The sequence below is a fragment of the Mesorhizobium newzealandense genome (assembly GCF_042682145.1).
Taxonomy (GTDB): Bacteria; Pseudomonadota; Alphaproteobacteria; order Rhizobiales; family Rhizobiaceae; genus Mesorhizobium; species Mesorhizobium newzealandense.
Genome location: NZ_JBHUGZ010000018.1, coordinates 1 through 55,924, shown reverse-complemented (window position 1 = coordinate 55,924; position 55,924 = coordinate 1). Strand labels below are relative to the sequence as shown.

Sequence of the window (55,924 nt, the reverse complement as noted above, 5' to 3'; positions counted from 1 at the left end):
ACGTAACAAATCAGCGCCGAGACGCGAAAATCGGGGGAGTAACTCTTGTGACCGGCAAGGATGAGGCCGAGCTTTCCCGGCTGATGCGGGCCGCGATCGCGGGAGATGAACGGGCCTACGCCGACTTTCTGCACCGGATTGCCGCGCTGGTTCGCGGTTTTGTCAGGCGCAAGATCGTGCAGGGCGGGGTCGATCCCGAGGATGTCGTGCAGGAAACCTTGCTGGCCATTCATGTGAAACGACATACCTGGCGCCAGGATGCGCCGGTGTTGCCGTGGGTCTATGCGATCGCCCGCTTCAAGCTGATCGACGCGTTCCGGCGACGCGGACGGCGCATCGAGATCGATGTCGACGACATCGCGGAGACCTTCGCCGAGCCGGAAACGGAGACTGTCAGCGAACGCGACATCAATCGGGCGCTCGACGGGCTGTCGCCGGCACAGCGTTCCGTGGTCTCGGCCGTGTCGGTGGAAGGGCGGTCGATCGGCGAGACGGCGGCAAAGTTCGGCATCAGCGAGACGGCGGTGCGTGTGTCGCTGCATCGGGGGCTCGCCGCCATAGCCAAGCGATTCGGGCAGGGGCGCTTCGGGCGGGAATGACATGAGGACGGACGATCTCATCAAGGCGCTGGACGCCGATGCCCGCAGCAAGGCGATGCCGCTGCAATCGGTCTGGTGGATGGCCGCCGGTGCGGCTGTTGTCATCGCGGCCATCGTTTTCCTGCTGACGATCGGCCCGCGCCCGGACTTCATGGCCGCCGCGCACACAATGCGCTTCCTCTCCAAATTCGTCTTTACCATCGTGCTTGCCGTCAGCGCCTTTGCCCTGATCCGCGCCTTGTCGACACCCGGTGCCCCGACAGGCCCGGCAATGGCTGGGATGTTCGCCGCGCCGCTGTTGGTAGCCGCGGCCGTGGTTCTTGAGCTGTTGGCCGTGCCCGAGGCCGACTGGGGCACAAGGATGGTCGGCTCCAACATGATGATCTGCATGGGCTTCATTCCGCTGATCGGCATCGGCCCGCTTGCCATCTTCCTGTGGATGCTGCGCTATGGCGCACCGACACGGCCGGTCCTTGCCGGCGCGGTGGCGGGCCTGCTCGCCGGCGGGCTCGCAGCGACCTTCTATGCCGCGCACTGCTTCGACGATTCGCCGCTTTTTGTCGCCACTTGGTACACGATAGCAATCGCGGCACTCGCGCTGCTCGGCGCGCTCGGCGGGCGGTTTTTCGTACGCTGGTAGCGCCACGCCACGATCGCGACCCCATGCACACCGATCCTTAATCATGCCGGCAATTGTTTGTCGGTTAGCGATGGCGCCGGTATGCCGGACGCAACCATTCCTTAAAATCGATCCGCCAAGGTTGTCGCGACAACATGCGTTTGCGCACGGGGGTGGCACGTATCGTGATATGGCGAGGCTTGACCGGCCGAAAATCTCTTGGGCACGCAGGGTTGGCGGTGCTCGTGGCCGGCCTCTGTGTCGTGACGGCCTCGATCCTGCTGTCGCACCTGGATCTCGGCACCGAGGCGCTGAAACTCTGCCTGCAGGTCGCGGTGGGGGTGGCGGTGGGTGCATTGTTCCTCGCCGTCTTGTTCAACCGCCGGGTCAGTGAGGATCGCCGGCAGATAGCGGAGAGCGAGCAGCGCTTCCGCCGCGCCATGGAGGACTCGGCGATCGGTATCGTCGTCGTCGGCCTCGACGGGCGCATTCTCGAGACCAATCCGGCCTTCGTCGCCATGCTTGGCTACAGCCGGGAAGAGGTCGAGGCGCTGACCTTCTTCCAGATCACGCATCCCGACGATGTTCAGATCGGCCGGGAAACGATGGACGCTCTGAAAGCGGGCACGGTCAATTCCTTCCACTTCGAGAAGCGCTACCTCAGGAAGGACGGCACCCCGATCTGGGCCCATCTTGCCGGTTCCGTCATTCGTGACGAAAACAGCGGCCATCCGCTCTATCTCGTCTCGCAGATCGAGAACATCGACGCGCGCAAGCAGGCCGAGGCGCGCATTGCCGAAGCGGAAACGCGCTGGAATTTCGCGCTGGCCGGCGCCGGTCAAGGCGTCTGGGACTTCGACATGCGCAAGGGTGGCACGACCTATTCCTCGACCTGGGTCAAGATGCTGGGCTATGCGGACGGCGAACTCGACGGCGATCCCGACCACTGGCTGACGTTGATCCATCCCGACGATCGCGAGACCGTCGCCGAGGCGGACCGCGCCCATCTCGACGGCAATACGCCCTACTTCGAAGCCGAATTCAGGATGCGTCACAAGGATGGCCACTGGATGTGGTTCCTCGACCGCGGCAAGGCCATCGAGCGTGACGAGGAGGGGCGGCTGGTCAGAGCCATCGGCAGCCTGACCGACATCACCCGGCGCAAGGAGACCGAAGCACGCCTCACAGTGTCGGCGGCGATGCTGGCCGATGAGAAGGAGCGGCTGAGGGTGACGCTGCAGTCGATCGGCGATGCGGTCATCTGCACCGATGCCGCAAACCGCATCACTTTCATGAACCCGGTCGCCGAAAAGCTGACCGGGGTTGCCGGCGGCGAGGCCCTCGGCAAGATGCTTGGCCATGTCTACTGGGCGGTCGACGAGGAGACGGGACACCGGATCGGCGTGACCCGGCCCACGGTCGGCGGCCAGGCGCCCGCCGACCAGAACAGCCGCGCCGTTCTCATCCGGCGCGACGACACGCGCTGCAGCATCCGTCAGGTGGTGTCGCCGATCATCAACGATCGGAGCGAATTCTGCGGACTGGTCATCGTTTTCCAGGACTTTACGGATGCGCGCGCGCTGCAGCGCCAGCTCGCCCATGCCGCCGCGCATGATGCACTGACCGGCCTTGCCAATCGCTCGAGCTTCATCCGCGCCATGGAGGCACTGGTCGACCAGGCGCGCAAGGACGGCACCTCGGGCAAAGGCAGCGGACATCAGTTCATGTTCATCGACCTCGATCATTTCAAACTGGTCAACGACACCGGCGGCCACGCAGCCGGGGATGCCTTGCTCAAGCGGGTTGCCGAGGCGGTTCGCGGCGTCCTTGGTCCCGAAGACATCGTCGCGCGTCTGGGCGGAGATGAATTCGCGGTGATTCTGAAATCGGGTTCGGCAGCCGGCGCAACGATCGCGGCGCGATCCATCATCGATGCGATCGGTGGCCTGGACTTCGCCTGGGATGGCCGTCCTCACGTGATCGGCGCCAGCATCGGGCTGGCTGCGATCAGCGCCAATTGCGGCGAAGTCGACGAGATCATCGCGAGGGCCGACGCCGCTTGCTATGCGGCCAAGGCGGCTGGCCGCGGATGCGTTTGTGTGGCGCCGGACGAGAACCGTTCAAGCGACCGGACCGAAACGCCGCTTGCGGCGGCGTCCTGATCTGGTCGATCAGTCCAGACCTGATCAGCGCGTCGGAACGGGGTGCTCGCCGCGATAGTCGTAGAAACCGCGTCCGGTCTTGCGGCCGAGCCAGCCGGCCTCGACATATTTGACCAGCAGCGGGCAGGGGCGATATTTCGAGTCCGACAGGCCGTCATGCAGCACCTGCATGATCGACAGGCAGGTGTCGAGGCCGATGAAGTCGGCCAGCTGCAGCGGCCCCATCGGATGGTTGGCGCCGAGCCGCATGGCGGTGTCGATGGCATCGACCGAGCCGACACCCTCATAGAGCGTGTAGATCGCCTCGTTGATCATCGGCAGCAGGATGCGGTTGACGATGAAGGCCGGAAAATCCTCGGAAACCGTGATCGTCTTGTCGAGCTGCTTCACATAGGTCTTTGCCGCCTCGAAGGTCTGGTCCTCGGTGGCGATGCCGCGCACCAGCTCGACCAGCTTCATCAGCGGCACCGGGTTCATGAAATGGATGCCGATGAACCGCTCCGGCCGGTCGGTCTGCGCGGCAAGCCGTGTGATCGAGATCGACGAGGTGTTGGTCGCCAGGATGGCTTCGGGATTAAGCTGCGGACAGAGCTGGGCGTAGATCTTGCGCTTGACCGTCTCGTCCTCGGTCGCCGCCTCGATCACCAGGTCGGCGCCGGCGAGATCGGCCATCGTCGGCGCGGAAGCGATGCGCGACATCGCCTCGTTGCGCACCTTCTCGTCGAGCTTGCCGGATCCCACCTGACGGGCCATGTTGCCGCTGATGGTGGCGATGCCCTTCTCGATGCGGTCGGGCGATATGTCGTAGATCAGCACCTTGTAGCCCGAAAGCGCGGAGACATGGGCGATGCCGCCGCCCATCTGGCCCGCGCCGATGATGCCGATCGTCTCGATCTTGCTCATTACACCGATCCCGTCAAAAGGCCTTTGCGGCCTGCTTTTTGTGCGGTGCAAACTAAAAGGGCGGGGCGACTTCGTCTACCCCGCCCCTCACTATTTAATACGCTTTGGCAGAAAGCGTCAAAGCGCCTTCTGCAGTTCCGGCAAAATGACGAAGAGATCGCCGACAAGGCCGTAGTCGGCGACCTGGAAAATCGGCGCCTCCTCGTCCTTGTTGATGGCGACGATGACCTTCGAATCCTTCATGCCGGCAAGGTGCTGGATGGCGCCGGAGATGCCAACCGCGATGTAGAGATCGGGAGCCACGACCTTGCCGGTCTGGCCGACCTGCCAGTCGTTCGGCGCGTAGCCGGCATCGACGGCAGCGCGCGAGGCGCCAACGGCTGCACCGAGCTTGTCGGCGACCGGCAGGATGACCTCCTGGAACTTTTCCGCCGAACCCAGCGCGCGTCCGCCCGAGATGATGATCTTGGCCGAGGTCAGTTCCGGGCGATCGGTGTCGGAGAGCTTGTTCTCGACGAAGGTCGACAGGCCGGGATTGGCCGCCGCCTTCACGGTCTCGACTGAGGCCGAGCCGCCCTCGGGCGCTGCCTGGAAGGAGGCGGTGCGCACGGTGATCACCTTCTTGGCGTCGGTCGACTGCACCGTCTGGATGGCGTTGCCGGCATAGATCGGCCGCTTGAACGTATCGGGCGACACGATCTCGATGATCTCGGACACCTGCGCGACATCGAGCAGCGCTGCGACGCGCGGCGCGACATTCTTGCCCGACGAGGTCGCCGGCGCGATGATGGTGTCATAGGCGCCCGCCAGCGACACGACGAGTGCCGCCGTCGGTTCGGCGAGGCGCTCGGCAAGCTCGTCGGCCTCGGCCAGCAGCACCTTGCTCACGCCCTTGAGCTTGGCGGCGGCGTCGGCCGCACCCTTGGCGCCCTTGCCGGCAACCAGCACATGCACGTCCGAACCGATCTGCAGGGCCGCGGACAGCGCCTTGGCCGTCTGGTCGGAAAGCGTCGCGTTGTCGTGTTCAGCAATCAGAAGAATAGCCATTTCTTGTTCCTTTCCCGATCGCTTACAAAACGCCGGCTTCGTTCTTGAGCTTGTCGACCAGTTCGGCGACGCTCTTGACCTTGACGCCTGCCTTGCGGCCGCTCGGCTCCTCGGTCTTAAGCACTTTCAGCCGCGGCTTGACGTCGGCGCCGTAGTCGGCCGGGGTCTTCTCGTCGAGCTGTTTCTTCTTGGCCTTCATGATGTTGGGCAGAGAGGCATAGCGCGGCTGGTTGAGGCGCAGATCGGCGGTCACGATCGCCGGCATCTTCAGTTCCACCGTCTGAAGGCCGCCGTCGACTTCGCGCGTCACCTTGGCCTTGTCACCGTCGATCACCACCTTGGAGGCGAAGGTGCCCTGCGCCCAGCCCAGAAGCGCCGCCAGCATCTGGCCGGTCTGGTTGGAATCGTCGTCGATCGCCTGCTTGCCGAGGATGACGAGGCCGGGCTGTTCGGCGTCGACGACGCCCTTCAGCACCTTGGCGACGCCGAGCGGCTCGGTCTGTTCGTCGGTCTTGACCAGGATGGCGCGGTCGGCGCCCATGGCAAGCGCGGTGCGCAAGGTTTCCTGCGCCTGCTGCGGGCCGATCGAAACGACGACGATCTCTTCGGCCTTGCCGGCCTCCTTCAGCCGGATCGCCTCTTCCACCGCGATCTCGTCGAACGGGTTCATCGCCATCTTGACGTTGGCGAGTTCCACCGCCGAACCATCAGCCTTCACGCGAACCTTGACGTTCGCATCCACAACCCGCTTTACGGGCACAAGGATCTTCATTGCCTGTCACCTCTTCAAGATAATTAGGCGCGCTATAACAGCCTGCGCCCTTTCTGAGTTGTCGAAAGCCGACATTCCGGATGGAAATTCTGGTCTTTGACCGCCTTGGGCTGCGACGGAGACGTTTCCGTAGTTGCGACGACCCTGCACGTCAATACGCCGCAAGCCGCTCAAATCGGTTCAGTCCGAACTGGAAGCGGTTCCTCGCCCCCAGCGCGGCGTGTTGGCGGATGGGTCGGGCGTAACCGTGTCGGCGGCAACGGGCGGCTGTTCGGGAGGAGCGGCAACGGCAGCATCGTCGTCAGCGCCGGCAAACAGCGGCACGCCGCGGCTGCGCAAGACAAGCACCAGCACGGCGCCGGCAATGATGCCGCCGATGTGGCAGGCCCAGGAGATCTGGTCTTCGCCGCCGGCGGCAAACATCACCACCTGGAAAAGCACCCACAGGATGAGCGGGATGAAGGCCGGAATGCGCAGCGGGATGCGGGCAAAAGCGAGCACCCACACTTTTACCCTGGGATAAAGGATCAGATAGGCGACGACCACGCCGGCGATGGCGCCGGAGGCACCGATCAGCGGCACCTGCGAATCCCAGGCGACGAGGCCCTGGAAGGCGGCTCCGGCGACTGCGCACAACAAGTAGAAGATGAGGTAGCGGACGTGGCCGAGAGCGTCTTCGACATTGTCGCCGAACACCCACAGGAACAGCATGTTGCCGCCGAGGTGGAAAATGTCGGCATGCAGGAAGGAATAGGTGAGGTAGCTCAGGCTTTCGGGGACGACGACAAAGCGAGGATCGAGCTCGGCGGTGTCATGGACGACGGCTGGGATGAAGCCGAGGCCGAGCACGGCGGCATTGGTGAAGTTCTCGCCGCCGAGCGCTGTGGCGCAGTAGACCAGGGCGTTGACCACGATCAGCCCGATCGTCACATATTGCAGGCGGATGTGCCGCAGCCTGTTGGTGTCGTAAAGCGGGATGAACATCGGTCCCTGGCCCCCTCGCGCTTTCGGACAGTTCAGCGGTTCTTGCCGGGAACCCATAGCACGTCGGCATTTCCATTGTCATTGACCGCCCGGGCGGCGACAAACAGGAAATCCGAGACGCGGTTGATGTATTTCAGCCCGTCGCGGTTGACGTGCTCGCTAGGGTCCTGGGCCAGGGCCACCATCAGCCGTTCGGCCCGCCGCGCCACGGTGCGGGCGAGATGCAGGGCGGCGGCCGCCGGCGTGCCGCCGTTCAGCACGAAGGATCTGAGCGGCTGAAGGTCCTTGTTGAGCAGGTCGATATCCTTTTCGATCCGGTCGGTCTGGGTGGCGATGATGCGTAGCGGCTCATAGCCGAGCGGTTTGCCGTCATCGGGCACGGCGAGGTCGGCGCCGAGGTCGAAGAGATCGTTCTGGATGCGGGAAAGCATGGCGTCGATCGCCGGGTGAGTTGTCGCGGTGTGGACCCGAGCGATGCCGATGCAGGCATTGGCTTCGTCAACCGTGCCATAGGCGTCGACCCGCAGATCGGACTTCAGCCGCCGTTCGCCGGTGCCGAGACCCGTGGTGCCATCATCGCCGGTGCGGGTGTAGATCTTGTTGAGCTTGACCACGTCGCCTCCCCAGCCGCCGATATCCTCACTTGCGGGTGAAATACACCGCCAGCAGGATCAGCACCAGCGCCACGGCCTGCAGCAGAACACGCGCCTGCATCAGCTTGTTCGACGTGACGCCGGAACCGCCACGCATCATGTTGATGAGACCGCGGACGAGCACGATCACGACAGCGACCATGACCAGAACGGCGAGGATGTTGAAGACGGTTGCCATGGTGTGTTCCCAAGTTCGGTTGGTTCAGGCGCGTTTGGCAAGGAAGCGGTAGAGCATCGATGCGGGCAGGATGCGTTTGAGCACCGCACCGATCCTGGCCGGCACTGTTACCACATAGTGCGGGCGCGGGCGCCGCGACAGAAGTGCATGGCGAAGCGCCGCATGAACCACTTCCGGGCCAGGTTTCAGCTTCGATTGGCTGCCGCCGGCCCGCAGCCTTTCCAGTTGCGCCGCATAGTCGATGCGGTGGACCGAGTTCTCGTGATCGATGTTCTTCAGGAACCACGGAAGCGCATTGCTGGCGATTTTCGACGTTACCGGCCCGGGCTCGATCAGCGAGACATGGATGCCACTGCCTTGGAGTTCCTGATGCAGGCACAGCATCAGGCCTTCCAGCGCGTGTTTCGAGGCCGAATAGGCGCCGCGAAAGCGCACCGGGGCGAGACCAAGGATCGACGAGCAGTGGACGATGCGGCCATGGCCCTGGCGGCGCATCACCGGCACCAGCCGGCGGGTGAGGTCATGCCAGCCAAAGAAATTCGCCTCGAACTGCGCCTTGAGCGCTGCCACCGGCAGATCCTCGACGGCGCCGGGTTGAGCGTAAGCGCCATTGTTGAACAGGGCGTCGAGCCGGCCGCCGGTGCGATCGAGCACTCCCGTCACCAGGGCGGCGATGGAGTCTGGTTGGGTATAGTCGAGGTAGAAAGCCTCGATGCCGTCAGCCTCGAGTGCGGCGATGTCGTCGGGTTTTCGCGCCGTCGCGAACACCCGCCAGCCTTCGGCCTTCAACGCTCGCGCGCAATAGGCGCCTATTCCCGAAGATGCGCCGGTGACGATGATCGAGCGCAACTCTTCCGCTGGAGAATTCATGGTTTGACGAAGGGTTGCCATTTGCCGCATTCCCTTCCCATATTCGCGGCGTCGAGACAATCGAAGGGAGCGCGGGTTCTTGCTGCGGAATATTGTCGCCCTGCGCCGCGTGCTCTACGACGCACTTGGCCATTTCAACACCGATGACGGTTGGGCGATGGCCAGCCATCTGGCGATCACGTCGCTGATGGCGCTGTTTCCGTTCCTGATTTTCGCCACGACGCTGGCGAGCTTCCTCGGTGCCCAGGCCTTTGCCGACACGGCCGTGCATCTGGTCTTCGACACCTGGCCCGAGCAGATCGCCAAGCCGATCGCGCGCGAAGTGCTCAATGTGCTGACCGTCAGGCGTACCGACCTGTTGACCTACGGCGTGCTGCTTGCCGCCTACTTTGCCTCGAATGGCATCGAGGCGCTGCGCACCTCGCTCAACCGAGCCTATCGAGTCTCGGAAACGCGCGGCATCATCTACCGTCGGGTGCAGAGCATCATCTTCGTGCTGATCGCGACGGCCGGTTTCCTGGCGATCAGCGTGCTCCTGGTGTTCGCGCCGCTGCTGGCGCGTCTGGCCGAAGCCCATATCGAAGGGATCAAGCCCTATATGGGCACGATCACGCTATGGCGTTATGTCATCGCCTCGGTGGTCATTGTCGGCGGATTGTTTGCCGTGCATTTCTGGCTGCCGGCGGGCAAGCGCCGCTTCGTCTCGCTGGTGCCGGGCATCATCTTCACGCTGGCGGCATGGCTTATCGGTTCGACCATCTTCGCCACCTATCTCGATCACTTCTCGTCTTATGTGACGACCTATGCAGGCCTCGCCTCGATCATGATCGCGGTGGTCTTCCTCTACATGGTCTCGGCGATCTTCATCCTCGGCGGCGAGCTCAATGCCGCGATCAGCCGTTACCTGGAGGCACGCGCACGGGTCGGTTGAGATTGGTCGGCTGAGATTTGGTCGACCGAGCCGTTGCCAGGCCAACGCCGAATGTCGTTATCGCCATGCCGGCAATCTGCAGCGCATTGAGTTGCTCGTCGAACAAGGCCCAGGCGATGACGGCCGTCACCGCCGGCACCAGGTAAAACAGCGACGCCACTTTCGACATCTCGCCGTCACGGATCATCACCATCAGCAGGAAGATGGCGCCGAGCGACAGCACCAGCACCAGCCAGGCCATGGCGAAGATCAGCTCGCCGTTGATGACGACCGTGTGTGTCTCGAAGGCGAGCGCGGCGAGGATCATCAAAGCGGCGCCGCCGACATATTGCCACATGGTTGCCGCGACGAGGTCGCCGCCGGAGGCGAAACGCTTCTGCCAGATGGTACCGGCACTCATGCCGAGCACCGAGACCAGAGATGCGGCCAATGTCGCTGCCGTCACGCCGCCGCCGAGCGCGCCGAGCTTTGGCCACAGCACGATGACGATGCCAATGAGACCGATGCCAAGACCGACCCAGTGGCGCGGCAGGATCGCCTCGCCGAGAAACTTGCCGGCAAGCACCGCCGTAATCAGCGGCTGCAGGCCGACGATCAGGGCCGAAAATCCGGCCGGCATGCCTCTGTGGATGGCCCAGAAGACGGCGCCGAGATAGACGCCATGCATCAGGATGCCCGCGCCGGTGGCGTGCAGCGCTTCAGTGCGGGTGGCTCTTTTCGAACCCAGCACGAGCATCAGGACGGCGAGCAGGATGGCGGCCAGGACGAAACGCGCGGCGAGGAAGGTGAACGGCTCCGCCCATGGCATGGCGTAGCGCGCGCCGATGAAGCCGGTCGCCCACAGGACAACGAAGGTGGCGGGGATGAACCGCTTGATGCTGTGCATGTTCCGGAGACCGCCGCGCTGGGGAAGAATTGACCGTGGCGATGCTCTAATGCGGTTCAAGCCGGCGCGCAAAACGAAACGATTGATCCATGCATCACCGGAATTCAACGGCCAACGGATTCGGCAGGCAATTCTCAGACTTCGCCGGCTCAGAGCCCGACCATCCGCCTGATGTCGTCAGGTGACGCGCCAGCGCCGCGCAGCTTGGCAAGGCCAGTGTCGCCGAGGCTCTTCGACAGCTTTCGTCCGTCCGGCCCAAGAATGAGGCGATGATGGAAATAGGCCGGCTGCGGCAGCCCGAGGAGATCCTGCAGCAGGCGCTGGACGCCGGTGGCGGAAAACAGGTCCTGGCCGCGCACGACATGGCTGACGCCTTGCAGCGCATCGTCCATGACGACGGCGAGATGATAACTGGTCGGGATATCGCGGCGCGCCACGATCACGTCGCCCCAATCCTGCGGACGGGCTTCGACGGGGCGCGTCGCAAGGAGCGTCTCATCGACGAATTCGGTCCATGACAGATCCTTGCCGACACGCGCCCTGGCGGCATCGATGTCCAGCCGCCAGGCGAAAGGCGCATTCTCGGCGATCCTCCGCTTGCGTTCCTTCGCCGGCAGCGCCTTGTCGGCGGCGGGGTAGAGCGGCACGCCGTCGGGGTCGCGCGGCCAGTCGCGCCCGCGCTCCTCGCTGTCGGTGATGAAGGCGCGGATCTCGCCACGGCTCATGAAGGCGGGATAGACGAGCTCTTCCTCGATCAGCCGCTCGAGCATCGCTCGGTACTCGGCGAAATGCTCGGACTGGCGGCGTACCGGTTGTTCCCAGCCAAGCCCCAGCCATTTCAGATCGGCAAGCACGCCGGCCTCGAATTGCGGCGTGCAGCGCGTCGTGTCGATATCCTCGATGCGCAGCAGCAGGCGCCCGCCGGTGGCGTCAGCCAATTTCTGATTGAGAAGCGCCGAATAGGCGTGGCCTAGATGCAGGTCGCCATTGGGGCTGGGGGCGAAGCGGAATGTCAGGAGTGTCATCTCTCAGGCGGCAATCCTGTTTTGCGACGCTGCGCCAATTGCTACCTTGTCGAGGGTCAAGGAACAAGAAAGCATGCAACGCATCGCCACATCAGACGATATTGCCCGGGGCCTCGATGCGCTTTGCGTGATCGACCCGCGCCTGGAGAAGGTGCGCGGCATGGCCGGCGAGGTGCCGCTGCGGCTTTCCGAGCCGGGGTTTCGAAGCCTGGCCTCGATCGTCGTCTCGCAGCAAGTGTCCCGCGCCAGCGCCGACGCGATCTTCGGCCGGCTGACAAAGCTCGTCGATCCGCTGACGCCGCAGGCGATTCTCGCCGCCGGCGAAGACATGTTTCGCGAGGCCGGCCTGTCGCGGCCGAAGCAGCGTGGGCTGATTGCCATTGCCCAGGCGGTGTCCGACGGCCTCGACCTGCATCACCTCTGTTCGCTTGATGCCCAGGAGGCGATCGCGGCGATGACAGCGGTGGCCGGGATCGGCCCGTGGACGGCGGAAGTGTATCTTTTGTTTGCCGCCGGCCACCCCGACATTTTTCCGGCGCGCGACGTCGCCTTGCAGAGCGCGGTCGGCCACGCGCTCGGCATTGAGCCGCGTCCGCCGGAGAAAATACTGATCGCATTGGCCGAATCATGGAGCCCGTGGCGAGGTGTCGCATCGCGGCTTTTCTGGTCCTATTATCGCGAAACCAGGGGGCGGGACGCCGCGCCACCCGCCTGAATTCGCGAAAAGCATAAAAATCATGCTTTTTTGGCGCTTCAGCGACGCGACAATCCGCTTCACATCCCTGTCATGTCGGGCTTACAGTATCCGCGCCGATCGGTTCGAGAACTAGGAGGTAAACGAGGTGACGGTTGCCGTATCTCCGGATGGGCTTCCAGCGCTGGTGCTGAATGCGGATTACCGTCCGCTCAGCTATTACCCCTTGTCGCTCTGGTCCTGGCAGGACGCCATCAAGGCGGTGTTCCTCGACCGGGTGAACATCGTCGCCGAATACGAGCACGCGGTGTCCTCGCCGACCTTCTCGATGAAGCTGCCGAGCGTCGTCAGCCTGAAGGCCTATGTGAAGCCGTCCAGGCATCCGGCCTTCACCCGCTTCAACGTCTTCCTGCGAGACCGCTTCCAGTGCCAGTATTGCGGCACGCCTGAGGATCTGACCTTCGATCACGTCATCCCCCGCCATCGCGGTGGCGCGACGACGTGGGAGAATGTCGTTGCCGCCTGCTCGCCCTGCAACCTCAGGAAGGGCGGCATGATGCCGGCGCATGCCAAGATGTGGCCGCTGCAGAAACCGTTCCAGCCGACGGTGCACGATTTGCACAATAACGGCCGCCTGTTCCCGCCCAACCATCTGCATGAAAGCTGGATGGATTATCTGTACTGGGATGTCGAACTCGAACCCTGAGATCGTTCGAGAATTCGGGAGGCTGGCCGTCTGGAGCGATTGTCTGTGCTTCCGATGCTCACGCACCAAATGTCCGCTCCGCTTCGGTTCTCGACAATCACTCCATCCGACCCAGCCTGCCGAATTTTTGCGCGAACTCCGCGTCGCGCTGGTTCAGTCGAACTTTGCTCAGTCGCGGGTGAGAGCGCCGCGGAAGGCGACGGCGGCCAGGACAAGGCTGGCGATGGCGTTCCAGCCGGCCAGCGACAGGCCGAGGATGCGCAGCGCGGCCTTGTCGCAGGACGGTGGCACGAATTTGTCGAGCGCGTCGAGCACGCCCTTGCCACCGGTGTCGACCGGCCCGGCGCCCGCGGTGCAATCGGTCGGACCGGCCCACCACTGCCATTCGACGCCGGAGTGGTAGACGCCGAGATAGAGGCCATAGAGCATCAGCAGGCCGCCGACGGCCAGCAGGCCGCGCGTCAGCCATGCCGGTGCGTGCAGCATCGATGCAATCACCGCCAGCAGCATCAGCGGCGCGCCGATGTAATAGGGCGTGCGCTGTTCAAGGCAGAGATGGCAGGGGATGTAGCCGCCGATGTACTGGAAGCAGAGCGCGGAGCCGACGGTGGCGGCCATGGCGACCGCGAGAAACAAGGCCGTGCGCGTCCGCTGGCGTCCGGTGTCGGCATTCATGGTCGCTGTCATGGGTTTTCGTCCGTTGAGTTCGCCGCCGGCCCTTATCCATGTCGTTGTGCCAAAGCCGCTGGGCACTTTTGGGCGACATGGACTAGAACGCGTATTTGACGAGGATATAGAGCAAAATCAGGGCAGCCGCCGCAGCGCTGGCGATCAGGCCAAGGCGCCTTTCGATGAACTCGCGGATCGGCTCGCCATAACGGCGCAACAGCCAGGCCAGGAACAGAAAACGGCCGCCGCGCGCTACGATCGCCAGCACGATGAACAGCAGCAAATTGACGCCGATGACGCCTGACAGGATGGTCACCACCTTGATCGGCGGCAGATGGGCTGCGCCGGAGGTGATCAGCATCAGGATGATGAAGCCGACTCCCGCGCCTGCGCGCAGTGCCTCGAACTCGTCATACTTGCCGTAGAATTCGAGAATCGGCCTCGCCACCGCGTCATAGGCGTAGTGGCCGATGAACCAGCCGGCGATGCCGCCCAGCACCGAGGCGGCGGTGGCGATCAGCGCGTAGCGGTAGGCGCGATCCGGCCGCGACAGCGCCATCGGCAGATAGAGCACGTCGGCCGGCACAAGAAACACCGAACTTTCGACGAAAGCGATGAAGGCCAGCCACCATTCGGCGGATTTGCGTGCCGCCAGCGACAAGGTCCAGTCGTACAATCCGCGAAGCATCGGCACTCCTAATGCGTGTCGCCCAAAAGTGCGCAGCGGTTTCGGGACAACGGCATGCACAACACAAAACCCAAAGCGCGCGCCATCCATTCCGTCAGACGCGCCGCACTTTGATGCGCCGCCTGTCTAGAAAGATTTTCCGCGCTGCACAATGGCAGCGCCGTCGCGAAATCGAAAGGTGAAGTTTGGTCGCATCCGGGCCGTCGACAATTGGCCAGTTGACGAACAGGCCTCCGACCGTATAGTCCGCGCCCATCCAGGCCTCCCGGCCTGAGCCCCTATGGCGGAATTGGTAGACGCGCTCGACTCAAAATCGAGTTCCGCAAGGAGTGCTGGTTCGATTCCGGCTAGGGGCACCATCCCATTTTTCAGGCACTGAGTTTGTCAGTTCGCCTATCTTTGTCCCACTTTCTTCAACCCCCGCGCCTGTTTGCCCATCTATTAGGGTCGTCGCTTACGGCTTTTCCGGACTCAAGCGGACACACTCCGGCGTCGGACGGTGCGTTGCGCCACTTGCCGACCTCAGGACCTCCAAGCGCGAACGTCTGGTGCGATGCCGGATACAAAAGCACCGCCCCGGTGGCGTCAACCGGTTACACAGGGCAGGAAATATCTCCGACCTTCTGGGAGTGGCGTGTCAGTGTCCCCAGAGGCTGCGTGGGCGTGTCGCCGGTTGGCTGTTAGTGCGGCGACTGGACCGCTCCACGCCTCGCAAGCGGGATAGCGAAATCTCGTGAAGGCAAGGTCAAGCTGCGTTCTCCGTTCTGTATCGGCGACGGGCGGAGACTGGGAGAGATGGATACCATGCACGGGGGACGTCTGGACGTTGGCAGGACATCGAAGCGGGGCGGCCCGCGTTCGGGCGCTTGGCTGAGCGGTGCAACGACCACGCAGCGCCACCTCGCAGCGATCCTGGCTTGCGATGTGGTCGGCTATTCGCGCCTGACGGAGCGCGACGAGCGCGGCACGCTGGAGCGGCTGAAGATCTACCGCAAGGACCTCCTCGAACCGCTGGTCTCCGAGCACCAGGGTCGGATCGTCAAGCTCACCGGCGACGGCATCCTGTGCGAGTTCGCGAGCGTCGTTAACGCGGTGACCTCGGCGATGGCGATCCAGCAGGCCGTGGCAGAACACGAGGCGGAGACGCCCGAGGAAGAGCGGATTCACTTCCGCATCGGCGTCAATCTCGGCGACGTGGTCTGCGAGGAGGACGGCGACATCTACGGCGACGGGGTCAACATCGCCGCCCGCCTCGAAGGCGTCGCCGATCCCGGCACCGTGGTCGTCTCGGGCACCGCCTACGATCACCTTCAGGGCAAGCTCGACTGCGGCTTCACGCTGCTCGGCGACCTGCGCCTCAAGAACATCGAGCGGCCTGTGCGCGCCTACCGCGTCGAGACCGACGCCAGCGCCTCGATAGCTGCACCGCCTCCGTTGCCCGAGAAACCCTCGATCGCGGTTCTGCCTTTCACCAACATGAGCGGCGACCCCGACCAGGAATACTTCGCCGACGGGCTGGTGGAGGACATCATCACGGGATTGAGCCGGGTGAACTCCTTCTTCGTGATCGCGCGCAACTCGTCCTTCACCTACAAGGGCCGGGCGGTGGACCTGCGCCAGGTCGGGCGCGAGCTGGGCGTCCGCTACGTGCTCGAAGGCAGCATCCGCAGAGCAGGATCGCGGGTGCGCATCAGTGGGCAGCTAGTGGACGCGATCAGCGGACACCATGTCTGGACCGACCGCTTCGAGGGCGACGTGAGCGACATCTTCGAACTGCAGGACAAGGTGACCGAGAGCGTCGTCGGCGCTGTCGAGCCGAGCATCCGGCTGGAGCAGATCAAGCAAGCGCGCATGAAGCCGACCGACTACATCAGCGCCTACGACCTCTACCTTCGCGCGCTGCCGCGCTTCTACAGCATGACGCGCGAAGGCTTTGCCGACGTGCGCCGGCTCACCAACGAGGCGCTCAGCATCGACCCTGGCTTCAACCTGGCGAAGGCACTTGGCGCCTATATCCGCAGCCTATCCGTGAGCCAGTGCTGGCACGAGCCCGACGATACCCGAGTCGCCGCGCGCATGGCGCGCGAGGTCCTGGCGGAAGCGCGCGACGACCCCACGAGCCTACGCTTCGCCGCGCAGGTGATCGCCTACAGCGCGAAGGAATACGAGATGGCGCTGGGCACGATCGAACGATCCCTGCTTCTCAACCCCAATTCGGCGCAGGGCCATACGGGCTGCGGCTGGGTCAACGCACATTCCAGCCGCCCGCTCGTCGCGATCGAGCACTTTCACAGGGCGATGCGGCTGAGCCCGGTCGACCCCGAGAAGGGCATCGCGCTCTCCGGCATCGGGATGAGCTACCTGATGCTCGAGCGCTACGAGGAAGCGCTGGCATGGGGAGAACGCGCGCTGCACGAGATGCCGAACTACGGCTCCTCGCACCGGGTGGTGATCATGGCGCTGGTCAAACTCAACCGGCTGGACGAGGCGCAGGCGGCGGCGCGGCGGCTGATGGAGGCGTTCCCGACCTTCACGCTCACCCTGCAGAGACAGATCAACCCGTGGTTGGACAAGAAGTTCGCCGAACGCTACGTCGAGGCGCTGGGCATCTCCGGCGTGCCGGAGTGATCGTCGCGGTTGCAAGATGCCTTCTCCTGCGCGTCACGTCGGCCAGGCGACGTCCCTTCATCCCGCGTCGCTTCTGGAAGGATAGTTCTCGGGCCGGCTTGTCCGAGGACTGAGGGCGTAGAGCAGCCGTGAACCTCCGGTTTCCACCCTGTCCCACTTTCTTCAACCCGCGCGCCGCGAAGCGGCGGATTGCTTGAAATCAGCGCAGACTGCTGGCTGGCCTATTGCGCCCTCGGTTTCTTGGCTTGAGCGGCAATAGCGCAGAGGAAAGCCAATGCGGCAGCGTCGCATGCCGTCCGCGACGGTCCTTTGGCGAAAAGCACGGCGTCCGCAATTGGGATCGTTAGGCCGTACTTTCGCGCAAAAGAGGCAATTTCGTATGGCTGATCGTCAGATGGATGGCGGATGTCGAATTCCAAATCCATGTCTGCTTCCTCCCAGTTCGCGACCCTTCCACTCCTTGGCTCGATGCAAAATTAAACTACCGACGCATCGCGCGAGTCCAGCAATTGGAAATTGTGTAAAACGATACACTTTCCAACAGCGCCACCATCTCGTTGTTTTCGAGGATGCCGGCTTCGCCGTCGGGAAGCGTGTGACCGTTTGCTGGCCACTTCTCCGATTTAGGATAGCAGCCGGCAGAAAGGCGCGCTGGAGAGGCTCTCATCGGGGGGAACGCCGGTACGGTTTGGGGGGCTGAGTGCGCCAGGCGCCAACGGTGCCTGGCTCTCCGAGCCGGAAACCCTAATCCCTGATCGATGAAAAGCCCGCCACGGGAGCGACCTGCGGCGGGCCTTTGGAGCGGCTACATCCCTAAGGAATCGACCACTTGTAGCTATATTGTGAACTGCGTGATCGCGTTAGCCTATGGTGTGATCGCGGAAGCCTTGGCGAGAGCGCTGCCGCCGTCCGCATCGCTTTCCCAATGGCACCAAACTTTCATCTCCCGCAGCCAATCCATGGTTTGGGACCGGCCCTTACCGCCGTCCCAGCAAGCTCTTCATCCGGAGGCGCAGCAGGCGGGCCATGTTGCGGGTCTCGCGGTAGAGGTGCAGTTGCGAGGCGGCCTGACGGGTGAGGCGGTCGGCGTCCGGCGTCAGCCCGATCACCAGCGTGCCCATCGGCCTGCGCTCGGTCCATAGCCGGCTCATCACCGGATGGTCGGGCATGGCGCAGGAATCGGTCATCATGATGTTGGGATCGTCGAGATGCTGCCTGGTCACCTCGATCATCAGCAGCGTGCCCGGCGAATAGGCGGCCAGCGCCTCGTCATAGGCCGTCTTCCAGGTATAGGCGACGCCGGCTTCGACGAAGACGATCAGGCAGGCAATGGTGCGGCCGTCGAGCGTCAGCGAATGGATGCGGCACATGTCCTGTTCGGCCAGCCGGTGCACGGCTTCGCGGGCGAAGGCAGCGCGGTAGCGGTCGATCGCCATGGCGGTGCGCTCGCGGCCTTTCCAGCCGGCCGCTTCCAGCGTCAGGAAGCTCTCGATCGCATGGCGGATGTCTTCAGGCCCGCGCGCCACCACATGCTCGAGTTTGCCGAGGTCGCCGAGGCGCCGCTTCAGGCGGCGGAACTCGCGGTAATGGTGCGAGCGCAGCGAGGCCTTCAGATACTCGTCCCCGTCGGCTTCGCTGTCCAGCGCCGGGCGCTGGGTCTGGCCGGTGGTGACCAGCATCAGGCCGCGCGTCTCGGCCACGGTGGCAAGCAGGCTCGCCAGCGGGCCATCGAGCCGGATGTCGGGCAGGACGAAGACTTTCGGCAGCTTGAGGTGCGGGCGCGACAGCATCGAGAAGAAATCCTCGACGACGCCGACCGGGTCGTCGCGGTCGACCAGCGGCGTGCCGAGCGGACCAAACGGGCTCGACCAGGTGCGCATGACCGGCACGCCGAGCGGTATCCCCGGCCGTTCCACCGAGAACGGCACCAGAAGCCGCAACCGGTTGCGGTATTCGTCGCCGTCGCGAATTACCGCCAGCCGCACCTCGCGATCCTCCAGCCGGGGCATGGCCGGCGCCAGGAAACGCGGGTTGAAGAACACGTTCGGCTCGACCGTGCGGGTGCAGAGATAGTCCAGTTCCTCGACCAGGTCGAAGCCGGCCGATGCCGGGTAGATGGCGAGTTTGCGCTCGGGCCGGTTGTTGGCGAGGATTTCGATATGGGCGGGATCCTCGTCGCGGGTCAGCCCGGCGAGGCCGGACACCATGGCGCCGGCCGTGCCACCGCTGGTTTCCTCAAGCAACGGGACGGCAGCCATCACGCGGCTCCTTTGGCAGGCACGAAGATCAGCATGACGATGCCGAGCTTGCGCCAGACCGTGAAGGACAGCGCGCAGGCTTCGAAGATCATCGCGAAGGCGGTGGCCATCGCCGCGCCCCACAGGCCGAAAAGCGGGATCAGCACCACGTTGAGGCCGATGTTGAAGGCCAGCGTCATGGCATAGACGGCGGCGCAGATGTTCTGGTTGCCGCTCATCGTCAACAGGCTCTCGCACGGACCGACGGCGGCGCGGGCCACGACGCCGAAGACGAGCAGGAACAGCAGCGGATAGCCGGATGCGAACTCGGGGCCGAACAGCACCAGCATAGGTTCGCCCAGCGCCAGCACCAGCAGCGCCATCAGCAGCGACGGCCAGAACGTCCACGACACCGTCTCGCGGGCGAAGGCGGCGAGCCTGTGCGGCTCGCCATGGGTGAACTGAGCATAGCGCTGGGCAACGCCGGCCTTGACGGCGAAGTAGACGAAATGCACCAGGGCCAGCGTCTTCACGGTGGCGAAATAGACGGCGACGTCGTTAGGATCCATATAGGCGCCGACCATCAGCACGTCGGCGTTGGTGAGCAGGAAGAAGAAGCTTTCGACCAGGAAGATCGGCAGCGACACGATGAACCACCGAGCGAAATGCACCTTGATCGGCCCGGCCGGAATCTGCTTTTCCATGCGCTGGGTGACACCGATGAGCTGACCGAGCGTGGTAACGTAGGTGGCGGCGATCGACGCGAAGATCGCGGTCCTCGCATCGGGCGCATAGCCGGCCAGCAGCATCAGCGCCATGAACAGCAGGATCAGCACCGGCCGCACCAGATAGGTCGGCGACAGGGCAAACAACGCCCAGCTGTTGGCGCGTGCCAGCCCGGACAGAAGGTCGGACATGGCAATCATCGGCAGGCAGATGACGCCGAGGATGAACGGTATCACGTAGTAGTTCTCGATCCAGGGTGCTGCCAGCCAGACGCCGAGTGCGCCCACTCCGGCGATGAGCGTGGAGGCGATCAGCACGAACAGCCGGCTGGTCAGCACGATGCCGCGCAGTTCGGCCAGCATGTTGCGTTCGCGGTATTCGGGAATGAAACGGATCACCGAGGTGTGGAAGCCGAGGCAGGCGAGGTTGCCTACGATGACCATCGTCACCCAGACGAGGACGAAAATGCCGTATTCGAACGAGCCCATCCAGCGCGCCATCAGCACCTGGCTGACGAAGGCGATGACGGCGCTGACGATGCGGATGGAGAAGGCGATGACCGACATGCGGCCGGCTTCGCCGCGCTCGTCGGCGGTGAACAGCACGGCGTCGATGAGGCCAAGCAACGGTCTCATGCGCAGCGCCAAACGCTGCGGCAAGAACCGCCCGGCTGTCGTGGCCGCGGAAAAGCGCACCCCGATTACTCTCCGTTTTCCGCCTCTTTTCAGGCTTTGGTGTATCGAAAACACATTAAGAAACGGTTGGGTGAGCCGCCGGTGCGCGGCACGCGCATTCGCCATGCCGGTGGCATGACGAATGGCGAGCGAACGCCGGGGAGTTGCCGGAGGCAACGGGCCCCTGGCCGGCGGGAGCGGTTCGCCATGCAGGTCGACGGCGAGATCGAAGAGATTATATTTCGCGGGGAGGCGGCCTAGCGGGTCAGGCGCGGCGGCACACCGCCCCAGGCGGAGAGATCGGCTAATCGCGAAGATCCGCGCCGCCCCTCATCCGGCCCTGCGGGCCACCTTCTCCCCGTTAACGGGGAGAAGGAAGAGAGCGTGCTTACGCGAATGCGCCGTGGCAGTGCTTGTACTTCTTGCCGGAGCCGCAGGGGCAGGCCTCGTTGCGGCCGATCTTGCCCCAGCTAGCCGGGTTGTTGGGGTCGCGGTTCTCGGGAGCGACGATCGCGGTCGTCTCGGGGCGGACCAGCAGCGCCGTCTCGCCACCTTCGAAATCATTCTCGCCGGTGGTGCCGTCGATATGGGTGCCGAACATGTCGGGCGCTTCGGGCGGCGGTGCTTCGGCGGCCTGGCGGACCAGTTCGACGCGCATCAGCTGCGCGGTGACGGCCTGGCGCAGATTGCCCAGCATCGCCTGGAACAGTTCGAACGCCTCGCCCTTGTATTCCTGCAGCGGATCGCGTTGGGCGTAGCCGCGGAAGCCGACGACCGAACGCAGATGGTCGAGATTGACGATGTGCTCGCGCCACAGATGGTCGAGCGTCTGCAGCACCACCGAGCGCTCGACATAGGTCATCACCTCGGGGCCGAAGCGCTCGGAACGCTCTTTGGCGGCGGCGTCGGCGGCCTGCGTGATGCGCTCGCGGATGTCGTCCTCGGCGATGCCCTCTTCCTTGGCCCAGTCGTCGACCGGCAGGTCGAGATTGAGGAATTCGGCGACCTCGGCTTTCAGCCCGGCAACATCCCACTGCTCGGCATAGGCGTTTTCAGGAATGGCCTTGGCGACGATCTCGTCGATGACGCCCTCGCGCATCTCGGCGATGATCTCGGTCAGGCCCTCGCCATCCATCAGCTCGATGCGCTGCTCGAACACCACCTTGCGCTGGTCGTTGGAGACGTCGTCATATTTCAGCAGGTTCTTGCGGATGTCGAAGTTGCGCGCCTCGACCTTCTTCTGCGCCTTTTCCAGCGCCTTGTTGATCCACGGATGGATGATCGCCTCGTCTTCCTTGAGGCCGAGCTTCTGCAGCATGCCGTCCATGCGCTCGGAGCCGAAGATGCGCATCAGATCATCCTGCAGCGACAGGAAGAATTTCGAGCGGCCGGGATCGCCCTGGCGGCCTGAACGGCCTCTGAGCTGGTTGTCGATGCGGCGCGATTCGTGGCGTTCGGTGGCGAGCACGTAGAGGCCGCCGGCGGCCAACGCCTTTTCCTTCAGACGCTCGACGTCGTCGCGGATCGCCTTTTCCATGGCTTCGCGCTCGGGACCTTCCGGCATGTCGCCCAACTCGTCGGCGATGCGCATCTCGGCATTGCCGCCGAGCTGGATGTCGGTGCCGCGGCCGGCCATGTTGGTGGCGATGGTGATGACGCCCGGCTTGCCGGCCTGGGCGACGATCGCCGCCTCGCGCTCGTGGTGGCGGGCGTTCAGCACCTCGAAATCCTTGAAGCCTTCCTTGCGCAGGCGGTCGGCCAGCTGCTCGGACTTTTCAATGGAGGTGGTGCCGACCAGCGTCGGCTGGCCCTTGGCGCTGGCTTCGCGGATCTCCCTGACGATCGCCTTGTATTTCTCCTCGACCGTGCGGTAGACCTCGTCGTCCTCATCCTTGCGGATGACCGGCAAATTGGTCGGGATCTCGGTGACGTCGAGATTGTAGATGTTGCCGAATTCCTCGGCCTCGGTCAGCGCGGTGCCGGTCATGCCGGAAAGCTTCTTGTAGAGGCGGAAATAGTTCTGGAAGGTGACGGAGGCGAGCGTCTGGTTCTCCGGCTGGATCGCCACATGCTCCTTGGCCTCGAGCGCCTGGTGCAGGCCTTCCGAATAGCGGCGGCCGGGCATCATGCGGCCGGTGAATTCGTCGATGATGACGATCTCGCCGTTGCGGACGATATAGTCCTTGTCCTTCTGGAACAGCCGGTGCGCCTTCAGCGCGTTGTTGACATGGTGGACGATGGCGACGTTCTCGACGTCGTAGAGCGACTCGCCCTTGAGCAGGCCGGCATCGCGCAGCAGGTTCTCCAGCTTCTCGGTGCCTTCCTCGGTGAAGATCGAGGTCTTCTGCTTCTCGTCGATCTCATAATCCTGCGGCTGCAGCTGGATGATGAAGGTGTCGATGGTGTTGTACATTTCCGAGCGGTCCTCGAGCGGACCGGAAATGATCAGCGGCGTGCGCGCCTCGTCGACCAGGATGGAATCGACTTCGTCGACGATCGCGTAATTGTGACCGCGCTGCACCATCTGGGCGCGCTCGTACTTCATGTTGTCGCGCAGATAGTCGAAGCCGAGTTCGTTGTTGGTGGCATAGGTGACATCGGCGGCGTAGGCGGTGTGGCGCTCCTCGTCGGACAGGCCGTGGACGATGACGCCGACCGTGAGGCCGAGAAACTTGTAGACGCGACCCATCCATTCGGAGTCGCGGGTGGCGAGATAGTCGTTGACGGTGACGACGTGGACGCCGTTGCCGGCGAGCGCGTTGAGATAGACCGGCAGCGTCGCGACCAGGGTCTTGCCCTCACCGGTGCGCATCTCGGCGATGCCGCCATTGTGCAACACCATGCCGCCGATCAGCTGGACGTCGAAGGGGCGCATGCCGAGCACGCGGCGTGCCGCCTCGCGGGCGGTGGCAAAGGCTGGTACCAGAAGGTCGTCGAGCGTGGCGCCATTGGCGATGTCCTGGCGGAATTTCGCGGTGCGGCCGACCAACTCCTCGTCGGAGAGCGCCCGCATCTCGTTTTCCATGGCGTTGATCGCCTCGACACGAGGCCGGGTCGATTTGACCCGACGGTCGTTGGAGGAACCGAAAACCTTACGGGCGAGACCGCCGAGACTGACCATCCAATGGTCCTTTCGATAGAATTCTCAATCTTTGAGATGGGCGCCGGCCGGCCCCATCAAATCCACGTGAACGCACCGCCTGAATACGGGCAAACACAAAAAGCGCCCGGAAAACGGTTCTGGACGCAAAGTCGTTGGACAGATAAGAGGGGGCTCAACTGATGTCAACGCCGCGCTGGCCCTGCCGGTCGCGCCAAATTCCGCCACAATCCGGCTGATCTGGAACCTCCCCGCCCTCATAATCCCTTACCGGAGTCATCTTCATGTCCTTGTTGTTCCGCCGCGCGTCGCTCGCCAGCCTTGGTCTGGCCTTCGGCTTGTCGGCCCTTTCGCTGTCGCCGCTGATGGCGCAACAGACCGCTCCCGCCGCTCCGGCGGACGCAGCAGCACCTGCCGCGGCGCCGGTCGATCCGAATACCGTGATCGCCACGGTCAACGGCCAGGCCTTGACCGAAGCCGACCTTGTGCTCGCCGAAGGTGAGCTGTCGCAGCAGTTCGCCCAGCTGCCGGCCGAGCAGCGCCGCGCCGCGGCCCTTTCGGCGGCCATCGAAATCCGCGTCATGGCCGCCCAGGCGGTCACCACCGGCCTCGACAAGGATCCCGACTTCCAGCGCCGCATGGCCTTCCTGCAGCAGCGCGCGCTGCATGGCGAGATGGTCGAGAAGGGCGTTGTCGACAAGGTCACCGACGCCGAGGTTCGCGCCCGCTACGACCAGGAAATCGCCAACACGCCGCCGGTCAACGAGGTGCATGCCCGTCACATCCTCGTGAAGACGAAGGAAGAGGCCGAGGCCATCATCAAGCAGCTCGACGGCGGTGCCGACTTCCAGAAGCTCGCCAACGAACACACCAGCGATCCCTCAGGCAAGACCAGTGGCGGCGATCTCGGCTGGTTCGGACCTGGCCAGATGGTGCCGGAGTTCGACAAGGCAGCCTTCGCGCTTCAGGTCGGCAAATACACCGAGCAGCCGGTACAGTCGCAGTTCGGCTGGCATGTCATCAAGCTCGAGGACAAGCGCACCAAGCAGCCGCCGGCCTTCGACGACGTCAAGGACCAGGCCAAGCAGGCGGTCATCCGCGACAAGTATTTTGCGCTGGTCAAGTCGCTGCGCGCCGGCGCCAAGGTCGAGATTCCCGATGCGAACCTGAAGAAGGCGGTCGAAACGCTGGAAAGCGCCAAGTAAGCCTGAAAGAATTTTCGAAAGGGGCGCGGCAGCCAGGGGTTGCCGTGCCTTTTTTTATCGGCTGGCGGCAGCCGATTTACTTTCCGGGCACCGCTATGCCTCGCATCACGTAGTTGACTGCCTTGCGTATCGTCGCTTCGTCCTCGTCGAGCCGGTTGGTCAACAGATGCCTCCAGGCGAAGGAGGCGATCAGGTCGGCGACCAGCGCTGAATCGATGTCGGCGGCGATTTCGCCCCTTGCCCTGGCGCGTTCGACCATCTGGCCGGTATGGGACCGTCGGCCCAGCGCATAGTCGGCAAGTGCCGCAGACGCCGCATCATCCGACTGCGCCTCGGCGATCAGCGACCGGAACACGCTGCCAGACGATGTCTCGCGCCAGTGGGTGAACAGGTTTTTCAGGAAGCCGACGAGATCCTCCTCCAGTCGCCCGGTATCGGGAACATCGACGCGTTTCTGGCGCTGGTAGACCTCGAGCAGCAATGCGGCCTTGCTCGGCCACCAGCGGTAGATGGTTGGTTTGCCGGCGCGGGCGCGGCGCGCCACCGCCTCGATCGAGAAACCGGCATAACCGGCTTCGACCAGCACGGCCTCGGCGGCTTCGAGAATGGCATCGGCGCTGTCGGGATTGCGCCGCGCGCCGATCGATTTGCGTGCCGGATCGGCGTCTTCGGCCATTCCTGTCGTCCTCGCCAACAATTTCGCCGGCAATATACGTGACCCGGCGATCAAACGAAACGGCCCGTTTTCAAGGTTCTGGAAGCAGGCGATAATGGCGGCAGGGAAACGAATCCGGGTTAACGGGTTTCCTTCTGAGCCTTCGCCCGCGCGTGGTTGAAGAAGCATCAAAAAGCGAAAAACCCGCCTGTTCGGCGGGTCACTGGCGCAAGTCAGCACCATGGACAAACATGTAGCATAGCTGCCCTCACCGGGTCAAGAAAAAATTCCTATCGACATGAAACGCGACCCGGCGGCAGTGTCTCAGTTTGAAATAATCGAACGCGCGGCATCGGCGGCCCGGTCCAGCAGGATTCTTGCTCGCCCCTGTCCTATCTCGCGTTGATATTCCGCTAGGAACCAGTAGTTTTACTCCCTCTGGAAAGCTCTAGCCACCCGCTTCATTTCAAATTGGACCACGATTTTTGCATCGACAAGAACGACATATTCGTCATCATATTGGTCCGGCACTTCTTCTATCAGGTGGAAAACAGTGCCCTGAACTCCCAGAGAGGAGACGGCTTCGATCAAGGCTAAGTCGCGACTGGAATCCTCGGGCCTTAGCCTCAGCGATTCAACCTCGTAGCGATCTCCGAGTGCCACACAACTGCTCCATGCTTTGCGCCGATGTCTATTGCAGCGCTTGCGATGTCTCGGACTCGATGCGCCAGCCGCCGTCCGCCTTGACCAGGCCAAGCGTGACACGCGCCTTACCGGTCAGGCGCGCCGCCGACTTGTCCTTCGGCACGTAGTCATAGCGCATCGCAAAGACGGCCTCGGCGCGATCCTCGCCATGCGGTGTGACTTCCAGGCTGCCCGGCTCCAGGCCGAGCGACCAGGAGGCCCACTGCGCGAACCAGTCGGCCTTGACCCTGACGATGGCATCGGTGTCGTAGCGGGTGCCGAAAATGGTGGCGGAGGAGCCGTAGAGCCGCTTGACGGTCTCGCTCATCACCTTGGTGTCCGGTGTCAAATAGTCCTGGCGCAGGAATTTCTCGATCGACCCCTTGTCGTCACCGACGGATCGTTCAAGTGCTGCAACTTCCGTGGGGGGTGCCGGAGCCGCGGCCGGCTTCTGCGGCTGGGCGGGTTGTCCGTCCGAGACAAACTCGAAGCGCTCAAGCAGCGAGCCTTGCTCCCAGGGGCGTTGGGCCTCGCGCGTTTGCGAAACCACGTCGCGGCGCACCGCGATCATCATGTCGTTGATGCTCTGGCCGGGTTCGGCGATGTGCCGCAGCAGAGCCTCGGCGAAGGGCGAGTTGCGCCCGCTTCCGTCCATGGCGACGGCACCTGGCGCGGTCGAGAAGGCGATGAAAGAGCCGCGCGTCGAATCGAACTGCGCCAGCCCGGCCAGCGCCGTCGCCGAGCGGGTGGTGGCGGTGCGGCTGAGACTCCGGGCAAATGGGTTGTTGCGGCAGGCGTCGAGAAACACAAGGCTGACCTTGGTCTGCTGTTCCATGATGTCGAGGACTTCGTCGATCGGCACGGCCTCGAGTTGCAGCTTGACCGGCATGTCGAGCCTGGCGTCGACGGGAACGATGTAATTGCGCCCCTCGACCTGAAGGCCGTGGCCGGCATAGTAGAAAAGCCCGACGCCGGCGGCTTCGAGCGCATCGGAGAACTCGCCGATGCTGCGTTCGAGCTCGCGCTTGCCGAGATCATTGCCTTCGATGACCTCGAAACCGATGGAGCGCAGCTTGTCGGCGATGTCGAGCGCGTCGTTGACCGGATTGGCCAGCGTGCCGGCTTCGGCATAGGTGCCGTTGCCGATGACAAGCGCCACCCGCCGTTGCGGCTGCGCATCGGCGCTCAGCAGCAAAAGTCCCAGAAATGCCCATGCGAGGATCGCCAGCCTGCCCATGGGAAGATCATAACGCTAGAGGCCGCGGCGACGCCAACAGATTTGAAATGCAGGCTTAATTCCGATTGGGTTTCCGCCCCTGGCGGGAGCGAAAACGCCCTTGCGCCCGCGCGTCGTATCGGGCAAACCGGCCTTCCCTTGCGATTTTTCCCGCCCGAGGTCCCATGTCCACGACGATTTCGCCGCTCGCGCCGAAGAAATACCCCAAGATGCCTGCCATCGAGGGGGTGCGCATTGCCACCGCAGAGGCGGGGATAAAGTACAAGAACCGGACCGACCTGCTGACCATGGTGTTCGATGAAGGCACCGCGGTCGCCGGCGTGTTCACGAAATCGAAGTGCCCCTCGGCGCCGGTCGATTTCTGCCGGCAGAATCTCGGCGCCGGCAAGGCGCGGGTGCTGGTCGTCAATTCCGGCAACGCCAACGCCTTCACCGGCAAGAAGGGCCGTGAGTCCACCGCACTGACGGGCGAGGCGGCGGCGAAGGCGGCCGGATGCAAGGCAAGCGAGGTTTTCCTGGCCTCGACCGGCGTCATCGGCGAGCCGCTCGATACCGGCAAGTTCAGCCATCTGCTGGCCGGGCTGGTCAGCAACGGCAAGCCTGACCTGTGGACCGAAGCGGCAAAGGCGATCATGACCACGGATACCTATCCGAAAGTGGCGACTGCGACCGTCAAGCTCGGCGACACCGATGTCACCATCAACGGCATTTCCAAGGGCGCCGGCATGATCGCGCCCGACATGGCAACGATGCTCTCCTTCATCGCCACCGATGCGCCGATTGCGGCCCCCGTGCTGCAGGACCTGTTGTCGCGCGGCACAGCCAAGACCTTCAACGCAGTCACCGTCGACAGCGACACCTCGACCAGCGACACGCTGCTAATCTTCGCCACCGGCAAGGCCGCCAGCCGTGGCGCGCCTGGGATAACCGACCCGAAGGATGCCCGCCTCGGTGCGTTCCGCCGGGCGCTCGGCAAGGTGCTGAAATCGCTGGCGCTACAAGTGGTGCGCGACGGCGAGGGCGCCCGCAAGCAGGTCGAAGTCACCGTCACCGGCGCCAAATCGGCGCGGTCGGCCAAGCGCATCGCGCTGTCGATCGCCAATTCGCCGCTGGTCAAGACGGCGGTCGCCGGCGAGGACGCCAATTGGGGCCGCGTCGTCATGGCCGTCGGCAAGGCCGGCGAACCCGCCGACCGCGACCGGCTGTCGATCTGGTTCGGCGACAACCGACTGGCGCATGAGGGCGAGCGCGACCCCGGCTATTCCGAGGCAGCGACGTCGGCCTACATGAAGCGCGACGACATCCGCATCCGCGCCGATATCGGCATCGGCCGCGGCAAGGCAACGGTGTGGACCTGCGATCTCACCAAGGAATACGTCGCCATCAATGGCGATTATCGGAGCTGATGGTTTTGGCTTCCAAGCATCCGGCAAGCATGCTCGCGATCGTGCGCCGCTACGAGGCGGCCGGCTTTCGCGCCTGGCCGGCAGCGGCCGTCCACTATGACGGCACCTGGGTGGTGCGGCTGACCGCCGGCCATCCGGCCAAGCGGCTGAACTCGGTCAATCCGCTCGATCCCGGCGACACCCAGCACATTGCCGACCGTATCGGCCGCGCCAGCCGCCGTTTCGATGCCTATGGCAGGCCGCTGACGTTCCGCATGTCGCCGCTGTCTGGTCCCGATCTCGCCGGCCATCTCGACCGCGAGGGCTGGAGCCGTTTCGACGAATCGCTGGTGATGCGGCTGCCGCTGGGCGACGCGCAACTCGACGCCGCCATGGACCAGATCCCGCTGAAGGACATCAGCCGCTTCATCGGCGCGTCGCTCAAGGTCAGCGGTTCGGACGTTTCGCTGCGGCCCGGCCTGTCGGAGATCATCGGCGCCATCCAGCCCGAAGCCGGGTTGTTCGCGCTCGAAGAGGGGGCCGAACCGCTGGCGACGCTGATCTGCGTCCACGACGGCGACCTGGCCGGACTGTTCGAGATCGCCACCGACAAGTCGGCGCGCAACAAGGGCCACGGCCGCAACCTGATCCTCTCGGCGCTGAAATGGGCGCGCCTGCGTGGTGCCCGCGAAGCCTGGCTGCAGGTCGAGGCCGGCAATGTGCCGGCGCTGGCGCTGTATCGCTCGCTCGGCTTCGACGAAGTCTATCGCTATCACTATCGCCGGCCGCCTGTTCATGGGTGAAGTTGGGCATGAGTGATGTGACGATCGCCGGCAAGCGCCTGCTCCTGGTCGCCGCCTGCGCGCTGGTCGATGCCGATGGCAGGGTGCTGCTGGCACAGCGGCCCGAGGGCAAGCAACTTGCCGGCCTGTGGGAATTTCCCGGCGGCAAGGTCGAGCCCGGCGAAACGCCGGAACAATGCATCATTCGCGAATTGCATGAGGAAATCGGCATCGAAACCGACATTCCCTGCCTGGCGCCGCTCACCTTCGCCAGTCATTCCTACGACGATTTCCACCTGCTGATGCCGCTGTTCATCTGCCGCCGCTTCCGCGGCATTGCCCAGCCCAGGGAAGGGCAGGCGCTGAAATGGGTGCGGCCAAAGCAGATGCGCGACTATCCGATGCCGCCGGCCGATGCGCCGCTGATCCCGTTCCTCATCGATCTTCTCTGAAGGCGCCCGCGCGGCTGCCGGTCGAGGCTTCGTGTCAGCCAGCGTTAATGGAAGATTTATCTCGTCATGAAAAATTGAAGCAAGGTCGTTTCGCGGCCGCGCCGCCGATTCGCTGGGGAGCGATAGCATGAGCCTAGACAGGGATTGGGACTCGATCCGGCCCGAGCGCAGCTTTCGCGCCGCCGACGCGGGCATGGGCATATTGCGCATCACGCTTTTGTTCGGTTCGACCGCAGTGGCGCTGGCGCTGATCGCGACACCTTTCCTCGATAGCCAGACGCGCTCGGTATCGGCCCGCGATGATCTTGCCGGCGGGCTCGACATGACGGCCACCGGCACGATCAGCCATCGCGAGACCTATACGCTGCGTCGCAGCGTGTTGCAGCCGCAGCCCAGTTCGGTCTGCATCATCCGTTCCAACGGCAGAAGCAGCGGCGACTGCTGACATGGTTAAGAGACTTCGGGAAGGCTGCGGTTTCACCGCCTGTTAAGCCTTTGCCGTTAACCTTTCTTAACAGATCGGCGGTAAGGTCCTGGCAAGAGGGATTGAGGTCATGAAAGCAGTGCTGCTGCGATTTCTGAAGGACGAGACCGGCGCCACGGCCGTTGAGTATGGCCTGATCGTCGCTGTTCTGTCGCTGACCATCGTCGGCGGCATCAGTCAGGTCTTCAACTCGATCACCTGGCTGTTCAGCGACAACGGCAGCAGGCTTGCGAACGCCTTCGCACCCTGACCTGGCGGTCCGCGCCTGACCGGATCATTGCCCGTCGGGAGCTTCCAATACCGTCTTCAGCGAGACCTTGGCCGAACCCGGCTTCAACGGTTTTTGCTGCGAGGCGTCGGGCGCCCAGCCGGACATCCAGACAATCGAGAAACTTGCCCTGACGCGGCCGTCGGGGTCGGAAAACCGCTCGGCGTAGATTTCCGCCGCACGGGCAAACAGCTTGCGTGACCCGGGCCGCCGGCTGCGATCGGTGAGCGCGCTGGTTTCGCCCATGGCCCGCAGATCCGCCATCAGGCCGAACAGATTGGCGTAGCGCACCGTCACCGTCTCGACGTCGGCGACCGGCAAAGCGAGACCGGCACGCTGGAGAAGCGCGCCGGCATCGCGCACATCGGTGAACGGAACGACACGCGGGCTGGCGCCGCCGTAAAGCTCGGTCTCGGCCGCAAGCAGGCTTTCGCGCAGCTCGAAAAGCGTGCCGGCGCCGGCAAAGGCGCCGAGGAAAAGTCCGTCGGGCCGCAGCGCCCGGCGGATCTGGATCAACATGCCGGGAATGTCGTTCATCGCCTGCAGTGACAGAAGCGAGACCGCCAGGTCGAGACTTTCCGGTTCGAACGGCACGGTTTCGAACGGTGCAATCAAGCCGGTGCCGCCGCCAATCAGAAAAGCCGTGTCCATCTCGACGCGGACAGTGTCCGCGACCTTGCCGCTCTCGGCGAGCATTTCGGCTGCCGCCGGCGTCTGGCAAAAGAGCACCGCAGCCGTGCCGAACCGGCGCTCGACGGCGCCCAGCCGGTCGGCAAGGTCCTCGGCCGTGCGGCGCATGAGGAAGTCGGCGCCGTCAACCGGATGGGCAAGCGCGCGCCGCTTGCGCGCCAACCAGAGAGAGGTATCCATTATCGGCTGCAACAGGGCAGATCCTTGTTTGTCCACGCTCTGACATCGTTGGACATTAGTTGATATAGTGGGGCGCAGGACCAACCACGTGGCCGATCCGATGCCCAAGATCAAGCCCATCGAGATCAAGAGCCTGGCCCGATCGGCCCTCGGCTGGCCGGCGCGCATTTTGTTTCCGCCGGTCTGCGCCGGTTGCCGCCGGCATGTCTCGCAGCCCGGCGTTCTGTGTGGCGCCTGCTGGACGAAGCTGCGGCTCCTGGAGCGGCCATGGTGCCCGGTGATGGACACGCCGTTCACCCACCATATGGGCGAGGGCTTTCTGTCCGCCGAGGCGATCGCCGATCCGCCACCCTTCGAGCGGGCGCGGGCGGCCGTCGCCTATTCCGGCGTCGCCCGCCAGATGGTGCAAGGGCTGAAATACCAGGATCGCACGGATCTCGCGCCATGGATGGCGCGCTGGATGGTGCGTGCCGGCGCCGATCTCATCGCCGAGGCGGATGTGGTGGTGCCGGTGCCGCTGCACTGGCGGCGGTTTTTCAGGCGGCGCTTCAACCAGTCGGCGGAACTGGCAAGGGCGGTCTCGGTGCTCAGCGAATTGCCATTCGCACCCTCGGCGGTGCGGCGCGTGAAACTCACCCGCCAGCAGGTCGGGCTGGAGAGGCAGGAACGCGAAGAGAATGTCCGGGCCGCCTTTCGGGTGCCCGCTGAGGCGGAAATCGAGATCGCCGGCCGCAGGGTGCTTTTGATCGATGATGTCTACACCACCGGCGCCACCGTCCGTGCCGCGACCAAGGCGTTGAAAAGAGGTGGCGCCGGGGCCGTCGACGTGCTGACTTTCGCCCGTGTGTTGCCGGGGGACTTTCGGGCGGACGAGTCCGCGACTATATAAGTCGGCAACGAACAGCGGAAATTCGTCATGGTCGATGTCACGATCTACACGCGCATGATGTGCGGCTATTGCAAGGCAGCCAAGCGGCTGCTCGAGAGCAAGGGCGTCGCCTTTACCGAGCACGACGCCTCCTTCTCGCCCGAACTGCGCCAGGAGATGATTTCCCGCGCCCATGGCCGCTCGACCTTTCCGCAGATTTTCATCGGTGACACGCATGTCGGCGGCTGCGACGACCTCCATGAACTGGAGGCCGAAGGCCGGCTGGACAAGCTGCTCGCCAACGGCGCGACAATTTGAGGATATGACCATGGGTGTTTTCAAGGCGGCTGCGATCCAGATGCGTTCAGGCGAAAGCCCCGAGCGCAACGCGGTCGATCTCGAACGGCTGGTGCGTGAGGCGGCGGCCCAAGGTGCGACCTATATCCAGACGCCGGAAATGACCGGGGCGCTGATCCGCGACAAGGAAGCGCGCGCCGCTTCCTTCACCTCGGAAGACAAGGATATCGTCGTCGCGACCGCGCACAGACTGGCGAGCGAACTCGGCGTCTTCCTGCATATCGGCTCGACCGCCATCCTGCGCGCCGACGGCAAGCTCGCCAACCGGGCGCTGCTGTTCGGCCCGGACGGCGCCACGCTTGCCACCTACGACAAGATCCACATGTTCGACGTCGATCTCGACAATGGCGAGTCCTGGCGCGAATCCGCCGCCTATGAACCAGGTACCGAGGCTGTCGTCACCGAGATCGAGGGTGCAAGGCTCGGCTTTGCCGTTTGCTACGATCTGCGCTTTCCACAGCTCTTCCGAGCCGAGGCGCTGGCCGGCGCAGACCTGCTTTCCGTGCCCGCCGCCTTCACCCGTCAGACGGGTGAGGCGCACTGGCATGTGCTGCTCAGGGCCCGCGCCATCGAGAACGGCGCCTATGTTGTTGCCGCGGCGCAAGGCGGCCTGCATGAGGACGGCCGCGAGACCTATGGCCATTCGCTGATCGTCGACCCGTGGGGCCACATCATCGCGGAAGCCGCGCATGACGAGCCGGCGGTGATCGTCGCCGAGATCGATCCGGCGCAGTCGGCCGCGGCGCGCAAGAAGATCCCCAATCTCAAAAATGCGCGGGATTTCGCCGTCAATGCCGGCGTGGGCGATGCGCCGCGTCTCAGGGGTGCGGCCTCTTGATCCGATTTGCCCTGATTTGCGAGCATGAGCACGAATTCGAGGGCTGGTTTCGTAGCAACGACGATTTCGACATCCAGAAGAAGCGCGGCTTCGTCGACTGTCCGACCTGTGGCTCGCACAAGGTGCAGAAAGCCCTGATGGCGCCGGCCGTGTCCACGGCGCGCAAGCAGGAAACGATAGCGCTTGCCATGGGCGAGGCGCAGAAGCAGGCCCTGGCACAGCTAAAGGCTATGGCCGAGAAGGTGCGGGAGAAAGCTGACTATGTCGGCGACAAGTTCGCCGAGGAAGCGCGCAAAATCCATTTCGGCGAAAGCGATGCGCGCGGCATCTACGGCGAAGCGACACTGGAAGAGGCCAAGAGCCTAGCCGAGGACGGCGTCGAGTTCATGCCGATCCCGGTGTTTCCGGACGACCGCAACTAAGCGGTTAGCTCACGCTGCCGATCAATTTCTCAAGCAGGCGAGACAGCGTTTCCCGTTCCGCCGGCGTCAGGCTGGCGAGGATTTCGTGCTCGTTGGCGACGTGGGCGCTGACAGCCTCGTCGATCAGTGCGAGGCCCTTTTCGGTCAGCCGCACGACGATCCCGCGCCGATCGTTGGGGTGCGGCCCGCGCAGGATCAATCCGGACGTTTCGAGCCGGTCGAGCCGGTTGGTCATGGCGCCCGACGTCACCATCGTCGCTTCGTAGAGGGCCGTCGGCGTCAACGCGTAGGGTGATCCCGAGCGGCGCAGTGTTGCCAGCACATCGAATTCGCCGGACTGCAATCCATAACGGGCAAAGAGCGGAGCGAGGCGCTCGCGGGCGATCAGCGAAGAGGCCTCGTTCAGCCGCCCGAGCACGGCCATCGGCGAGACATCCAGATCCGGACGCTCCCGCTTCCATTGCTCGATAGCCCTTGCTGCCCGATCCACTGTCTCACCGTTAAATATCTTGACGTTAAGAATCTTTCCATTATTTTACCTCAAGATGCAATGCCGGCCAAGGGCGCGCGCGACAAGGCTCGATCATGAAATTTGTCTGGGATTCGGCGCTCGGCCTGCTGGTCGTCACCGGCGGCCTGCTCGGCCTGACTCTGCCGTTCGGCAAGCTCGCCACCGCGACCGGCGTGCCGGCCATGGTCTGGGCCTTCGTCATCTCGTTCGGCGCCGGCGGCGTGCTGCTGTGCTCCTTGCTGCTGCGCGGTCAGCGCGTCCGGCTCACTGCGCACAAATTGCGCTATTTCTTCGTCACCGCGGCGGTGTCCTATGCCGTCCCCAATCTCCTGATGTTCTCGGCCATCCCGCACCTCGGCGCCGGCTACACCGGCATCATGTTCACGCTGTCGCCTGTCATCACGCTGGTGTTCTCGATCCTGCTGCGTGTCCGGCGTCCCAACATGCTGGGCATTGTCGGCATCGCCGTCGGCTTCGTCGGCGCTGTCATGGTGGCAATCACACGCGGCGAGGCCGGCCAGCCGGCCGATTTGTTCTGGGTGGTGATGGGGCTGCTCATCCCGGTCAGCCTTGCCGCCGGCAACATCTACCGCACGGTCGACTGGCCGGAAGGCACCGGCCCGATCGAGCTCGCCGTCGGCAGCCACCTGGCGTCGGCGGCGATGCTGTTGGTCGGCATTCTCGCTCTGTTCGGCGATAGGGCTTTCGCTCCGCTCGGCGGCGTGCCGCTGATCGTCGTCGCGCAGGCTGCGTCGGCGTCGGCGATGTTCGCCTTCTTCTTCCGGCTGCAGGCGGTCGGCGGCCCGGTCTATCTCAGCCAGATCGGCTATGTGGCGGCGGCGGTCGGGCTATTTGCCGGTACGGTCTTCCTCGGCGAACACTATCGGCTGCTGACCTGGGCGGGCGCGGTCATCATCACCGCCGGCGTGTTCATCACCACCAGGGCACAAAGCCAGAAGCCGTAGGGGCTCCGGCCTTCAATCCGTGTTCTCACCGCCGGGTTCCCGTCTTGGGCATGAGATACCCTTGGATGTCGGTCGTCGGTCCGGAGCGGATTTCACCTGAATTTGTAGCTGGATTATCTTTATCTTCTTGTTCGAGCATGATCTTTTCGGAAAGCCGTTGCCGTTTTCGAAACCCCGCTCCGGGAGCCAGCCATGACTGAATCAAAGGTTCCGGAGGGAACTCCTGTCGATGTCGCCGATTTTCGAGCCGCGATGCGGCTGATCGTCGGCAATGTCAGCGTCATCACCGCCGGCGTCGGCGAGGATCGCTCCGGCCTGGTGGTCATTTCGGTCGTCTCGCTGTCGGCCGAGCCGCCCAAGGTGATCGCCTGCGTCAACCGGTCGTCGTCGACCTGGCCGCTGATCGAGCGCTACCGGCATTTCGGCGTCAATTCGCTCGGGCCCCAGCATCAGCGTGTGGCCGAGCGGTTCTCCGGCTTTGGCGGTATCAAGGGCAAGGACCGCTACGAGGGCGCCGAATGGATGACGCTGAAGACCGGAGCGTCATTGCTTTCGGACGCGGTAGCCGCCTTCGACTGCAGCCTCGACGAGATGATCGATCGCGGCACGCATTCCATCGTCATCGGTTCGGTCGAGGCCGTGCGCACCCGCGACGCCGGCCAGGCGCTGATCTATTGGCGTGGCGGCTATCGGCCACTCGACGCGTAGGATGTGTTGATATTCAGGTAATGCCGGCCTGCAAACGGTAGCTTCCTGCGCTTTCGGTGCTCACGTACCCAAAAGTACGCTCCGCTCCGGTTCTCGGAACCCATCGTTTTCGACTCGGCCTAACCTGAATCTCAACACACCCGGGAGCAAATTTCAGGAAAGTGCGGTCGTGGCTCAGACCGAGCCCTTTTCCGCCAGCACCATGTAGTTGACGTCCATGTCCTTGGAGCGCGCCCAGCGGTCGGCAAGCGGATTGTAGGTGACGCCGGTGCGGTCGATGATGCTCAGGCCGGCGCCGCCAAGCGCCTTTTCGAGCTCTTCCGGGCGCACCAGCTTGCCGAACTGGTGGGTGCCGCGCGGCAGCCAGCGCAGCACATATTCAGCGCCGATGATGGCCAGTCCCAGGGCCTTCAGCGTGCGGTTGATGGTGGCCACGAACATGATGCCGCCGGGCCGAACCATCTCGCCGCATTTGGCGACGAACAGGTCGATGTCGGCGACATGCTCGACCACTTCCATGTTGAGGATGACGTCGAATTTCTCACCGGCGTCGGCCAGATCCTCGGCCGTCGTGGCGCGATAGTCGACGCTGACATTGCCCTCGGCCGCGTGCAGCTTCGCCACTTCGATGTTTGTCTCGGAGGCATCCGCCCCCACCACCTCGGCGCCAAGCCGCGCCATCGGCTCGCACAAAAGGCCACCGCCGCAGCCGATGTCGAGGATGCGCAGGCCCTCGAAAGGCCGAGCCGCACGCGGGTCACGGCCGAAACGCGTCGCTATCTGGTCGCGGATATAGGAGAGCCGGACCGGGTTGAACTTGTGCAGCGGACGGAACTTGCCGTTCGGGTTCCACCATTCGGCGGCAAGAGCGGAAAAGCGTTCGACTTCTCCGGCATCGATCGTCGATCGTCGGGGCTCTGGCATCGGTTGGTCTCCTCGAACGCTAGGAAGTCGGGCGTGAGGCAGCGAATGTCAAGGCAACAATTTTCCGCTGCTGACAGGGCGATGCATTCTGTCAGGGCATGTCAGTTGCCGAGTACAGCGGTGAAACACAATTGGCCTGGCGGGCGGCGCCGAGCGTGCCGAGGCGCTGCGAAAGGCGATCAAGCAGCTTCATCTCGCCCATCGCGGCCGCACGCTTGGCACCATCACCGCGTCATTCGGGGTGGCTGCCTTTCCCGAGCTTGGCGCCTCATGGGCGGAGATCGTCAACGCCGCGGATCGCGCGCTCTATCAGGCAAAGGCGGACGGGCGTGACCGCGTCGTCGTCGGACTGGGCAAGGCCCATGCCGAGCGGCAACAGGCCAGGCCCAGCAAAAGCGTGGCTTGAGGTCGGCGTCCCGCTGTCGCAGCGCAGCCAGATCGGGACCTCCAGTCATAGCCAGCCTTGCGAAAGCTTCATCATTTGGCTAAGGAGGCCGCGCATTCAGCGGCCGGCGTCAGCCGGCCTTCCGCTTTTCGGGATTCCGCTTTTGGGTTGGGGTCCGGCTTCAGTCAAAGGCATTTCGCTTCCATGGCGCGCATCGTGATGAAATTCGGCGGAACCTCCGTCGCCGACATCGCCCGCATCCGCAACGTGGCGCGTCACGTCAAACGCGAGGTCGACGCCGGCCATGAGGTCGCTGTCGTGGTTTCGGCGATGGCCGGGAAGACCAATGAGCTGGTCGGCTGGACGCGCGAAGCCTCGCCGATGCATGACGCGCGCGAATATGACGCGGTCGTCGCTTCCGGCGAACAGGTCACCGCTGGCCTTCTGGCAATCACCTTGCAGAACATGGGCGTACATGCCCGTTCCTGGCAGGGCTGGCAGATCCCGATCAAGACCGACAACGCGCATGGCGCGGCACGCATCCTCGATATCGATGGTGCCTTCCTGATCAAGCGTTTTGGCGAAGGCCAGGTGGCGGTGGTCGCCGGCTTCCAGGGCATCGGCCCGGACAATCGCATCGCCACGCTCGGCCGCGGCGGCTCCGATACCAGTGCGGTGGCCATCGCCGCGGCGGTCAAGGCCGATCGTTGCGACATCTACACCGACGTCGACGGGGTCTACACCACCGATCCGCGCATCGAGCCCAAGGCGCGGCGGCTGGCCAAGATCTCGTTCGAGGAAATGCTTGAAATGGCTTCGCTCGGCGCCAAGGTTCTGCAGGTGCGTTCGGTCGAGCTTGCCATGGTGCACAGGGTGCGTACCTTCGTGCGGTCGTCCTTCGACGATCCCGATGCGCCCGGAATGGGGGATTTGCTCAATCCGCCCGGAACGCTCATTTGCGACGAGGAAGAGATCGTGGAACAGCAGGTCGTCACCGGAATTGCCTATGCCAAGGACGAAGCGCAGATTTCGCTGCGCCGTGTCGGCGACCGGCCGGGTGTCGCCGCCGGCATCTTCGGGCCGCTGGCCGAGGCCAACATCAATGTCGACATGATCGTCCAGAACATTTCCGAGGACGGCAAGTTCACCGACATGACCTTCACCGTGCCGTCGGGCGATGTCGACAAGGCGCTGGCCGTGCTCGAGCGCCTGAAAGCCTCGATCGGCTACGATGTCGTGCAATCGGAAGCCGGCATGTCGAAGGTTTCGGTCATCGGCATAGGCATGAGGAGCCATGCCGGCGTCGCCGCCACCGCTTTCAAGGCGCTGGCCGACAAGTCGATCAACATTCGCGCCATCACGACCTCCGAGATCAAGATTTCGATCCTGATCGACGGTCCGTACACCGAACTTGCGGTTCGTACTTTGCATTCCGTCTACGGTCTGGATAAGCAGTAGCGAGAACGATTTGAGTTGTTGCGTGTGCGCCGGTCGCAGTGGAAACTGCGGCGGGCAAAATGCCCATTGGAGAAGAAGCCGCGATGCGTGATCAGGCCAGTGGCCCGCGCGTTTTGCTGAAACGGCTCCGCGAGCTCATGCAGGAGCCGCTGGAGCCGCAGGAGCGGCTCGACCGGATCGTGCGCGACATCGCCTCCAACATGGTCGCCGAAGTCTGCTCGCTCTACGTGCTGCGCGCCGATTCGGTGCTCGAACTCTACGCCACCGAAGGTTTGAACCCGAACGCCGTCCACCTGGCGCAGCTGCGGCTGGGGCAAGGCCTTGTCGGCACGATTGCCGCAAGCGCGCGGCCGCTCAACCTTTCCAACGCCCAGGAACACCCGGCCTTCGCCTACCTGCCGGAGACCGGGGAAGAGATCTACAACTCCTTCCTCGGCGTGCCGGTGCTGCGGGCAGGGCGCACGCTCGGCGTGCTGGTGGTGCAGAACAAGACTATGCGCCACTACCGTGACGACGAGGTCGAGGCGCTGGAAACCACGGCTATGGTCATCGCCGAGATGATCGCCACCGGCGATCTGGCGCGGCTGACTCGTCCCGGCCTCGAACTCGATCTGCGCCGCCCTGTCAGTTTTACCGGCCTGTCCTTCAACGACGGCGTCGGGCTTGGCCATGTCGTGCTGCACGAGCCGCGCATCGTCGTCACCAATCTGTTCAACGAGGACAGCGAGGAAGAGGTCCGCCGGCTCGAGACCTCGCTCGGCTCGCTCCGGCTCTCCATCGACGACATGCTGGAGCGCCGCGACGTCGCCTTCGAGGGCGAGCATCGCCAGGTTCTGGAAGCCTATCGCATGTTCGCCAACGACCGCGGCTGGGTGCGCCGGCTGGAAGAGGCGATCCGCAACGGCCTGACGGCCGAAGCCGCAGTGGAAAAGGTGCAGAGCGACATGCGCGCCCGCATGCTGCACATGACCGATCCCTATCTGCGCGAGCGGATGAGCGATTTCGACGACCTGGCTAACCGGCTGCTGCGCCAGCTGATGGGGCGCGGGCCGGAAGATGTCGCCGCATCGCTGCCGAAGGACGCCATCATCGTCGCCCGCTCGATGGGTGCGGCCGAGCTGCTCGACTATCCCCGCGACAAGATGCGCGGGCTCGTGCTCGAAGACGGTGCCGCCACCAGCCACGTCGTCATCGTCGCGCGCGCCATGGGCATTCCCGTCGCGGGCCAGATGAAGGGCGCCGTTTCCATGGCGGAAAACGGCGATGCCATCATCGTCGACGGCGAAGAAGGCGTGATCCATTTGCGGCCGCAGCCCGACCTTGAGGCCGCCTATGCCGAAAAGGTGCGTTTCCGGGCGCGCCGGCAAGAGGTCTACCGAGAGCTGCGCAAGAAGCCGTCGATGACCAGGGACGGAGTCCAGGTCGATTTGTTGATGAATGCCGGTCTTGCCGTCGACCTGCCGCAGCTTGCCGAGGCGGGCGCGGCCGGCATCGGCCTGTTCCGCACCGAATTGCAGTTCATGGTCGCCTCGACGTTTCCCCGCGCCGAGGCTCAGGAAAAGCTCTATCGCGACGTGCTCGAGGCGGCGCGCGGCAAGCCGGTCACCTTCCGCACCATCGATATCGGCGGCGACAAGGTGCTGCCCTATTTCAAGGGTGCGATCCAGGAAGAGAACCCGGCGCTTGGCTGGCGGGCGATCCGCCTGACGCTTGATCGGCCGGGGCTGCTGCGCACCCAGATCCGCGCTTTGCTCAAGGCCTGCGGCGGGCGTGAATTGAAGCTGATGCTGCCGATGGTCACCGAGCTCGGCGAGATCGCCCAGGCGCGCGAGATCATCGACCGCGAGGTGCGGCACCTGTCGCGTTTTGCCCATCACCTGCCGACCAGCCTCAAGCTGGGCGCCATGCTGGAAGTGCCGTCGCTTCTGTTCCAGCTCGATGAATTGATGAAGGCGGTCGACTTCGTCTCGGTCGGCTCGAACGATCTGTTCCAGTTCGTCATGGCCGTCGACCGCGGCAACACGCAATTGGCCAACCGCTTCGATACGCTGTCGGCGCCGTTCCTGCGCGTCCTGAAGCAGATCGCCGATGCCGGCGTCCGCAACCACACGCCGGTGACCTTGTGCGGCGAACTCGCCGGCAAGCCGATCTCGGCGATGGCGCTGATCGGTCTTGGTTTCCGCTCGATCTCGATGTCGCCGGCCTCGATCGGCCCCGTCAAGGCGATGCTGACGGAACTGCCGCTGGATGAGTTGGAGGCGTTTTTCGAGGACAATCTGATGGCGCCGGCGCAGGGGCTGCCGATGCGGGCCTTGCTGCAGGCCTTTGCCGACGACCGTTCGATTCCATTGTAGCATCCTCATCATGGTCAACCTGCCACGCGATCGTATGGATCAAGTCGTCAAGCGTTTCGAGATGCTCGAAGCGCAGATGTCGGCCGGCCCGGCACCGGATGCCTATGTGCGGATGGCGTCCGAATACGCCGAGATTCAGGACATGGTGGCCAAGGTCAGGGCGCTGCGCTCGGCCGAGCATGAGCAGGCCGACCTCGAAGCCATGCTTGCCGACAAGGGTACCGATGCCGAGATGCGGGCCCTGGCGGAGGCCGACCTGCCGGAGGTGGAGGAACGTATCGAGGCGCTGCAGAAGGACATCCAGATCCTGCTGCTGCCCAAGGATGCGGCCGACGACAAGAACGCCATTCTCGAAATCCGCGCTGGCACCGGCGGCGACGAGGCCGCCCTTTTCGCCGGCGACCTGTTTCGCATGTATGAGCGCTACGCTGCCGAACGCGGCTGGCGTTTCGAGACGGTGTCGGCCAGCGATGGCGACGCTGGCGGCTACAAGGAAATCATCGCCACGATCTCAGGCAAGGGCGTCTTTGCGCATCTGAAATTCGAATCCGGCGTGCACCGCGTGCAGCGCGTGCCGGCGACCGAGGCGAGCGGGCGCATCCACACTTCGGCCGCCACCGTTGCCGTGCTGCCGGAAGCCGAAGAGGTCGACATCGACATCAGGGCCGAAGACATCCGCATCGACACGATGCGCGCCTCGGGCTCGGGCGGCCAGCACGTCAACACCACCGATTCGGCTGTCCGAATCACCCATTTGCCGACCGGCATCATGGTGGTGCAGGCTGAAAAGTCGCAGCACCAGAATCGCGCCAAGGCGATGCAGATCCTGCGCGCACGGCTCTATGACCTGGAGCGCAGCAAGGCGGATGAGGAACGCTCCGAATCGCGCAAGTCGCAAGTCGGCTCCGGCGACCGCTCCGAGCGCATCCGCACCTACAATTTTCCGCAAGGCCGTGTCACCGACCACCGCATCAACCTGACGCTCTACAAGCTCGACCGGGTGATGATGGGCGAACTCGACGAAGTGGTCGACGCGCTGATCGCCGATCACCAGTCGAAGCTGCTCGCAGACATCGGCATCGATGGCTGATCAACTGCCGGAGACGCTGGGGCCGTTGCTGCGGGAAGCGCAGGCCCGGCTTGCAGCCGCGGCTATCGATGATCCGGCGCTCGATGCGAGGCTGATCGTCGAACATTTTTCCGGCACGACGCGCACGCAGGCGATTGCCGATCCGGAGCGCAAGATCGATGAAAGCACCATTGCGGCAATTTTTGATGCCTTGAGACGGCGCGCCGGCGGCGAGCCGGTGCATCGCATCCTTGGTTATCGTGAATTCTATGGTTTGCGCCTGTCGGTGTCGCCGGAAACACTGGAACCGCGGCCGGATACCGAAACGCTGGTCGAGGCGATGCTGCCTTTCGTCAGGGCAGTGGCGGTCCAGGAAGGCGAATGCCGCATCCTCGATCTTGGTACCGGCACCGGCGCCATTGCGCTGGCGCTGCTCAGCGCCGTGCCGGCCGCGATCGCCACCGGCGTCGACATGTCCGCAGGCGCGCTGGCAACGGCGGGCCGCAATGCCCGGCAACTGGGCCTTGCAGGCCGGTTCACGGCGCTCCAGTCAGACTGGTTCGAAAAAGTTTCCGGCCGGTACCATGTAATTGCCGCAAACCCTCCCTATATACCGTCCGAAGACATTGGAAATCTGCAGGACGAAGTCCGCAATTTCGATCCGCACTTGGCCTTGGATGGTGGCGCGGACGGTCTGAACCCCTACAGGATCATCGCCGCAGAGGCGGCGAGGTTTTTGGAAACTGATGGTAGGATTGCGGTCGAGATCGGCCACACGCAGCATGACGAGGTCTCCGGTATATTCGCCGCAGCCGGCTACATGCCGGGCGGTGCCTTTCGGGACCTTGGTGGAAACGACAGGGTTATTGTCTTTGAAAGGACAAAGCCTTGACGCAGTGCAAAAAAAGCGCTTGGCAATGCCGGGGAATGCGGCTAGGGTCGCCTTAACCGGATGAGACGAAGCAGGCAGTGCTCTTAGCGATTCGGTTTTTCCTTGGAAATAGCTGCCTTCTTGCGCAAACGATGCCCAAGCTTCGTGCGGGAATCGTCCGGCAAGTGATGTAACCGGAACAGGATGGCACGTGGCGCCAACGCAATCGATGCGGGCGAACGCCGGTGAAGAGACGAAACGGCTGGCTGCATGAGCGCCTCCGTTCGTGAAGAGTTTTTCGAAAATTTCAAAATGAAGAGAGTTTGATGAGGCCACAACAGCAGAACAGGCGCATGCGCGGTCGCAACAACAATGGCGGCGGCGGTGGGAATAATAACAATAATAACAACAACAACCGCAAGGGGCCGAATCCCCTGACGCGCAACTACGAGAGCAACGGCCCGGACGTGAAGATCCGCGGTTCGGCTCAGCAGATCGCCGAAAAATACGCCACCCTTGCCCGTGACGCACACAGCTCCGGCGACCGGGTCATGGCGGAGAATTATCTCCAGCACGCCGAACACTACAACCGCATCATCGCGGCCGCGCAGGCGCAGATGCCGATCCAGAACGCCCAACAGAATCGCGATGATTTCGACGATGACGGCGATGACGATCGCGACGAGTTCGACAATGCCGGCAACGGCGGCAACACGATTTCCGATGCCCAGGTGCCGGTGATCAACCATGGCGCCGGTCCGCAGCCGGTCATCGAAGGCATGCCGGCCGAGGTCGCGCTCAACCGGGAAGGCGGCCGCGACAATCGGGATGGCGGGCGCAACAATGGCGGCCGCGACAACAATGGCGGGCGCCATCGCGATCGTCGTCCCAATGGCGGTTACGGCCAGAACGGCCAGCGCGACTTTGGTTCGCCTGTGGAGCAAGGCGGTCAGCCCCAGCGCAACGAGGCCCCGATCCAGGCCGAAGCTGTTTCGCCGACTGAATCTGCCGAATCCGTTATGGCGGTCGAGCCGGCTCCGTTGTTCGAGAACCTGTCGCCGGCGGGTCTCGCCGCCCAGGCCGAGCTCAACGAGGCTGCCGCCGAAAGCGGTGCTGCCCGTCGCCCGAGGCGCCCGCGCCGTCCGCGCGTCAACGCCGATCAGGTCGAAGGCGGTAGCGACAATGCCGATGCCGGCGAGGTGGCCACGGCCCCGGGTGACAGCGGCAATGCTGAACCGGTCATTGTCGACATCGACAACTGATCGAACGACATTTCTGGACATTGGACGGCGGAGAGAAATCTCCGCCGTTTTCGTTTTGTGCCGCGATGAAATATTGTGCCTTGACCGACATCAAGGCGTCTTGAGACAGCATGGCCCATGCCCCATATCTCGGCTGAACAGGACCCGGCTCGAATGGGCGGGTCCGTCACCGCAATCGGATCCGGTGCCGCAAAGCGGGCCGGTGATGGAAGGAGACAGATATGAACCTTGAGAAATACTCGGAGCGCGTGCGCGGCTTCATCCAGTCCGCGCAGACCATGGCGCTCTCCCGCAACCACCAGCAGTTCACACCCGAACACATCCTCAAAGTGCTCGTCGACGACGACGAGGGCCTGGCCGCATCGCTGATCGAACGCGCCGGCGGCAACGCCCGCGACGTCAAGCTTGGCGTCGAGACGGCGCTTGAAGCGATGCCAAAGGTCGAAGGCGGCAATGGCCAGCTTTATCTGGCGCAGCCGCTGGCCAAGGTGTTTTCGACCGCCGAAGAGCTGGCCAAGAAGGCCGGCGACAGCTTCGTCACCGTCGAGCGGCTCCTGCAGGCGCTCGCCATGGAGAAATCGGCCAAGACCGCCGACATCCTGGCCAAGGCCGGCGTCACCGCGCAGGCGCTCAACCAGGTCATCAACGATGTCCGCAAGGGCCGCACCGCCGATTCGGCGAGCGCCGAACAGGGCTACGACGCGCTGAAGAAATATGCGCGCGACCTGACCGCGGATGCGCGCGCCGGCAAGCTCGATCCGGTGATTGGCCGTGACGACGAAATCCGCCGCACCATCCAGGTGCTGTCGCGCCGCACCAAGAACAACCCGGTGCTGATCGGCGAACCGGGTGTCGGCAAGACGGCGATCGCCGAAGGCCTGGCGCTGCGCATCGTCAATGGCGACGTGCCGGAATCGTTGAAGGACAAGCAACTGATGGCGCTCGACATGGGCGCGCTGATTGCCGGCGCCAAATACCGCGGCGAGTTCGAGGAGCGGCTGAAGGCCGTGCTCTCCGAAGTCACCTCGGCGGCCGGCGGGATCATCCTGTTCATCGACGAAATGCACACGCTGGTCGGCGCCGGCAAGGCGGACGGCGCCATGGATGCGTCGAACCTCCTGAAGCCGGCGCTGGCGCGCGGTGAATTGCACTGCGTTGGCGCCACCACGCTCGATGAATATCGCAAGCATGTCGAGAAGGACGCGGCTCTTGCCCGGCGTTTCCAGCCGGTCTTCGTCGATGAGCCGACGGTGGAAGACACCGTTTCGATCCTGCGCGGCCTGAAGGAAAAATACGAACAGCATCACAAGGTGCGCATTTCGGATTCGGCGCTGGTTGCGGCTGCGACGCTGTCGAACCGCTACATCGCGGACCGGTTCCTGCCGGACAAGGCGATCGATCTTGTCGACGAAGCCGCATCGCGGCTGCGCATGCAGGTCGATTCCAAACCCGAGGCACTCGACGAGATCGATCGCCGCATCATGCAGCTCAAGATCGAACGCGAGGCGCTGAAGGTCGAGACGGACCATGCGTCGAAGGACCGGCTCGCCCGCCTGGAAAAGGAACTCGTCGGCCTCGAGGAGGAATCGACCGAGATCACCGCCAAGTGGCAGGCCGAGAAGCAGAAGCTCGGTTTGGCCGCTGACCTGAAGAAGCAGCTTGACGAAGCCCGCAACGAGCTTGCCATTGCCCAGCGCAAGGGTGAGTTCCAGCGCGCCGGCGAGCTTGCCTATGGCAAGATCCCGGAACTGGAAAAGAGACTGAAGGACGCCGAGGCTCAGGACGGCAAGGTCGGCATGGTCGAAGAGGTGGTCACTCCCGACCATGTCGCCCATATCGTCTCGCGCTGGACCGGCATTCCGGTCGACAAGATGCTGCAGGGGGAGCGCGACAAGCTGTTGCGCATGGAAGACGAGATCGGCAAGCGCGTCGTCGGCCAGGGCGAGGCGGTGCAGGCTGTCTCGAAGGCCGTGCGCCGTGCGCGTGCGGGCCTGCAGGATCCGAACCGGCCGATCGGCTCATTCATGTTCCTCGGACCGACGGGCGTCGGCAAGACCGAACTGACCAAGGCGCTCGCCAGCTTCCTGTTTGATGACGAGAGCGCGATGGTGCGCATCGACATGTCGGAGTTCATGGAGAAGCACTCGGTCGCCCGGCTGATCGGCGCGCCTCCCGGCTATGTCGGCTATGAGGAGGGTGGCGCGCTGACCGAAGCAGTGCGGCGCCGGCCTTACCAGGTCGTGCTGTTCGACGAGATCGAGAAGGCGCATCCGGACGTGTTCAACGTGCTGCTGCAGGTGCTCGATGACGGCCGCCTGACCGACGGACAGGGCCGCACGGTCGACTTCCGCAACACGCTGATCATCATGACGTCGAATCTCGGCGCCGAATATCTCGTCAATCTCGGCGAGGGTGAGGATGTCGACCAGGTTCGCGACGAGGTGATGAATGTCGTGAAGGCATCGTTCCGGCCGGAATTCCTCAACCGCGTCGACGAGGTGATCCTGTTCCACCGGCTGCGCCGGCAAGATATGGGCCGCATCGTCGAGATCCAGCTCAAGCGGCTGGAAAGCCTGCTTGTCGACCGCAAGATCACGCTGTCGCTGGATCAGGAGTCGATCGACTGGCTGGCGGCCAAGGGCTACGATCCGGCCTATGGCGCGCGGCCGCTGAAGCGGGTGATGCAGAAGGAACTGCAGGACCCGCTGGCGGAGAAGATCCTGCTCGGCGACATCCTCGACGGCTCGACCGTCAAGGTGACAGCCGGTTCCGACCGGCTGAACTTCCGCTCGAAGCCGACGATCGTCGCGGCCGAGGCGGCAGCCTGATCCAACGCCGCGTGTCCATCCCGGACGCGCGGCGTTTTCACGCAAATGAGGGCGCCGATGACGCTGGACGACTACAACGGCTTCTGCGCCTCATTGCCTTCGACGACGCATGTCGTCCAGTGGGGCGGCGCCCATGTCTGGAAGGTCGGAGCCAAGGTCTTTGCGATCGGCGGTTGGGACCAAGGCCAGCAGCCCTTCGTCACCTTCAAATGTTCCGACATCGCGTATGATGTGCTCAAGGAGCAGCCGGGCCTGCGGCCGGCACCCTATCTTGCTTCGCGTGGCATGAAATGGATCCAGCGTCAGACAAGCCAGACCATGGATGATGGCGCGCTGAAGGACTATCTGCGCGAGAGCCATCGCCTTGTTGCCCTGAAGCTGACGAAGCAGGCGCTAAGGGAATTGGGACTTGCCGCGAGCTAGCTGATATTCATCGAGGCGCCGGGAAACCGCCATCTTCATGCCCGGTTCATGTTGGAACCATATGGTGGTTAGCTGGTTGCTGGCGAAGGGGTTCGCCGTACAGCGGCAATTACGGACCGGAGAGTTTGGCAACGATGTTCCGCACGATCTTCACCCTCTCGGTGCTCGCCGCCGGGCTTGTGTCTACCGGCGCGATCGCCGCGCCGACGCAGGACAATGCACCGCGCGCCGTCCGCGCCGCCACGACGGGCGGCATCCTAGTCGCACAGGAAGGCAACCTCGACGTCTATTACGACGCCAGGGGCAACCGCGTCATCGTCGATGCCGATACCGGCAAGGTGATTGCCATCCAGCCGCCGCAGACCAGGCTCGACCGGCGCGCGCTGCGTCGCGAGACAAGGCTGCGCGAGCTGGGCCGTGCCCCTGATGACAATGACCGCTACTATCTCGATGATCCGGAAGACATGGCGCGGTTCCGCCGCAAGCAGTTGGAAGAGGAAGGCCGGGTCATCCCGCCGCCGGCGGACGAATATGATCCTGATCGCGACAATTCCGTGGAAGCCTACCCGCCACCACCGCAGGACAATGGCAGCTACGACAACAATTATCCCGATGCGCCGCAGCCGGCAGAGCCGCGCACCATCGAGCGCCAGCCGCTGGATCAGGCCTCGATAGAACCTGTCGAGCCGGCAGTGCCCTCTGATGATCAGGCGGCACTGCCGCCGAAGGCCGGCGGCAAGACCACCGCCGAGCCGTCGCTTTCGCTGGGAGCACGCCAGGATGTCGCAGCGCTGCAGGTGCTGCTAGACCGGGGTGGAGCTTCGCCTGGCGTCATCGATGGGCGCTTCGGTTCGAATGTCGACAAAGCCCTGGCCGCCTACAACCAGATCACCGGCAGCAACCTGCGGTCGACCGATGCGGTCGGCATTCAGGCAGCCCTTGCGCAGTCCGGCGGCGATGCCTTCGCCAACTACACCATCACGCCGGAGGATGCGGCCGGTCCCTATGTCGCCTCGATTCCGGATGACTACAGCCAGAAGGCGCAGCTCGACCGCATGGGCTATACGTCGGTGACCGAAGCGCTCGCCGAGCGCTTTCACATGGACGAGAATTATCTCAAGGCGCTCAACCCGGACGCCGACTTCAATCGTCCCGGCACGATCATCAAGGTTGCCAATTTCGGCAAACTGGTTTCGACACCGGTTGCCCGTATCGTCGCCGACAAGGGCAGGAAAGAGGTCTTCGCCTATGATGCGGGTGGCAAGCTGGTGGCGGCCTATCCCGCAACCATCGGCTCGTCGGATACACCGTCACCGTCCGGCATACACACTGTGTCGCGCGTCGCGCTCGATCCGAACTACACCTACAACCCCAGCATCAACTTCAAGCAGGGCCAGAACGACAAGGTTCTGACCATTCCACCGGGTCCGAACGGCCCTGTCGGTTCGGTGTGGATCGCCCTGGACAAGCCGACCTACGGCATCCACGGCACACCGGACCCGTCGAAGATCGGCAAGACCGAAAGCCATGGCTGCGTGCGCCTGACCAACTGGGATGCGCGGGAACTCGCCAAGCTCGTTTCGCCAGGTGTGACGGTGGAGTTTGTCGACTGAGGGGCTGAGGCGCCCGTTACGCCTCAGCCGATGATCCTGCGCACCCAGTTCGCGCCTGGCGTTGCCGCGTAGATCAACTGCACCATCAGGATGAAGCCGACGCTGAGCAATGGCGTGATCAGGCACAATGCTGCACCGATCGCCCACAGGATCTGCGCCTTGGCGATGCGCAGATAGACCGCGCGTTTTGTATCCGCATCGACGCCCTCTGCCAGAAAGCCGTTTTTGTCCGCATAGCGCCAGCTGGCAAACAGCGCGACGCCGAGCATCAGCAGATTGAGCCAGTAGACGAGGACCGCGGTTCTGAACTCGAGGAAATCGGCCAAAAGGTCGGTCGAGAATGGCAGCAGGGCGATGAAAGCGAGAAAGCAGAGGTTCAGCGTGGCAAGGCGCCGGTCGGATTTGGCGATCAGCCCATGTTGCGCCTGCTGGCCGAACCAGAAGATGGTCAGCGTCAGGAAGCTCAGGGCATAGGTCAGGAAGCGTGGCGCCAGTGCCGCGATCGCCGCGAGCAGATCGTGCTCCGAATGGATCGCCTCGTGCGCCGGCACCCTGATCTCGAGGACGATCAGGGTGAGTGCGATGGCGAACACCCCGTCGGTGATGCCGACGATACGGCCGCGTCCCTCCGCCGATGCCTCAAGTGGCCGCTTCATCGATTTCTCCCCGTCTGCAACTTTCCAGAAAACCTAGCACGACTGCCGCCGTTTGCACCCGGACAGGCCCAACCCTGGCGATAGGGCTGGGTTCAAGGACGGCAAGCCACTGGCCGGTTGTTGGCGGCGGGCATGCGGTCTAAGCAAGGTTCATGCATTCACCAAGTGAAGCCGCCGCCGTCCCGCTCACCAGTCCGGTCACGAATGGTACGTTCTGTCCGCCATCGCAGCGGCGATTTGTGTTGATCGCAGCGATCCTGGCCTCGGCGCTCGGCTTCATCGACGGTTCGATCCTGGCCATCGCCATGCCGGCGATCCGCGTCAACCTTGGCGCCAGCCTGGCCGAGGCACAGTGGATTTCCAATGCCTATGCGTTGACGCTTTCGGCGCTGATCCTTGCCGGTGGTGCTGCCGGCGATCGATTCGGGCTGCGTCGCGCTTTCGTGGCAGGCATTGCGCTGTTCATTGTCGCCTCGCTTGCCTGTGCGCTGGCGCCGAATGCGGTGGTGCTGATCGCATTTCGCGCCCTTCAGGGCATAGGCGCGGCGATCATGGTGCCGGGCAGCCTCGCCATCATCGCCAAGGCCTATCCGAAAAAAGAGCGCGGCCGCGCCATCGGCATCTGGGCGGCGGCCTCGGCGCTGACCACAGCCCTTGGCCCGGTGCTCGGCGGCTTCGTGCTGTCGGCTTTCGGCGACGGCATCTGGCGGGCGATCTTCGCCATCAACCTGCCGCTCGGCCTGATCTCGATCTATCTTTTGCTGGCGAGGGTTCCAGCCGACGCGCCAACGGAGAAACGCAGTCTGGATCTCGGCGGTGCCGCGCTCGCGACATTGGCCTTTGGCGCGCTCGCCTATGGGCTGACCTCGATGAGCGCCAGCGGCGAGGGCCATTTGTCGGGGCCGAGCATTGCCGCCGGCGCCGTGTTGCTGGCTGTCTTCATCGTCTTCGAGCTTAGGCGGCGCGAGCCGATGATCGATCTGTCGCTGTTTCGCGTCGGCGCTTTCGCCGGCGCCAATTTGGCGACGTTCTTTCTCTATTTCGCGCTGTCGGCCAATCTTTTCTATCTGCCGATGCTGCTGATCGCAGGCTGGGGATTGAGCACGGCCGAGGTCGGCTTCATCTTCCTGCCTCTGTCGGCATCGATCGCACTTTTGTCGGGACCGGTCGGCCAGCTGTCGGACCGGATCGGGCCGCGCTTTCCGATCGCCTGCGGCAGCCTCGTCGTGGCTTTCGCCTTTGCCGGACTTGCCTTGCTCACCCATGCCGGCATCCACAATTTCTGGACGGGGACATTCCCGCTGATGGCGCTGATGGGGCTCGGCATGGCGCTGGTCGTGTCGCCACTGTCGACGGCGATCATGACGGCTGTGGAAGACAAGGATACCGGTGCTGCCTCCGGCATAAACAATGCCGTCTCGCGCATTGGCGGCCTGATCGCCGTGGCAGCGATGGGCTCGCTTGCCGCCCGGGTCTATGCGAACGCACTGGATGGGAATGCGACGCCCGCAGTACCGGGCTTTGGCGAGCCGTCGACGGTTGGGCTGGCGCCGGCCGTCGATGCGGCAAGGCTCGCCGCCGGCGACGCCGCGTTTTCGGCCGTCTCTGCGATGACGGCGCTGCTGTGCCTGCTTTCGGCTGTCATCGCGTGGACGACCATTTCCGGTCAGCGGCTGCCATGGCCGTGGCGTGCGGAAAATCCGCAAGGCTGATCGGCAAGGCTGGGCTTAAAAGGCTGACGGATCAGCCGTCGATCTTGGCGCTCGCAACCTTCAGCGAATCACTGTCTTCCTGCTTCAGCAGGTCGTCGATGCGCTCGCGTTCGCGCTTGAAGGCGACGAGGTCATCGCCCTTCAGCACCTTGCCGACCGGCAAGCGGACACGCATCGGATCCACCTTGGTGCCATTGACGATCAGCTCGTAGTGAAGGTGGGGGCCGGTGGCGAGGCCGGTCTGGCCGAGATAGCCGATCGTCTGGCCCTGGCGAACGCGCACGCCCGGTTCGATGCCTTTGGCAAAGGCGCTCTGGTGATTGTAGGACGTCTCGTAGCCATTGGCATGACGGATGATGATCTGTTTGCCATAGCCGCCAGCCCAGCCGACCTTCTCGACAGTACCGTTGCCGGCGGCGATGATCGGCGTGCCGATGGGCGCGGCCCAATCGACGCCGGTGTGCATGCGGACATAGCCAAGGATCGGATGCCTGCGGGCGCCGAAACCGGAGCGGAATTTTCCGGCGGGCAGTGGATTGCGCAACAGGAACTGCTGGGCGCTCGAGCCGTCCCCGTCGAAATAGTCGGTGCTGCCGTCCTGCATCTGGAAGCGATAGAAGTTGCGCGTCGTGCCGCCGAACGTCGCCGAGACGTAGAGAAGGTCGGAGCTGTCCGACGTCTGGTCGTCGCCATCGGGCTGCGAGAACAGCACTTCGATGCGGTCGGCGGGGCTGAGTCGGGACTGGAAGTCGACGTCGGACGCCAGCAGCTTGATCAGCCGCTGGGTCATCGCCTTGGACATGCCGTAGGAATAGGCGGCGCGGTAAATGCCGTCATAGACGTTGGGCAGGTTGCCGCGCACCACCACCGGCGCCGACGAATCGTCGAATGCCGTCAGCAATTCGGGATTCGGCTCCGGCTCCTGTGCCGGCACATACTGGCCGTGATCGTCGAGCGCGATGGTGACGATGTGCTGCGTTCTGTCGTAGACGCTGGTGCGCACGACCTTGGCGGCATCGCCGTGAACCTCGAGGCCGACACGCAGCACGGTTCCGGCCTTGAGCGCCGTCGCGTTCAACAGCTTGGCGATCGCTTCGGCCATGCCAGTGGCGTCTTCACCCGTATAGCCCGAATCAGCAAGAGCTTCGGTGACGTCGAGATCCTTGGTAAAGGGGATGATTTCCTCGGCAAAAGCCGGCGCCTGGTCGTCGGCGGCGGCGCGCGGCGCCACCGAGACGTTTTCCGGCACGATCTTGACGTCGTAGGAGCCGGCCATGCTCTCGGCAAAAGCTTCGCCGAATCGCTGCGGGTCGACATAGTGGAGTGACGCGACCTGGACAGCACCGTCACTGAGGTCGGTGCCAGCTTCGCGCACCACCTTTTCCACCTCGTCGGCGGACAGGTCGCTCTTTTCGTCGAAGGCCGCCGTCTCGATCGGGAAATCGACGGTCTTCAGGCTCATCTCGCTTTCGACCTTGGCGCCGTAGATCTGGCCGGCAGCGGCCGAGGCTGTGGCCGGCTGAGCCGCACTGTCGTCGCCGTCGTCACCGAACACCTGCATCGGATCGAAGGGCGGGTAGGCGCGGTTGGTGGTGTGACCGGCGGCAAGTGCCATCTTGATCTGCACGAAAGGCATGGTGTGGATGACGTCACGGTCGCCGACCTTGGTCACCATCGACACTTCCATCCGGCGGCGGTCCTTGGCCTTGGCGATCTGGCGCGGCGGCACCAGCCTGGTCGTCTTGGCCACTTCACCGGAATCGCCATTGCTGGCAAGGCTGATCAGTTCCGCAATCTCGGGTGGCGTCGCCAGCTGCTGACGTCCGTCAAGGGCGGCAAACAGCGCCACGCCCATCAGCACGCTCGAGGTCACGCCGGTGAGGAAGGTGCCCGACAGCCAGCGTGCGGAAACCTCGCGCCGGTCGGGCGGGCCGCTGCGGCCGTCCGCGATAAGCGGCGGCTCGTTGCCGAGTTCGGCTATGACATCTTCCGTGTCTGGCATCCAGAAAGGCTGCTTCTTCCCCGGGCGGAACGGCTTGTCGCTTTTGTTGTGGCCGTGACATTTGCCTGTCATGGCAGGTGAAGTCAACGAAGCCTAGGCCCCGGCCGAATTCCCCTCGCGCACTTCTCTTGTATGGAGCGCTCTATAAAGAGGAGCGGTGCGCCTTCTCTGCAAGGCTCATCGCGCACCCCTGAATGAGGCTCCTGAAGAGGCACCGCGCCGTCGGCGCTGCGCCTCTTTTGTTGGCTTGGTGTCGAACGGCAATGCGGCGGCAATAGGGCTCCTTCGTGGCCGCCCACCCCGTGTTGTCCCGCTTCCCCAGGGGCAGTCGGCTATCAACAGATCGGCCCCGAGATTTCTGTCGCAAAAAGTTCAAAAACTTTGAGATGGCTGTTGACAGTTCTTGTTGGTGGCGACTATATACGCCTCACCAACGAGGGCGGCTCGCCGCTGGCGACGAAGAAGTTTGCTTCTAAGCCTGCCCTTTGCGAAATTCAAGAGAGCCGCGTAAGCGACACTCGGACGGCCCCGGAGCCAAAAGCGAAACGGGCCACGACACTGCGTCTGCGGTGTCTGTTCTTTGAAAATTGAATATTGAAGAAAGAGAAACGTGGGCGGCAGAGTCCTGCTGAACCTCTTATCCCGCCAGGGATAGAAGGTTCGAACGAGACTTTGGCGGACACGTTTTGAGAGAATAAAGTCTACCAAGACACGCGAGTGTCTAGGTGTGAATGTTCTCGTCAATTCAAAGCGTGACCAGATAAAAGCCAATCAAAGTTTCAAAACTTGAGAGTTTGATCCTGGCTCAGAACGAACGCTGGCGGCAGGCTTAACACATGCAAGTCGAGCGCCTCGCAAGAGGAGCGGCAGACGGGTGAGTAACGCGTGGGAATCTACCCATCTCTACGGAACAACTCCGGGAAACTGGAGCTAATACCGTATACGTCCTTCGGGAGAAAGATTTATCGGAGATGGATGAGCCCGCGTTGGATTAGCTAGTTGGTGGGGTAATGGCCTACCAAGGCGACGATCCATAGCTGGTCTGAGAGGATGATCAGCCACATTGGGACTGAGACACGGCCCAAACTCCTACGGGAGGCAGCAGTGGGGAATATTGGACAATGGGCGAAAGCCTGATCCAGCCATGCCGCGTGAGTGATGAAGGCCCTAGGGTTGTAAAGCTCTTTCAACGGTGAAGATAATGACGGTAACCGTAGAAGAAGCCCCGGCTAACTTCGTGCCAGCAGCCGCGGTAATACGAAGGGGGCTAGCGTTGTTCGGAATTACTGGGCGTAAAGCGCACGTAGGCGGATTGTTAAGTTAGGGGTGAAATCCCGGGGCTCAACCCCGGAACTGCCTTTAATACTGGCAATCTCGAGTCCGAGAGAGGTGAGTGGAATTCCGAGTGTAGAGGTGAAATTCGTAGATATTCGGAGGAACACCAGTGGCGAAGGCGGCTCACTGGCTCGGTACTGACGCTGAGGTGCGAAAGCGTGGGGAGCAAACAGGATTAGATACCCTGGTAGTCCACGCCGTAAACTATGAGAGCTAGCCGTCGGCAAGTTTACTTGTCGGTGGCGCAGCTAACGCATTAAGCTCTCCGCCTGGGGAGTACGGTCGCAAGATTAAAACTCAAAGGAATTGACGGGGGCCCGCACAAGCGGTGGAGCATGTGGTTTAATTCGAAGCAACGCGCAGAACCTTACCAGCCGGGCTCATGTCTGCCAATGGTGTGTCCACGGCTGATGGCGCACCAGCGGGGTGGCTGCCCAATGATCTCGGTGAGCGGATGCCGCGAAGGCCAGCAACCAGGCTGTCGGCCACCGCGAGTCATGGAGCGCCGGCATGCCAGACATAGGCCACATCACCGGGAAACAGCGCCACGCCTCGCGCCCAGTCCGGGCAGCGATCAAAAAAAAAAAAAA

Annotated in this window: 52 protein-coding genes, 1 tRNA gene and 1 rRNA gene; 31 read left to right on the top strand and 23 right to left on the bottom strand. The window is 63.7% G+C overall.

Annotated elements, in window-relative coordinates; genetic code table 11:
• Positions 1-47 precede the first annotated feature (47 nt).
• From ACFSOZ_RS28100 to ACFSOZ_RS28090, 3 genes are all read left to right on the top strand, one after another.
• The gene (locus ACFSOZ_RS28100) at positions 48-599 is read left to right on the top strand and encodes a sigma-70 family RNA polymerase sigma factor (protein ID WP_379103359.1); all 552 of its coding nucleotides are present in this window, start codon (positions 48-50) and stop codon (positions 597-599) included.
• A gap of 1 nt (position 600) precedes the next feature.
• Positions 601-1,239: an NrsF family protein gene (locus ACFSOZ_RS28095; protein WP_379103357.1), complete on the top strand. Its 639-nt coding sequence runs from the start codon at positions 601-603 to the stop codon at positions 1,237-1,239.
• Positions 1,240-1,463: 224 nt separating this feature from the next.
• Positions 1,464-3,380: a PAS domain S-box protein gene (locus ACFSOZ_RS28090; RefSeq protein ID WP_379103355.1), complete on the top strand. Its 1,917-nt coding sequence runs from the start codon at positions 1,464-1,466 to the stop codon at positions 3,378-3,380.
• 24 nt (positions 3,381-3,404) lie between these two features.
• Here ACFSOZ_RS28090 and ACFSOZ_RS28085 read toward each other — a convergent pair whose 3' ends face one another.
• The 7 genes from ACFSOZ_RS28085 to ACFSOZ_RS28055 form a co-directional block, all read right to left on the bottom strand.
• Entirely contained in the window at positions 3,405-4,283 is an 879-nt protein-coding gene (locus ACFSOZ_RS28085) for a 3-hydroxybutyryl-CoA dehydrogenase (protein ID WP_379103353.1), read from the bottom strand.
• Positions 4,284-4,400: 117 nt separating this feature from the next.
• A complete protein-coding gene (locus tag ACFSOZ_RS28080) occupies positions 4,401-5,330 on the bottom strand; it encodes an electron transfer flavoprotein subunit alpha/FixB family protein (RefSeq protein WP_379103351.1) in 930 nt (309 codons plus the stop codon).
• Between the two features lie 22 nt (positions 5,331-5,352).
• Entirely contained in the window at positions 5,353-6,102 is a 750-nt protein-coding gene (locus ACFSOZ_RS28075) for an electron transfer flavoprotein subunit beta/FixA family protein (RefSeq protein ID WP_379103349.1), read from the bottom strand.
• Positions 6,103-6,282: 180 nt separating this feature from the next.
• Positions 6,283-7,086, bottom strand: a complete 804-nt coding sequence (locus ACFSOZ_RS28070) for a rhomboid family intramembrane serine protease (protein WP_379103347.1) — start codon at positions 7,084-7,086, stop codon at positions 6,283-6,285.
• 32 nt (positions 7,087-7,118) lie between these two features.
• Positions 7,119-7,700, bottom strand: coding sequence for a cob(I)yrinic acid a,c-diamide adenosyltransferase (locus tag ACFSOZ_RS28065; RefSeq protein ID WP_379103345.1), 582 nt, complete (start codon positions 7,698-7,700; stop codon positions 7,119-7,121).
• A 25-nt stretch (positions 7,701-7,725) separates the two neighbouring features.
• The gene (locus tag ACFSOZ_RS28060; RefSeq protein ID WP_111544248.1) at positions 7,726-7,917 is read right to left on the bottom strand and encodes a twin transmembrane helix small protein; all 192 of its coding nucleotides are present in this window, start codon (positions 7,915-7,917) and stop codon (positions 7,726-7,728) included.
• A 24-nt stretch (positions 7,918-7,941) separates the two neighbouring features.
• Positions 7,942-8,808 (bottom strand): SDR family oxidoreductase, encoded by an 867-nt coding sequence (locus tag ACFSOZ_RS28055; protein ID WP_379103343.1) that lies wholly within the window; start codon positions 8,806-8,808, stop codon positions 7,942-7,944.
• Between the two features lie 58 nt (positions 8,809-8,866).
• On the opposite strand from ACFSOZ_RS28055, the gene ACFSOZ_RS28050 reads away from it, so the two are divergent.
• Positions 8,867-9,718, top strand: a complete 852-nt coding sequence (locus ACFSOZ_RS28050; RefSeq protein ID WP_379103341.1) for a YihY/virulence factor BrkB family protein — start codon at positions 8,867-8,869, stop codon at positions 9,716-9,718.
• Here ACFSOZ_RS28050 and ACFSOZ_RS28045 read toward each other — a convergent pair.
• Positions 9,681-10,604 carry a DMT family transporter gene (locus tag ACFSOZ_RS28045; protein WP_379103339.1) on the bottom strand — a complete coding sequence of 308 codons (924 nt, stop codon included), beginning with the start codon at positions 10,602-10,604 and terminating at the stop codon, positions 9,681-9,683. The genes ACFSOZ_RS28050 and ACFSOZ_RS28045 overlap by 38 nt on opposite strands.
• A 149-nt stretch (positions 10,605-10,753) precedes the next feature.
• Positions 10,754-11,629 (bottom strand): tRNA glutamyl-Q(34) synthetase GluQRS, encoded by an 876-nt coding sequence (gene gluQRS, locus ACFSOZ_RS28040; protein ID WP_379103337.1) that lies wholly within the window; start codon positions 11,627-11,629, stop codon positions 10,754-10,756.
• Between the two features lie 73 nt (positions 11,630-11,702).
• Here gluQRS and ACFSOZ_RS28035 point away from each other — a divergent pair, with 73 nt between their 5' ends.
• Positions 11,703-12,344, top strand: coding sequence for a DNA-3-methyladenine glycosylase family protein (locus ACFSOZ_RS28035; RefSeq protein ID WP_379103335.1), 642 nt, complete (start codon positions 11,703-11,705; stop codon positions 12,342-12,344).
• A 127-nt stretch (positions 12,345-12,471) separates the two neighbouring features.
• Positions 12,472-13,029 (top strand): HNH endonuclease, encoded by a 558-nt coding sequence (locus tag ACFSOZ_RS28030; RefSeq protein WP_006328497.1) that lies wholly within the window; start codon positions 12,472-12,474, stop codon positions 13,027-13,029.
• A 168-nt stretch (positions 13,030-13,197) separates the two neighbouring features.
• On the opposite strand, the gene ACFSOZ_RS28025 is transcribed toward ACFSOZ_RS28030, so the two are convergent.
• Positions 13,198-13,716 (bottom strand): disulfide bond formation protein B, encoded by a 519-nt coding sequence (locus ACFSOZ_RS28025; RefSeq protein WP_379103332.1) that lies wholly within the window; start codon positions 13,714-13,716, stop codon positions 13,198-13,200.
• Between the two features lie 82 nt (positions 13,717-13,798).
• Positions 13,799-14,386, bottom strand: coding sequence for a YqaA family protein (locus ACFSOZ_RS28020; protein ID WP_379103329.1), 588 nt, complete (start codon positions 14,384-14,386; stop codon positions 13,799-13,801).
• Positions 14,387-14,660: 274 nt separating this feature from the next.
• Here ACFSOZ_RS28020 and ACFSOZ_RS28015 point away from each other — a divergent pair.
• Positions 14,661-14,745: transfer RNA gene (locus ACFSOZ_RS28015), tRNA-Leu, on the top strand.
• A 436-nt stretch (positions 14,746-15,181) separates the two neighbouring features.
• Positions 15,182-17,014 (top strand): adenylate/guanylate cyclase domain-containing protein, encoded by a 1,833-nt coding sequence (locus tag ACFSOZ_RS28010; RefSeq protein ID WP_379103327.1) that lies wholly within the window; start codon positions 15,182-15,184, stop codon positions 17,012-17,014.
• Between the two features lie 221 nt (positions 17,015-17,235).
• On the opposite strand, the gene ACFSOZ_RS28005 is transcribed toward ACFSOZ_RS28010, so the two are convergent.
• The 4 genes from ACFSOZ_RS28005 to secA all read right to left on the bottom strand — a co-directional run bounded on the left by ACFSOZ_RS28005 (position 17,236) and on the right by secA (position 23,772).
• On the bottom strand, positions 17,236-17,439 hold the full coding sequence (locus ACFSOZ_RS28005; RefSeq protein ID WP_379103325.1) for a hypothetical protein: 204 nt from the start codon (positions 17,437-17,439) through the stop codon (positions 17,236-17,238).
• A gap of 552 nt (positions 17,440-17,991) precedes the next feature.
• The gene (locus tag ACFSOZ_RS28000; protein WP_379103322.1) at positions 17,992-19,272 is read right to left on the bottom strand and encodes a GNAT family N-acetyltransferase; all 1,281 of its coding nucleotides are present in this window, start codon (positions 19,270-19,272) and stop codon (positions 17,992-17,994) included.
• Complete coding sequence (locus ACFSOZ_RS27995; protein WP_379103320.1) at positions 19,272-20,672, bottom strand: lipopolysaccharide biosynthesis protein; 1,401 nt, start codon at positions 20,670-20,672, stop codon at positions 19,272-19,274. The genes ACFSOZ_RS28000 and ACFSOZ_RS27995 overlap by 1 nt, the downstream gene beginning before the upstream one ends.
• Before the next feature lie 367 nt (positions 20,673-21,039).
• Complete coding sequence (secA, locus tag ACFSOZ_RS27990) at positions 21,040-23,772, bottom strand: preprotein translocase subunit SecA (RefSeq protein ID WP_379103318.1); 2,733 nt, start codon at positions 23,770-23,772, stop codon at positions 21,040-21,042.
• Positions 23,773-24,035: 263 nt separating this feature from the next.
• On the opposite strand from secA, the gene ACFSOZ_RS27985 reads away from it, so the two are divergent.
• Positions 24,036-24,956: a peptidylprolyl isomerase gene (locus ACFSOZ_RS27985; RefSeq protein ID WP_379103316.1), complete on the top strand. Its 921-nt coding sequence runs from the start codon at positions 24,036-24,038 to the stop codon at positions 24,954-24,956.
• A 76-nt stretch (positions 24,957-25,032) separates the two neighbouring features.
• On the opposite strand, the gene ACFSOZ_RS27980 is transcribed toward ACFSOZ_RS27985, so the two are convergent.
• The 3 genes from ACFSOZ_RS27980 to ACFSOZ_RS27970 form a co-directional block, all read right to left on the bottom strand.
• A complete protein-coding gene (locus ACFSOZ_RS27980; protein WP_379103314.1) occupies positions 25,033-25,632 on the bottom strand; it encodes a TetR/AcrR family transcriptional regulator in 600 nt (199 codons plus the stop codon).
• 408 nt (positions 25,633-26,040) lie between these two features.
• The gene (locus ACFSOZ_RS27975; RefSeq protein WP_379103312.1) at positions 26,041-26,274 is read right to left on the bottom strand and encodes a hypothetical protein; all 234 of its coding nucleotides are present in this window, start codon (positions 26,272-26,274) and stop codon (positions 26,041-26,043) included.
• A 28-nt stretch (positions 26,275-26,302) separates the two neighbouring features.
• Positions 26,303-27,532: a caspase family protein gene (locus ACFSOZ_RS27970; protein ID WP_379103310.1), complete on the bottom strand. Its 1,230-nt coding sequence runs from the start codon at positions 27,530-27,532 to the stop codon at positions 26,303-26,305.
• A 164-nt stretch (positions 27,533-27,696) separates the two neighbouring features.
• On the opposite strand from ACFSOZ_RS27970, the gene argJ reads away from it, so the two are divergent.
• The 5 genes from argJ (at position 27,697) to ACFSOZ_RS27945 (ending at position 30,885) form a co-directional block, all read left to right on the top strand.
• Positions 27,697-28,938, top strand: coding sequence for a bifunctional glutamate N-acetyltransferase/amino-acid acetyltransferase ArgJ (gene argJ / locus ACFSOZ_RS27965; protein ID WP_379103308.1), 1,242 nt, complete (start codon positions 27,697-27,699; stop codon positions 28,936-28,938).
• 29 nt (positions 28,939-28,967) lie between these two features.
• Positions 28,968-29,720 (top strand): GNAT family N-acetyltransferase, encoded by a 753-nt coding sequence (locus ACFSOZ_RS27960; RefSeq protein WP_379103491.1) that lies wholly within the window; start codon positions 28,968-28,970, stop codon positions 29,718-29,720.
• Between the two features lie 8 nt (positions 29,721-29,728).
• Entirely contained in the window at positions 29,729-30,151 is a 423-nt protein-coding gene (locus ACFSOZ_RS27955) for a (deoxy)nucleoside triphosphate pyrophosphohydrolase (RefSeq protein WP_378983720.1), read from the top strand.
• Positions 30,152-30,278: 127 nt separating this feature from the next.
• Complete coding sequence (locus ACFSOZ_RS27950; RefSeq protein ID WP_379103306.1) at positions 30,279-30,596, top strand: hypothetical protein; 318 nt, start codon at positions 30,279-30,281, stop codon at positions 30,594-30,596.
• 109 nt (positions 30,597-30,705) lie between these two features.
• The gene (locus tag ACFSOZ_RS27945) at positions 30,706-30,885 is read left to right on the top strand and encodes a Flp family type IVb pilin (RefSeq protein WP_379024652.1); all 180 of its coding nucleotides are present in this window, start codon (positions 30,706-30,708) and stop codon (positions 30,883-30,885) included.
• A 24-nt stretch (positions 30,886-30,909) separates the two neighbouring features.
• Here ACFSOZ_RS27945 and ACFSOZ_RS27940 read toward each other — a convergent pair whose 3' ends face one another.
• Positions 30,910-31,785: a class I SAM-dependent methyltransferase gene (locus ACFSOZ_RS27940; protein ID WP_379103304.1), complete on the bottom strand. Its 876-nt coding sequence runs from the start codon at positions 31,783-31,785 to the stop codon at positions 30,910-30,912.
• 76 nt (positions 31,786-31,861) lie between these two features.
• Here ACFSOZ_RS27940 and ACFSOZ_RS27935 point away from each other — a divergent pair, with 76 nt between their 5' ends.
• Genes ACFSOZ_RS27935 through ACFSOZ_RS27920 form a run of 4 tightly spaced genes read left to right on the top strand, consistent with a single transcriptional unit; the run spans position 31,862 to position 34,258 of the window.
• A complete protein-coding gene (locus tag ACFSOZ_RS27935; protein ID WP_379103302.1) occupies positions 31,862-32,662 on the top strand; it encodes a ComF family protein in 801 nt (266 codons plus the stop codon).
• Between the two features lie 27 nt (positions 32,663-32,689).
• On the top strand, positions 32,690-32,959 hold the full coding sequence (gene grxC / locus ACFSOZ_RS27930) for a glutaredoxin 3 (RefSeq protein ID WP_379103300.1): 270 nt from the start codon (positions 32,690-32,692) through the stop codon (positions 32,957-32,959).
• Between the two features lie 10 nt (positions 32,960-32,969).
• Positions 32,970-33,836: a carbon-nitrogen hydrolase family protein gene (locus ACFSOZ_RS27925; RefSeq protein WP_379103298.1), complete on the top strand. Its 867-nt coding sequence runs from the start codon at positions 32,970-32,972 to the stop codon at positions 33,834-33,836.
• On the top strand, positions 33,833-34,258 hold the full coding sequence (locus ACFSOZ_RS27920) for a DUF1178 family protein (RefSeq protein ID WP_379103296.1): 426 nt from the start codon (positions 33,833-33,835) through the stop codon (positions 34,256-34,258). Before ACFSOZ_RS27925 ends, ACFSOZ_RS27920 begins: the two co-directional genes overlap by 4 nt.
• 4 nt (positions 34,259-34,262) lie before the next feature.
• On the opposite strand, the gene ACFSOZ_RS27915 is transcribed toward ACFSOZ_RS27920, so the two are convergent.
• Positions 34,263-34,748 (bottom strand): MarR family winged helix-turn-helix transcriptional regulator, encoded by a 486-nt coding sequence (locus ACFSOZ_RS27915; protein ID WP_379103294.1) that lies wholly within the window; start codon positions 34,746-34,748, stop codon positions 34,263-34,265.
• A gap of 95 nt (positions 34,749-34,843) precedes the next feature.
• Between ACFSOZ_RS27915 and ACFSOZ_RS27910 the strand changes: the two genes are divergently transcribed.
• Both ACFSOZ_RS27910 and ACFSOZ_RS27905 read left to right on the top strand, forming a co-directional pair.
• Positions 34,844-35,734, top strand: a complete 891-nt coding sequence (locus ACFSOZ_RS27910) for a DMT family transporter (protein WP_379103292.1) — start codon at positions 34,844-34,846, stop codon at positions 35,732-35,734.
• A gap of 192 nt (positions 35,735-35,926) precedes the next feature.
• A complete protein-coding gene (locus ACFSOZ_RS27905) occupies positions 35,927-36,442 on the top strand; it encodes a flavin reductase family protein (RefSeq protein ID WP_379103289.1) in 516 nt (171 codons plus the stop codon).
• A gap of 174 nt (positions 36,443-36,616) precedes the next feature.
• Here ACFSOZ_RS27905 and ubiG read toward each other — a convergent pair whose 3' ends face one another.
• On the bottom strand, positions 36,617-37,366 hold the full coding sequence (gene ubiG, locus ACFSOZ_RS27900; protein ID WP_111548894.1) for a bifunctional 2-polyprenyl-6-hydroxyphenol methylase/3-demethylubiquinol 3-O-methyltransferase UbiG: 750 nt from the start codon (positions 37,364-37,366) through the stop codon (positions 36,617-36,619).
• Between the two features lie 130 nt (positions 37,367-37,496).
• Here ubiG and ACFSOZ_RS27895 point away from each other — a divergent pair, with 130 nt between their 5' ends.
• From ACFSOZ_RS27895 to ACFSOZ_RS27855, 9 genes are all read left to right on the top strand, one after another.
• On the top strand, positions 37,497-37,772 hold the full coding sequence (locus ACFSOZ_RS27895) for a diguanylate cyclase (protein ID WP_379103488.1): 276 nt from the start codon (positions 37,497-37,499) through the stop codon (positions 37,770-37,772).
• A 183-nt stretch (positions 37,773-37,955) separates the two neighbouring features.
• Positions 37,956-39,209 (top strand): aspartate kinase, encoded by a 1,254-nt coding sequence (locus tag ACFSOZ_RS27890; protein WP_258607710.1) that lies wholly within the window; start codon positions 37,956-37,958, stop codon positions 39,207-39,209.
• Between the two features lie 83 nt (positions 39,210-39,292).
• The gene (ptsP, locus tag ACFSOZ_RS27885) at positions 39,293-41,563 is read left to right on the top strand and encodes a phosphoenolpyruvate--protein phosphotransferase (protein WP_379103287.1); all 2,271 of its coding nucleotides are present in this window, start codon (positions 39,293-39,295) and stop codon (positions 41,561-41,563) included.
• Between the two features lie 10 nt (positions 41,564-41,573).
• Complete coding sequence (gene prfA, locus ACFSOZ_RS27880) at positions 41,574-42,653, top strand: peptide chain release factor 1 (RefSeq protein WP_379103284.1); 1,080 nt, start codon at positions 41,574-41,576, stop codon at positions 42,651-42,653.
• A complete protein-coding gene (prmC, locus tag ACFSOZ_RS27875) occupies positions 42,646-43,524 on the top strand; it encodes a peptide chain release factor N(5)-glutamine methyltransferase (RefSeq protein WP_379103282.1) in 879 nt (292 codons plus the stop codon). The genes prfA and prmC overlap by 8 nt, the downstream gene beginning before the upstream one ends.
• 305 nt (positions 43,525-43,829) lie before the next feature.
• Positions 43,830-44,765 carry a DUF4167 domain-containing protein gene (locus ACFSOZ_RS27870; RefSeq protein ID WP_379103280.1) on the top strand — a complete coding sequence of 312 codons (936 nt, stop codon included), beginning with the start codon at positions 43,830-43,832 and terminating at the stop codon, positions 44,763-44,765.
• Positions 44,766-44,986: 221 nt separating this feature from the next.
• Entirely contained in the window at positions 44,987-47,593 is a 2,607-nt protein-coding gene (clpB, locus tag ACFSOZ_RS27865) for an ATP-dependent chaperone ClpB (protein WP_379103278.1), read from the top strand.
• A 57-nt stretch (positions 47,594-47,650) separates the two neighbouring features.
• Positions 47,651-48,016, top strand: a complete 366-nt coding sequence (locus ACFSOZ_RS27860) for an MmcQ/YjbR family DNA-binding protein (RefSeq protein WP_379103276.1) — start codon at positions 47,651-47,653, stop codon at positions 48,014-48,016.
• Between the two features lie 134 nt (positions 48,017-48,150).
• Positions 48,151-49,629 (top strand): L,D-transpeptidase family protein, encoded by a 1,479-nt coding sequence (locus ACFSOZ_RS27855; protein ID WP_379103274.1) that lies wholly within the window; start codon positions 48,151-48,153, stop codon positions 49,627-49,629.
• Positions 49,630-49,652: 23 nt separating this feature from the next.
• On the opposite strand, the gene ACFSOZ_RS27850 is transcribed toward ACFSOZ_RS27855, so the two are convergent.
• The gene (locus ACFSOZ_RS27850) at positions 49,653-50,285 is read right to left on the bottom strand and encodes a TMEM175 family protein (protein ID WP_379103272.1); all 633 of its coding nucleotides are present in this window, start codon (positions 50,283-50,285) and stop codon (positions 49,653-49,655) included.
• Between the two features lie 152 nt (positions 50,286-50,437).
• On the opposite strand from ACFSOZ_RS27850, the gene ACFSOZ_RS27845 reads away from it, so the two are divergent.
• Positions 50,438-51,997 carry an MFS transporter gene (locus ACFSOZ_RS27845; protein ID WP_379103270.1) on the top strand — a complete coding sequence of 520 codons (1,560 nt, stop codon included), beginning with the start codon at positions 50,438-50,440 and terminating at the stop codon, positions 51,995-51,997.
• Positions 51,998-52,028: 31 nt separating this feature from the next.
• Here the strand turns inward: ACFSOZ_RS27845 and ACFSOZ_RS27840 are convergent, their stop codons facing one another.
• Entirely contained in the window at positions 52,029-53,999 is a 1,971-nt protein-coding gene (locus tag ACFSOZ_RS27840; protein WP_379103268.1) for a M23 family metallopeptidase, read from the bottom strand.
• 782 nt (positions 54,000-54,781) lie between these two features.
• Between ACFSOZ_RS27840 and ACFSOZ_RS27835 the strand changes: the two genes are divergently transcribed.
• A 16S ribosomal RNA gene (locus ACFSOZ_RS27835) occupies positions 54,782-55,924 on the top strand; the annotation flags it as partial.

Excerpts from the sequence above, each read along its gene's own strand:
- ACFSOZ_RS28095 (WP_379103357.1), top strand. The coding sequence starts at position 601 with ATGAGGACGGACGATCTCATCAAGGCGCTGGACGCCGATGCCCGCAGC.
- ACFSOZ_RS28085 (WP_379103353.1), bottom strand. The coding sequence starts at position 4,283 with ATGAGCAAGATCGAGACGATCGGCATCATCGGCGCGGGCCAGATGGGC.
- ACFSOZ_RS28080 (WP_379103351.1), bottom strand. The coding sequence starts at position 5,330 with ATGGCTATTCTTCTGATTGCTGAACACGACAACGCGACGCTTTCCGAC.
- ACFSOZ_RS28075 (WP_379103349.1), bottom strand. The coding sequence starts at position 6,102 with ATGAAGATCCTTGTGCCCGTAAAGCGGGTTGTGGATGCGAACGTCAAG.
- ACFSOZ_RS28070 (WP_379103347.1), bottom strand. The coding sequence starts at position 7,086 with ATGTTCATCCCGCTTTACGACACCAACAGGCTGCGGCACATCCGCCTG.
- ACFSOZ_RS28060 (WP_111544248.1), bottom strand. The coding sequence starts at position 7,917 with ATGGCAACCGTCTTCAACATCCTCGCCGTTCTGGTCATGGTCGCTGTC.
- ACFSOZ_RS28055 (WP_379103343.1), bottom strand. The coding sequence starts at position 8,808 with ATGGCAACCCTTCGTCAAACCATGAATTCTCCAGCGGAAGAGTTGCGC.
- ACFSOZ_RS28045 (WP_379103339.1), bottom strand. The coding sequence starts at position 10,604 with ATGCACAGCATCAAGCGGTTCATCCCCGCCACCTTCGTTGTCCTGTGG.
- gluQRS (WP_379103337.1), bottom strand. The coding sequence starts at position 11,629 with ATGACACTCCTGACATTCCGCTTCGCCCCCAGCCCCAATGGCGACCTG.
- ACFSOZ_RS28035 (WP_379103335.1), top strand. The coding sequence starts at position 11,703 with ATGCAACGCATCGCCACATCAGACGATATTGCCCGGGGCCTCGATGCG.
- ACFSOZ_RS28025 (WP_379103332.1), bottom strand. The coding sequence starts at position 13,716 with ATGACAGCGACCATGAATGCCGACACCGGACGCCAGCGGACGCGCACG.
- ACFSOZ_RS28020 (WP_379103329.1), bottom strand. The coding sequence starts at position 14,386 with ATGCTTCGCGGATTGTACGACTGGACCTTGTCGCTGGCGGCACGCAAA.
- ACFSOZ_RS28010 (WP_379103327.1), top strand. The coding sequence starts at position 15,182 with ATGGATACCATGCACGGGGGACGTCTGGACGTTGGCAGGACATCGAAG.
- ACFSOZ_RS28005 (WP_379103325.1), bottom strand. The coding sequence starts at position 17,439 with ATGGATTTGGAATTCGACATCCGCCATCCATCTGACGATCAGCCATAC.
- ACFSOZ_RS28000 (WP_379103322.1), bottom strand. The coding sequence starts at position 19,272 with ATGGCTGCCGTCCCGTTGCTTGAGGAAACCAGCGGTGGCACGGCCGGC.
- secA (WP_379103318.1), bottom strand. The coding sequence starts at position 23,772 with ATGGTCAGTCTCGGCGGTCTCGCCCGTAAGGTTTTCGGTTCCTCCAAC.
- ACFSOZ_RS27985 (WP_379103316.1), top strand. The coding sequence starts at position 24,036 with ATGTCCTTGTTGTTCCGCCGCGCGTCGCTCGCCAGCCTTGGTCTGGCC.
- ACFSOZ_RS27980 (WP_379103314.1), bottom strand. The coding sequence starts at position 25,632 with ATGGCCGAAGACGCCGATCCGGCACGCAAATCGATCGGCGCGCGGCGC.
- ACFSOZ_RS27970 (WP_379103310.1), bottom strand. The coding sequence starts at position 27,532 with ATGGGCAGGCTGGCGATCCTCGCATGGGCATTTCTGGGACTTTTGCTG.
- argJ (WP_379103308.1), top strand. The coding sequence starts at position 27,697 with ATGTCCACGACGATTTCGCCGCTCGCGCCGAAGAAATACCCCAAGATG.
- ACFSOZ_RS27960 (WP_379103491.1), top strand. The coding sequence starts at position 28,968 with ATGCTCGCGATCGTGCGCCGCTACGAGGCGGCCGGCTTTCGCGCCTGG.
- ACFSOZ_RS27955 (WP_378983720.1), top strand. The coding sequence starts at position 29,729 with ATGAGTGATGTGACGATCGCCGGCAAGCGCCTGCTCCTGGTCGCCGCC.
- ACFSOZ_RS27950 (WP_379103306.1), top strand. The coding sequence starts at position 30,279 with ATGAGCCTAGACAGGGATTGGGACTCGATCCGGCCCGAGCGCAGCTTT.
- ACFSOZ_RS27945 (WP_379024652.1), top strand. The coding sequence starts at position 30,706 with ATGAAAGCAGTGCTGCTGCGATTTCTGAAGGACGAGACCGGCGCCACG.
- grxC (WP_379103300.1), top strand. The coding sequence starts at position 32,690 with ATGGTCGATGTCACGATCTACACGCGCATGATGTGCGGCTATTGCAAG.
- ACFSOZ_RS27925 (WP_379103298.1), top strand. The coding sequence starts at position 32,970 with ATGGGTGTTTTCAAGGCGGCTGCGATCCAGATGCGTTCAGGCGAAAGC.
- ACFSOZ_RS27910 (WP_379103292.1), top strand. The coding sequence starts at position 34,844 with ATGAAATTTGTCTGGGATTCGGCGCTCGGCCTGCTGGTCGTCACCGGC.
- ACFSOZ_RS27905 (WP_379103289.1), top strand. The coding sequence starts at position 35,927 with ATGACTGAATCAAAGGTTCCGGAGGGAACTCCTGTCGATGTCGCCGAT.
- ubiG (WP_111548894.1), bottom strand. The coding sequence starts at position 37,366 with ATGCCAGAGCCCCGACGATCGACGATCGATGCCGGAGAAGTCGAACGC.
- ACFSOZ_RS27890 (WP_258607710.1), top strand. The coding sequence starts at position 37,956 with ATGGCGCGCATCGTGATGAAATTCGGCGGAACCTCCGTCGCCGACATC.
- ptsP (WP_379103287.1), top strand. The coding sequence starts at position 39,293 with ATGCGTGATCAGGCCAGTGGCCCGCGCGTTTTGCTGAAACGGCTCCGC.
- prfA (WP_379103284.1), top strand. The coding sequence starts at position 41,574 with ATGGTCAACCTGCCACGCGATCGTATGGATCAAGTCGTCAAGCGTTTC.
- prmC (WP_379103282.1), top strand. The coding sequence starts at position 42,646 with ATGGCTGATCAACTGCCGGAGACGCTGGGGCCGTTGCTGCGGGAAGCG.
- ACFSOZ_RS27870 (WP_379103280.1), top strand. The coding sequence starts at position 43,830 with ATGAGGCCACAACAGCAGAACAGGCGCATGCGCGGTCGCAACAACAAT.
- clpB (WP_379103278.1), top strand. The coding sequence starts at position 44,987 with ATGAACCTTGAGAAATACTCGGAGCGCGTGCGCGGCTTCATCCAGTCC.
- ACFSOZ_RS27860 (WP_379103276.1), top strand. The coding sequence starts at position 47,651 with ATGACGCTGGACGACTACAACGGCTTCTGCGCCTCATTGCCTTCGACG.
- ACFSOZ_RS27855 (WP_379103274.1), top strand. The coding sequence starts at position 48,151 with ATGTTCCGCACGATCTTCACCCTCTCGGTGCTCGCCGCCGGGCTTGTG.
- ACFSOZ_RS27850 (WP_379103272.1), bottom strand. The coding sequence starts at position 50,285 with ATGAAGCGGCCACTTGAGGCATCGGCGGAGGGACGCGGCCGTATCGTC.
- ACFSOZ_RS27845 (WP_379103270.1), top strand. The coding sequence starts at position 50,438 with ATGCATTCACCAAGTGAAGCCGCCGCCGTCCCGCTCACCAGTCCGGTC.
- ACFSOZ_RS27840 (WP_379103268.1), bottom strand. The coding sequence starts at position 53,999 with ATGCCAGACACGGAAGATGTCATAGCCGAACTCGGCAACGAGCCGCCG.